General features: G+C 69.8%; 56 protein-coding genes, 3 tRNA genes and 1 pseudogene (2 of these 60 only partly in view). 36 read left to right on the top strand and 24 right to left on the bottom strand.

The window, feature by feature from the left end:
* Positions 1-659 carry the 3' end of a PKD domain-containing protein gene (locus G7071_RS05315; protein WP_166315827.1) on the top strand. The gene continues 2,953 nt to the left of window position 1, outside the view, so only the last 659 of its 3,612 coding nucleotides appear in the window; its start codon lies beyond the left edge, outside the window; the stop codon is at positions 657-659.
* Here the strand turns inward: G7071_RS05315 and G7071_RS19590 are convergent.
* The 3 genes from G7071_RS19590 to G7071_RS05305 are packed head-to-tail and all read right to left on the bottom strand — an operon-like array spanning position 649 to position 2,710.
* Entirely contained in the window at positions 649-774 is a 126-nt protein-coding gene (locus G7071_RS19590) for a hypothetical protein (protein WP_281351739.1), read from the bottom strand. The two genes, G7071_RS05315 and G7071_RS19590, sit on opposite strands and share 11 nt — an antisense overlap.
* A gap of 16 nt (positions 775-790) precedes the next feature.
* Positions 791-1,258 carry an SRPBCC family protein gene (locus G7071_RS05310; protein ID WP_166315824.1) on the bottom strand — a complete coding sequence of 156 codons (468 nt, stop codon included), beginning with the start codon at positions 1,256-1,258 and terminating at the stop codon, positions 791-793.
* An 18-nt stretch (positions 1,259-1,276) separates the two neighbouring features.
* Positions 1,277-2,710 (bottom strand): CCA tRNA nucleotidyltransferase, encoded by a 1,434-nt coding sequence (locus G7071_RS05305; RefSeq protein WP_425489424.1) that lies wholly within the window; start codon positions 2,708-2,710, stop codon positions 1,277-1,279.
* Between the two features lie 144 nt (positions 2,711-2,854).
* On the opposite strand from G7071_RS05305, the gene G7071_RS05300 reads away from it, so the two are divergent.
* The 7 genes from G7071_RS05300 to trxA all read left to right on the top strand — a co-directional run bounded on the left by G7071_RS05300 (position 2,855) and on the right by trxA (position 11,796).
* A complete protein-coding gene (locus G7071_RS05300; protein ID WP_166315818.1) occupies positions 2,855-5,194 on the top strand; it encodes a DUF6049 family protein in 2,340 nt (779 codons plus the stop codon).
* Positions 5,191-6,855: a murein biosynthesis integral membrane protein MurJ gene (gene murJ, locus G7071_RS05295; protein WP_166315815.1), complete on the top strand. Its 1,665-nt coding sequence runs from the start codon at positions 5,191-5,193 to the stop codon at positions 6,853-6,855. The genes G7071_RS05300 and murJ overlap by 4 nt, the downstream gene beginning before the upstream one ends.
* Positions 6,856-6,897: 42 nt before the next feature.
* Positions 6,898-8,724 (top strand): protein kinase family protein, encoded by a 1,827-nt coding sequence (locus G7071_RS05290; protein ID WP_166315812.1) that lies wholly within the window; start codon positions 6,898-6,900, stop codon positions 8,722-8,724.
* A complete protein-coding gene (gene sigM / locus G7071_RS05285; protein WP_166315809.1) occupies positions 8,721-9,416 on the top strand; it encodes an RNA polymerase sigma factor SigM in 696 nt (231 codons plus the stop codon). Before G7071_RS05290 ends, sigM begins: the two co-directional genes overlap by 4 nt.
* A gap of 122 nt (positions 9,417-9,538) precedes the next feature.
* Entirely contained in the window at positions 9,539-10,276 is a 738-nt protein-coding gene (locus G7071_RS05280) for a hypothetical protein (RefSeq protein WP_166315806.1), read from the top strand.
* 94 nt (positions 10,277-10,370) lie between these two features.
* Positions 10,371-11,372, top strand: a complete 1,002-nt coding sequence (trxB, locus tag G7071_RS05275; protein WP_166315803.1) for a thioredoxin-disulfide reductase — start codon at positions 10,371-10,373, stop codon at positions 11,370-11,372.
* Between the two features lie 100 nt (positions 11,373-11,472).
* Positions 11,473-11,796 carry a thioredoxin gene (trxA, locus tag G7071_RS05270; RefSeq protein WP_166315800.1) on the top strand — a complete coding sequence of 108 codons (324 nt, stop codon included), beginning with the start codon at positions 11,473-11,475 and terminating at the stop codon, positions 11,794-11,796.
* 11 nt (positions 11,797-11,807) lie between these two features.
* On the opposite strand, the gene G7071_RS05265 is transcribed toward trxA, so the two are convergent.
* On the bottom strand, positions 11,808-12,431 hold the full coding sequence (locus G7071_RS05265) for a GNAT family N-acetyltransferase (protein ID WP_166315797.1): 624 nt from the start codon (positions 12,429-12,431) through the stop codon (positions 11,808-11,810).
* A gap of 42 nt (positions 12,432-12,473) precedes the next feature.
* On the opposite strand from G7071_RS05265, the gene G7071_RS05260 reads away from it, so the two are divergent.
* Together G7071_RS05260 and G7071_RS19950 are read left to right on the top strand one after the other, a co-directional pair.
* Positions 12,474-13,688 carry a pyridoxal phosphate-dependent aminotransferase gene (locus G7071_RS05260; protein WP_166315794.1) on the top strand — a complete coding sequence of 405 codons (1,215 nt, stop codon included), beginning with the start codon at positions 12,474-12,476 and terminating at the stop codon, positions 13,686-13,688.
* Between the two features lie 66 nt (positions 13,689-13,754).
* Positions 13,755-14,530, top strand: a pseudogene (locus G7071_RS19950) (lysophospholipid acyltransferase family protein).
* 111 nt (positions 14,531-14,641) lie between these two features.
* On the opposite strand, the gene G7071_RS05250 reads toward G7071_RS19950, so the two are convergent.
* The 8 genes from G7071_RS05250 to rpmH all read right to left on the bottom strand — a co-directional run bounded on the left by G7071_RS05250 (position 14,642) and on the right by rpmH (position 19,914).
* Positions 14,642-15,685 (bottom strand): ParB/RepB/Spo0J family partition protein, encoded by a 1,044-nt coding sequence (locus G7071_RS05250; protein ID WP_166315791.1) that lies wholly within the window; start codon positions 15,683-15,685, stop codon positions 14,642-14,644.
* Positions 15,682-16,623 carry a ParA family protein gene (locus G7071_RS05245; RefSeq protein WP_281351738.1) on the bottom strand — a complete coding sequence of 314 codons (942 nt, stop codon included), beginning with the start codon at positions 16,621-16,623 and terminating at the stop codon, positions 15,682-15,684. Before G7071_RS05245 ends, G7071_RS05250 begins: the two co-directional genes overlap by 4 nt.
* Positions 16,624-16,857: 234 nt before the next feature.
* Entirely contained in the window at positions 16,858-17,565 is a 708-nt protein-coding gene (rsmG, locus tag G7071_RS05240; protein ID WP_166315785.1) for a 16S rRNA (guanine(527)-N(7))-methyltransferase RsmG, read from the bottom strand.
* Between the two features lie 34 nt (positions 17,566-17,599).
* A complete protein-coding gene (locus tag G7071_RS05235) occupies positions 17,600-18,139 on the bottom strand; it encodes a Jag family protein (RefSeq protein WP_166315782.1) in 540 nt (179 codons plus the stop codon).
* 55 nt (positions 18,140-18,194) lie between these two features.
* Positions 18,195-19,154, bottom strand: a complete 960-nt coding sequence (gene yidC, locus G7071_RS05230) for a membrane protein insertase YidC (RefSeq protein WP_166315779.1) — start codon at positions 19,152-19,154, stop codon at positions 18,195-18,197.
* Positions 19,155-19,406 (bottom strand): membrane protein insertion efficiency factor YidD, encoded by a 252-nt coding sequence (yidD, locus tag G7071_RS05225; protein WP_166315776.1) that lies wholly within the window; start codon positions 19,404-19,406, stop codon positions 19,155-19,157.
* Positions 19,407-19,751 (bottom strand): ribonuclease P protein component, encoded by a 345-nt coding sequence (gene rnpA / locus G7071_RS05220; RefSeq protein ID WP_166315773.1) that lies wholly within the window; start codon positions 19,749-19,751, stop codon positions 19,407-19,409.
* Positions 19,752-19,776: 25 nt separating this feature from the next.
* Complete coding sequence (rpmH, locus tag G7071_RS05215) at positions 19,777-19,914, bottom strand: 50S ribosomal protein L34 (protein ID WP_135267396.1); 138 nt, start codon at positions 19,912-19,914, stop codon at positions 19,777-19,779.
* A 464-nt stretch (positions 19,915-20,378) separates the two neighbouring features.
* On the opposite strand from rpmH, the gene dnaA reads away from it, so the two are divergent.
* The 11 genes from dnaA (at position 20,379) to G7071_RS05165 (ending at position 32,285) form a co-directional block, all read left to right on the top strand.
* On the top strand, positions 20,379-21,911 hold the full coding sequence (gene dnaA, locus G7071_RS05210) for a chromosomal replication initiator protein DnaA (RefSeq protein WP_425489415.1): 1,533 nt from the start codon (positions 20,379-20,381) through the stop codon (positions 21,909-21,911).
* 378 nt (positions 21,912-22,289) lie between these two features.
* Positions 22,290-23,423, top strand: coding sequence for a DNA polymerase III subunit beta (gene dnaN / locus G7071_RS05205; protein ID WP_166315767.1), 1,134 nt, complete (start codon positions 22,290-22,292; stop codon positions 23,421-23,423).
* A gap of 62 nt (positions 23,424-23,485) precedes the next feature.
* Positions 23,486-24,517 carry a phosphogluconate dehydrogenase (NAD(+)-dependent, decarboxylating) gene (gene gnd / locus G7071_RS05200; RefSeq protein WP_484549352.1) on the top strand — a complete coding sequence of 344 codons (1,032 nt, stop codon included), beginning with the start codon at positions 23,486-23,488 and terminating at the stop codon, positions 24,515-24,517.
* Positions 24,518-24,534: 17 nt separating this feature from the next.
* The gene (gene recF / locus G7071_RS05195) at positions 24,535-25,671 is read left to right on the top strand and encodes a DNA replication/repair protein RecF (RefSeq protein ID WP_166315761.1); all 1,137 of its coding nucleotides are present in this window, start codon (positions 24,535-24,537) and stop codon (positions 25,669-25,671) included.
* Entirely contained in the window at positions 25,661-26,212 is a 552-nt protein-coding gene (locus tag G7071_RS05190) for a DciA family protein (protein ID WP_166315758.1), read from the top strand. The genes recF and G7071_RS05190 overlap by 11 nt, the downstream gene beginning before the upstream one ends.
* A gap of 247 nt (positions 26,213-26,459) precedes the next feature.
* A complete protein-coding gene (gene gyrB / locus G7071_RS05185; RefSeq protein ID WP_166315755.1) occupies positions 26,460-28,529 on the top strand; it encodes a DNA topoisomerase (ATP-hydrolyzing) subunit B in 2,070 nt (689 codons plus the stop codon).
* A 51-nt stretch (positions 28,530-28,580) separates the two neighbouring features.
* Entirely contained in the window at positions 28,581-31,280 is a 2,700-nt protein-coding gene (gene gyrA / locus G7071_RS05180; RefSeq protein ID WP_166315752.1) for a DNA gyrase subunit A, read from the top strand.
* A 3-nt stretch (positions 31,281-31,283) separates the two neighbouring features.
* Positions 31,284-31,862 carry a DUF3566 domain-containing protein gene (locus tag G7071_RS05175; protein ID WP_166315749.1) on the top strand — a complete coding sequence of 193 codons (579 nt, stop codon included), beginning with the start codon at positions 31,284-31,286 and terminating at the stop codon, positions 31,860-31,862.
* Positions 31,863-31,932: 70 nt separating this feature from the next.
* Positions 31,933-32,006: transfer RNA gene (locus G7071_RS05170), tRNA-Ile, on the top strand.
* Between the two features lie 35 nt (positions 32,007-32,041).
* Positions 32,042-32,167, top strand: a complete 126-nt coding sequence (locus G7071_RS18815) for a DLW-39 family protein (protein ID WP_215727636.1) — start codon at positions 32,042-32,044, stop codon at positions 32,165-32,167.
* 45 nt (positions 32,168-32,212) lie between these two features.
* A tRNA-Ala gene (locus G7071_RS05165) sits at positions 32,213-32,285 on the top strand.
* Between the two features lie 35 nt (positions 32,286-32,320).
* On the opposite strand, the gene G7071_RS05160 is transcribed toward G7071_RS05165, so the two are convergent.
* The gene (locus tag G7071_RS05160; protein ID WP_166315746.1) at positions 32,321-32,803 is read right to left on the bottom strand and encodes a cupin domain-containing protein; all 483 of its coding nucleotides are present in this window, start codon (positions 32,801-32,803) and stop codon (positions 32,321-32,323) included.
* 111 nt (positions 32,804-32,914) lie between these two features.
* On the opposite strand from G7071_RS05160, the gene G7071_RS18810 reads away from it, so the two are divergent.
* The 7 genes from G7071_RS18810 (at position 32,915) to G7071_RS05125 (ending at position 38,854) form a co-directional block, all read left to right on the top strand.
* Positions 32,915-34,000 carry a response regulator transcription factor gene (locus G7071_RS18810; RefSeq protein WP_166315743.1) on the top strand — a complete coding sequence of 362 codons (1,086 nt, stop codon included), beginning with the start codon at positions 32,915-32,917 and terminating at the stop codon, positions 33,998-34,000.
* Positions 34,001-34,167: 167 nt separating this feature from the next.
* Entirely contained in the window at positions 34,168-34,614 is a 447-nt protein-coding gene (locus G7071_RS05150; protein WP_166315740.1) for a CBS domain-containing protein, read from the top strand.
* Between the two features lie 160 nt (positions 34,615-34,774).
* Positions 34,775-35,806, top strand: a complete 1,032-nt coding sequence (locus G7071_RS05145) for a hypothetical protein (RefSeq protein WP_166315737.1) — start codon at positions 34,775-34,777, stop codon at positions 35,804-35,806.
* Positions 35,803-36,519: an SURF1 family protein gene (locus tag G7071_RS05140; protein WP_166315734.1), complete on the top strand. Its 717-nt coding sequence runs from the start codon at positions 35,803-35,805 to the stop codon at positions 36,517-36,519. Before G7071_RS05145 ends, G7071_RS05140 begins: the two co-directional genes overlap by 4 nt.
* Entirely contained in the window at positions 36,516-36,902 is a 387-nt protein-coding gene (locus G7071_RS05135; protein ID WP_246210466.1) for a DUF3817 domain-containing protein, read from the top strand. The genes G7071_RS05140 and G7071_RS05135 overlap by 4 nt, the downstream gene beginning before the upstream one ends.
* 18 nt (positions 36,903-36,920) lie before the next feature.
* Entirely contained in the window at positions 36,921-37,814 is an 894-nt protein-coding gene (locus G7071_RS05130; RefSeq protein ID WP_166315731.1) for a patatin-like phospholipase family protein, read from the top strand.
* Positions 37,814-38,854, top strand: a complete 1,041-nt coding sequence (locus G7071_RS05125; protein ID WP_166315728.1) for a 1-acyl-sn-glycerol-3-phosphate acyltransferase — start codon at positions 37,814-37,816, stop codon at positions 38,852-38,854. The genes G7071_RS05130 and G7071_RS05125 overlap by 1 nt, the downstream gene beginning before the upstream one ends.
* Positions 38,855-38,958: 104 nt before the next feature.
* Here the strand turns inward: G7071_RS05125 and G7071_RS05120 are convergent, their stop codons facing one another.
* Positions 38,959-39,690, bottom strand: a complete 732-nt coding sequence (locus G7071_RS05120; RefSeq protein ID WP_166315725.1) for a hypothetical protein — start codon at positions 39,688-39,690, stop codon at positions 38,959-38,961.
* A 124-nt stretch (positions 39,691-39,814) separates the two neighbouring features.
* Here G7071_RS05120 and G7071_RS05115 point away from each other — a divergent pair, with 124 nt between their 5' ends.
* Positions 39,815-40,321 carry a peptidylprolyl isomerase gene (locus tag G7071_RS05115; protein WP_206062909.1) on the top strand — a complete coding sequence of 169 codons (507 nt, stop codon included), beginning with the start codon at positions 39,815-39,817 and terminating at the stop codon, positions 40,319-40,321.
* A gap of 15 nt (positions 40,322-40,336) precedes the next feature.
* Positions 40,337-41,266, top strand: coding sequence for a rhomboid family intramembrane serine protease (locus tag G7071_RS05110; protein WP_166315722.1), 930 nt, complete (start codon positions 40,337-40,339; stop codon positions 41,264-41,266).
* A 112-nt stretch (positions 41,267-41,378) separates the two neighbouring features.
* Here G7071_RS05110 and G7071_RS05105 read toward each other — a convergent pair whose 3' ends face one another.
* On the bottom strand, positions 41,379-41,831 hold the full coding sequence (locus G7071_RS05105; protein WP_246210465.1) for a cell division protein CrgA: 453 nt from the start codon (positions 41,829-41,831) through the stop codon (positions 41,379-41,381).
* Positions 41,832-41,894: 63 nt separating this feature from the next.
* Between G7071_RS05105 and G7071_RS05100 the strand changes: the two genes are divergently transcribed.
* Complete coding sequence (locus G7071_RS05100) at positions 41,895-42,689, top strand: DUF881 domain-containing protein (protein WP_246210464.1); 795 nt, start codon at positions 41,895-41,897, stop codon at positions 42,687-42,689.
* A 24-nt stretch (positions 42,690-42,713) separates the two neighbouring features.
* Here G7071_RS05100 and pknB read toward each other — a convergent pair whose 3' ends face one another.
* The 7 genes from pknB to G7071_RS05065 all read right to left on the bottom strand — a co-directional run bounded on the left by pknB (position 42,714) and on the right by G7071_RS05065 (position 51,392).
* Entirely contained in the window at positions 42,714-44,534 is a 1,821-nt protein-coding gene (gene pknB / locus G7071_RS05095) for a Stk1 family PASTA domain-containing Ser/Thr kinase (protein WP_166315719.1), read from the bottom strand.
* Positions 44,534-45,970, bottom strand: coding sequence for a serine/threonine protein kinase (locus G7071_RS05090; RefSeq protein ID WP_166315716.1), 1,437 nt, complete (start codon positions 45,968-45,970; stop codon positions 44,534-44,536). Before G7071_RS05090 ends, pknB begins: the two co-directional genes overlap by 1 nt.
* 73 nt (positions 45,971-46,043) lie before the next feature.
* Positions 46,044-47,501, bottom strand: coding sequence for a peptidoglycan D,D-transpeptidase FtsI family protein (locus G7071_RS05085; protein WP_166315713.1), 1,458 nt, complete (start codon positions 47,499-47,501; stop codon positions 46,044-46,046).
* Positions 47,498-48,886, bottom strand: coding sequence for an FtsW/RodA/SpoVE family cell cycle protein (locus G7071_RS05080; protein WP_166315710.1), 1,389 nt, complete (start codon positions 48,884-48,886; stop codon positions 47,498-47,500). The genes G7071_RS05085 and G7071_RS05080 overlap by 4 nt, the downstream gene beginning before the upstream one ends.
* Positions 48,883-50,178, bottom strand: a complete 1,296-nt coding sequence (locus G7071_RS05075) for a PP2C family protein-serine/threonine phosphatase (RefSeq protein ID WP_166315707.1) — start codon at positions 50,176-50,178, stop codon at positions 48,883-48,885. The genes G7071_RS05080 and G7071_RS05075 overlap by 4 nt, the downstream gene beginning before the upstream one ends.
* A 7-nt stretch (positions 50,179-50,185) precedes the next feature.
* Entirely contained in the window at positions 50,186-50,662 is a 477-nt protein-coding gene (locus tag G7071_RS05070) for an FHA domain-containing protein FhaB/FipA (RefSeq protein ID WP_166315704.1), read from the bottom strand.
* Position 50,663: 1 nt separating this feature from the next.
* Positions 50,664-51,392 carry an FHA domain-containing protein gene (locus tag G7071_RS05065; RefSeq protein ID WP_166315701.1) on the bottom strand — a complete coding sequence of 243 codons (729 nt, stop codon included), beginning with the start codon at positions 51,390-51,392 and terminating at the stop codon, positions 50,664-50,666.
* Positions 51,393-51,550: 158 nt separating this feature from the next.
* On the opposite strand from G7071_RS05065, the gene G7071_RS05060 reads away from it, so the two are divergent.
* A tRNA-Leu gene (locus tag G7071_RS05060) sits at positions 51,551-51,636 on the top strand.
* Between the two features lie 209 nt (positions 51,637-51,845).
* Positions 51,846-52,235, top strand: coding sequence for a hypothetical protein (locus tag G7071_RS05055; RefSeq protein ID WP_166315698.1), 390 nt, complete (start codon positions 51,846-51,848; stop codon positions 52,233-52,235).
* Positions 52,236-52,368: 133 nt separating this feature from the next.
* On the opposite strand, the gene G7071_RS05050 is transcribed toward G7071_RS05055, so the two are convergent.
* Positions 52,369-53,322: a cytochrome P450 gene (locus G7071_RS05050; protein ID WP_166315695.1), complete on the bottom strand. Its 954-nt coding sequence runs from the start codon at positions 53,320-53,322 to the stop codon at positions 52,369-52,371.
* 583 nt (positions 53,323-53,905) lie between these two features.
* Here G7071_RS05050 and G7071_RS05045 point away from each other — a divergent pair.
* The 3 genes from G7071_RS05045 (at position 53,906) to G7071_RS05035 (ending at position 57,257) form a co-directional block, all read left to right on the top strand.
* Positions 53,906-54,163 (top strand): hypothetical protein, encoded by a 258-nt coding sequence (locus G7071_RS05045; RefSeq protein WP_166315692.1) that lies wholly within the window; start codon positions 53,906-53,908, stop codon positions 54,161-54,163.
* Positions 54,164-54,221: 58 nt separating this feature from the next.
* Positions 54,222-54,902: an ABC transporter ATP-binding protein gene (locus G7071_RS05040; protein WP_166315689.1), complete on the top strand. Its 681-nt coding sequence runs from the start codon at positions 54,222-54,224 to the stop codon at positions 54,900-54,902.
* 1,266 nt (positions 54,903-56,168) lie between these two features.
* Entirely contained in the window at positions 56,169-57,257 is a 1,089-nt protein-coding gene (locus G7071_RS05035) for a hypothetical protein (RefSeq protein ID WP_166315686.1), read from the top strand.
* Here the strand turns inward: G7071_RS05035 and G7071_RS05030 are convergent.
* A protein-coding gene (locus tag G7071_RS05030) for an acyltransferase family protein (RefSeq protein ID WP_166315683.1) crosses the window boundary here: on the bottom strand, positions 57,254-57,486 show its final stretch. 889 nt of this gene lie beyond the right edge of the window; the window shows 233 of its 1,122 coding nt (coding positions 890-1,122); its start codon lies off the right edge, out of view; it ends in the stop codon at positions 57,254-57,256. The genes G7071_RS05035 and G7071_RS05030 overlap by 4 nt on opposite strands.

Raw genomic sequence — 57,486 nt, 5'->3', positions numbered from 1 at the left:
GGGACTTCGACAACGGCGGCCAGACCAAGGACGCCGAGGGCGCCCGGACGTCGCACGTCTTCGGGGCTCCGGGGACCCACGACGTGACCGTGACCGTCTCCGACGCCGGCGGGCTGACCGACACCGACACGGTGCGGGTGACGGTCACCGAACCGGGCTCCTCGCCCACGCCGACCACGGGCCCGACGACCGGGCCCACGTCAGGTCCGACGACCGGCCCCACGACCGGCCCCACGACCGGATCGCCCGAGGAGCCCCAGCTGAGCGTCGGCGGCAAGGCGCCGTCGACGATCGACAAGACCCATCGCTGCCAGGGTCGCAAGGTCTTCCGCTCGGGCAGCTGGCGAATCGTCAAGGGCAGGGCCCCCGGTGGCAGCTACTGCGACAACGGCGGACCCACCCTGGGCCGCGACGCGATGCGGGTGACCTTCCGTGGCGACGTGCTCGACGTGGTCTTCGGCCGGGCTGTCCGGGGTGGCAAGGCGGTGCTCTTCGTCGACGGGGAGCGCGTCGGCGTGCTGTCCTTCAAGGGCCGAGCGGCGGCACCGCGCAGGTGGAAGCACGCCGTGGTCAGTGGTCTCGGCGACGGGCCGCACCGGATGAAGCTCGTGGTGAAGCGTGGTCGGGCCTTCGTGGAAGGCTTCGGCATCACCGGCTGACGGCCCCGGCGGAGACGATGACGGCCCCGAAGTTCCACGCACGTGCGTGGAACTTCGGGGCCGCGGTCGCGTTGGGGCCGTACTCCCACGCACCTGCGTGGAAGTTCAGGAACACAGCCTCATCGGGAGACTCAGCCCTCGGCCTCGGCCTTGATCCTGGCGAGCGTCTGGCGCATGCCGTCACCAAGCTCGACCTGGAACGCCGCGACGCCCCCCAGCAGCCGGTCGGTGAGCTTGTGCGAGATGTCGGAGATCCCGTCGGGAGCCTCGCGGCGCTGGGTCAGCAGGGTGCCGCCAGCTCCGTCGTGGGTGAGCCGGAACGACCAGATGGTGAAGTTGTCCTTGACCCGGAAGGCGACCTCTTCCCTGGGCTCGAACCGCACCACTCGCGTCCGGGTCGGCCACACCAGCACGCCGCGGCGGTTGATGTTGACCATGGTGGTGCCGAGCCCGATCGGCCGGCCGCGGACGAAGGTCTTGACGACCTGGGGGCTCCACCTCGACATCCGGCCCAGGTCGGAGACCAGGGACCACACCCGATCCGGCGGAGCCTGGATGGTGATGGACTCTTCGAGCACGGGGGCAACGGTGTCGGTCATGCGCCGCAACCTACCGAGTCAGCTCTCGGGACCGGGCTCCGGATTGGCCTCGGCCCAGGCCAGCAGGGCCGCCCGCGCGTCCTCCGGGCTCATCGGGCCCCGGTCCATCCGCAGCTCGAGCAGGTGCTTGTAGGCCGCGCCGACGCGGGGCCCGGGCGCGATGTCGAGGATCGCCATGATCTGGGCGCCGTCGAGATCGGGCCGGATGGAGGCGAGCTCCTCCTCCTGCATCAGTCGTTCGATCCGCGCCTCGAGCGAGTCATAGGTCCGTCGCAGGCGGTCGGCCTTGCGCTGGTTGCGGGTCGTGCAGTCGGCGCGGGTCAGGATGTGCAGCCGCTCGAGCTGGTCACCGGCGTCGCGGACATAGCGGCGTACGGCGGCGTCGGTCCACTCGCCGGCGCCATACCCGTGGAAGCGCAGGTGCAGCTCGACGAGCTTGGACACGGCGTCGATCTCGGCGTTGGAGAAGCGCAGCGCCTGCATCCGCTTGCGCGTCATCTTGGCGCCGACGACGTCATGGTGGTGGAAGGTCACCACGCCACCGGTCTCGAACCGCCGGGTGCGCGGCTTGCCGACGTCGTGCATCAGGGCAGCGAACCGGGAGACGAAGTCGGGCTCGCCGCCCAGCCGCTCCTCGAGGGCGATGGCCTGCTCGAGCACGGTCAGGGTGTGCTCATAGACGTCCTTGTGGCGGTGGTGCTCGTCGCTCTCGAGGGCGAGGGCCGGCAGCTCGGGCAGCACGTGGTCGGCAAGTCCGGTCTGCACGAGCAGGGTCAGGCCCAGTCGCGGGAAGGGGGCGCAGACGAGCTTGACCAGTTCGTCGCGCACCCGCTCGGCGGAGATGATCTCGATCCGGCCGGCCATCTCGGTCATCGCCGCGACCACCTCCGGCGCGACGGTGAAGCCGAGCTGGGCTGCGAAGCGGGCCGCGCGCATCATCCGCAACGGGTCGTCGGAGAACGAGTCCTCGGGGCGGCCGGGAGTGCGCAGCACCCGGTTGGCGAGGTCGACGAGACCGCCGTACGGATCCTCGAACCCACGACCCGGGACGCTCACCGCCATCGCGTTGACCGTGAAGTCACGCCGGCCGAGGTCGCCGGCCAGCGAGTCGCCGAAGTCGACGTCGGGCTTGCGGGACGTGGGGTCATAGGTCTCGGCGCGATAGGTGGTGATCTCCACCTGCCACTGGCCGATCCGGGCGCCGATCGTGCCGAAGGCCCGGCCCATGTCCCAGGTCGCATCGACCCAGCCGGCGAGGAGCCGTTCGGTCTCCTCCGGGCGGGCCGACGTGGTGAAGTCGAGGTCGTTCTGGAGGCGGCCGAGCATCGCGTCGCGCACGGGTCCGCCGACGAGCGAGAGCTCGTGGCCCGCGGCGGCGAACCGCTCCCCGAGCTGGTCGATCACCGGACCGATGCGGGTGAGCTCGGCAGCCACCCGGTGCTGGACCTCCACGATGGTCAGCGGGGGCAGCACGGCATCGGACACGAGGGGCAACTCTAGGGCACCGGGCGCCGACCCCCACTGTCGTGCGGTCGCCTCGCGGACCACGCCGCGCTGCTGGGCGGAGAGTGCCGGTGCCGCCGATAGAGTCGGGCCGTGCCGTGCCCGTCCCTGTCCCCGCCTGCTCGGGGACTGCGGACGGCGAAGGCGCGGCGGCGTCTCGGGCCGGTGGCGGCCCTGGCCCTGGTCGCCACCCTGCTGGCCTCGCCCGCCGCAGCGACCCAGGACCCACGCCCAAGCCCCCACGCGCCCCAGGCGGGTGGGGCCGCCGCCGCGGAGCCTCGCGGCCCTCGTCCACGCAAGCCCGCCGACGACGACCCCCTGCGGGTCCACCTGACCTCCATCAGTCCCGACACCCTCAGCGACGACGACCGCCCCCTCACGATCTCCGGCACCGTCAGCAACACCAGCTTCGAGACCTGGACCGGCATCAACCTCTATTCCTTCCGGTCAGTGGCCCCGATCGCCGACGCGACCTCCCTGGCCGCCTCCGCGGCGATCGAGCCCGACGCCTATGTCGGTGACCGCATCGTCGAGGCCGGGACCGAGGCGCGGGTCGAGGAGCTCGCGCCCGGCGAGTCGGCGGACTTCTCGCTGACCGTGCCCCGCGACCTGCTGACCATCAACGCCCCCGGCGTCTATTGGCTCGGCATCCACGCCCGGGGCGCCTCGGAGACCGTGCCCCACGACGACTTCACCGACGGCCGGGCCCGGACCTTCATCCCCTTCGTCGCCGATGCCCGACGGCGACCCGCGAAGGGAGACGCGCCGGACCCCGTCCAGGCGGCCATCGTGCTGCCGCTGCGCGAGCGCGTGTGGCTCGCCGCCGACGGCTCTGTGGCCCGGCCCGGACGCTGGCGCAAGTCCCTCATCGAGGGCGGGCGCCTCGAAGCGCTCCTCGATGCCGGTGACTCCGCGGCCGGCACACCACTGACCTGGCTGGTCGATCCCGCTGTCCTGGTGGCGATCGCGCGGCTCGGCGCGGGCAACCCGCCCCGGACCCTGGCGCCCGACCCCGACGCGCTTCCCGTCACCGGTGAGCCCACCGACCCGAGCAGCACGGCCGGAGCGACCCCCGAGGGTGCGACGACCCAGCCCGACCCGGCCGGGGTCGACCACGAGCCTGTCCCGGCGCCCGACCCGGAACAGGAGCTGACGGCCTGGCAGCAGGAGCTGGCCACAACTGCGACGGCGTGGCTCGAGCGCTTCACCGCACTCACGGCCGGCAAGACCGTGCTCGCCCTGCCCTACGGCGACCTCGACGCAGCGGCCGCGGCGGCCCACGCACCCGCCTTCTATGAGCAGGCGGTCGCCAGGAGCAGCCAGGTCATGACCTGGCTGGGCATCCAGTCCTCCCCGGCCCTGGCCCCCCGTCAGGGCGTGCTGAGCCCGGCTGCGCTGCAGGCCGCGACGCTGGACAGCACCGTGCTGGTGGCCGACACCTCCTTCGCCGTACCCCCCGACACGCAGACCTCGATGGTCCGGCTGCTCGACCACGACGTGGTCGTCACCTCCAGCGGGGCGGCGGCCGGCGGGCCAGGTCCCGGAGCACCCGACGACGCCCTGGCCCTGCGACAGCGGCTGCTCAGCGAGGCCGCGGTGCGAGGCGCAGCGGGCTCGACCGCCCCGGTGGTGATGGTGCTCCCCCACGACTGGCACCCCGTCGACCCGGCCGCACTCTTCACCGGCCTCGACAAGCGCTGGCTCACTCCGGTCACCGTTGCCGAGGTCGCACAACGCCCCGCCGCATCCCTGAGCGGCAACGACCTGGCCTACACCGAGGAGGACGAGGCGCTCGAGCTCCCGGCGACCAACTTCGAGGCCGCCGCCGAGCTGGCCGACCGTGCCGCGTTGATGGGAGGGGTCCTGACCCTGCCCAACCTGGTGCCGGCCCAGGTCGCCGACGAGATCTTGGTGATGCTCTCGTCGGGCCACCGGACCAGCCCCGACCGGGCGCTGCGCAGCACCCGCGCGGCCGAGGCGCACATCGACGAACAGCTCGCCAGCATCACCGTCGAGGCGCCCGACGCGGTGACGCTCTCGAGCGAGAACGGCAACCTCGGTGCCGACGTGGTCAACGGCCTCGACCAGCCGGTGACCGTGCGCGTCACCGCCGCCGCCTCCGACGGCGACCTGCAGGTCCAGGACCCCGAGGACCTCCAGCTCGACCCGGGCGCCCGCAAGCGCATCCGTCCCCGGATCACGGCCGACCGTCCCGGGATCCACCAGGTCCGCCTGCTCGTGACCGACACCCAGGGCCAGCCGCTCGGCGCGTCGACGAGCCTCCAGATCCGCGCCGCGCAGGTCAGTGGCCTGATCTGGTTGCTGCTCGCCGGGGGTGCGCTGCTGCTCTTCGGCACCATCGCGGTCCGGCTCGTCCGCCGCATCCGCAGCAGCCGTCAGGCGCCGGCGCCTGCCGAGGAGGCCACGCCATGAGCGACCGGTCAGTGCTCTCCTCCAGCGCCGTGATGGCCGCCGGCACCGCCTTCTCCCGGATCAGCGGCGTGCTGCGCGCCGCCCTGCTGGCCGCGGCACTCGGCACGGTGCTGCGGGCCGACATGTTCGCGGTGGCCAACACGCTGCCCAACATGATCTACATCCTGGTCGCCGGCGGCATCTTCAACGCCGTCCTCGTGCCCCAGCTGGTGCGGGCGATGAAGAACGACCCCGACGGCGGCGACGCCTATGCCCAGCGCGTCATCACCCTGGCCGCGATCTTCCTCGCGCTGGTGACGGTCGTGCTCATCATCGCCACTCCCTGGCTGCTCGGCCTCTATCTCCACGACGACTTCCAGGCGCCCGACCGGGCCGAGCACCTCCAGTCGATCACCGACCTGACCCGGCTGTGCCTGCCCCAGGTGTTCTTCTACGGGATGTTCGTGCTGGTCGGCCAGATCCTCAACTCGCGCGAGCGCTTCGGGCCGATGATGTGGGCTCCGATCGCCAACAACGCGGTCGCGGTCGCGATGCTCGTGACCTATCTCCTTGTCTACGGCCGGGCCGGGCTGGCCGACGAGCGGCAGCCGCTGGGCACCGGCCAGGAGCTGCTCCTGGGCATCGGCTCCACGCTGGGCATCGCCCTGCAGCTGGTGATCCTGCTGCCCTACCTGCGAGCGGTCGGCTTCCGGTTCCGCCCGCGGTTCGACTTCCGCGACGCGGGACTCGCCAGGACACTGTCGCTGGGCGTGTGGACGCTGCTCTTCGTCCTGGTCAACCAGCTCGCCTACTTCGTCGTGGTCAAGCTGGCCTCCGGAGGGACCGTGCGCGACACCGACGACGGCACCGGCCTGATGGTCTATTCGAGCTCGTTCCTGATCGTGATGGTGCCCCACTCGATCGTCACCGTGTCCCTGGCGACCGCGATCCTGCCGCGCCTGTCGGCCTTCGCGGCCGACCATCGCCACCGCGACCTCGGTCGCACCATCGCCTCCACCCTGCGTACGTCGCTGGCGATCGTGCTCCCGTTCGCGGCCCTGATGCCCGTCGTCTCCGCCGACGCCGCCAACGCCCTGCTCGGCTGGGACCTCAGGCCCGACACCGGGGAGCGCTTCGCGCCGACCCTGTCGCTCTTCGCCGTCGGACTGGTCTTCTTCACCGTCCACTACCTGATGCTGCGTGCCTTCTATGCCCTCGAGCAGACCCGTCGGGTCTTCTTCATCCAGTGCGTGATCGGCGCGGCCAACATCGTCGGCGCGCTCGTGCTGGTCCGGCTCGCCGACGAGCGGCAGACTGCTCCTGCCCTGGCCATGGCCTACCTCGTCGCCTACGTCATCGGCTCGGCGATCAGCTATGCGGTCCTGCGCCGGACCCTCGGCGGGCTGCAGACGCCCGCGCTGCTCAGGTTCGTCCTGCGGATGCTGATCGTGGTGGCGGTGGCGGCCCTCGTCGCCTGGCTCGTGCGGCTGGGCGTCACCGCGCTGGTCGGCGACGCCGCGGACGACCCCCACCCGCTGCTGTCGCTGGTCCGCGGCGGACTGGCCGGGTCGATCGGCCTGCTCGTGGTCCTGGTGCTCTCCCGGGCACTCCGGGTCCGCGAGGTCACCGAGCTGGTCGACGCGGTGTCGGCCCGCCTCCGGCCGCAGCGAGTCCTACGATGAAACCGACCAACGCCAGGCCGAGTCCGGAGAGTGGGGTGCCCGGTGCCTGAGTCCCTTCGCGCCGGTGACGTGCTCGCCGGTCGCTACCGCCTGGACGAGCTGTTGAGCGAGAGTGGCTCGGGACGGTTCTGGCGGGCCCAGGACCTCGTGCTGCAGAGGTGCGTCGCCGTACACCTGATCGCGCGCAGCGACGACCGGGCCGAGTCGCTGATGACCGCCGCGCGGATCACCGCCCCCCACCACGACCGCCGGTTGCTGCGCGTGCTGGACGCCGACCAGGGCGACGAGGTCTGCTACATCGTCAACGAGTGGGGTCAGGGGACCTCGCTCGACATCATGCTGGCCAACAACGGGCCCCTGGACCCGCGCCGTGCCGCGTGGGTCGCCGCCGAGGTGGCCGACAGCCTCGCGAGGGCCCACGATGCCGGCCTGACGCACGGGCGGCTCGTCCCCGAGAACGTGCTCGTCGACCTCAACGGCCAGGTCCGGATCATCGGCTTCGGTGTCGAGGCCGCCCTCCACGGACTGCCGGCCGGTCGCCGTTCGGCCGACCTGATCGACACCGTGGCGGTCCTCTATGCCGGACTGACCGGCAAGTGGGCCGGGATGTCGACGTCGGCGGTGCCCGCGGCCCCCACCGTGCAGGGACAGGTGCTGCGACCACGGCAGGTCCGCGCAGGGATCCCCCGACCGCTCGACGCGCTCTGCGACGAGGTGCTCAACACCTCCCCGGGGGCGGTGCCCGGTCCGCGCGCGACGCACGACCTCTCCGACCTCCACGGGGTGGTCGACGCCCTCCGGACCTTCGTCGGCGACTCCAGCGGTCTCGCCGGCGCCGAGGCATGGCGCAGCCTGCACAGCAGCCAGGCGCTCGGCGCGCCAGCACCGGACGCCGAGGCGACCCAGGTCGTGCCCGAGATCGCTGCCTCCTCGGAGCCCTCCTCCTCCGAGCCACCGCCCGCTGCGCCTGTCATGCAGGACACCCCCACCCAGGCCGGGATGCCGGTCTTCGACGACGACGGGGTGGGCTGGATCCCGACACGCACCCAGGCTCCTCCGCCCCCGCCACCCTTCGAGGCGGAGCAGGCCAAGCCACTGTTCGCCCCGACCCCACCCGACGGCACGCCCGTACGCCGCCCGCGGCCCGGCAGCGCCACACCACCCGCCGCCGGCTACTGGCCGTGGGAGTCGACCGGCACCAGCACCGGCACCAGTGACAGCTTCGACAGCGGGGTGTGGCCGGCGCAGGAGACAGCCGACGCCGACGACGAGGTGCCGGGGCGCCACTGGTTCCAGCTGGCGATGTTCATCGGCCTCGGCGTGCTGATCCTGGTGGCGGCCGCGGCCGCGTTCCACCTCGGCTCCGGTGGTGGCGAGGACGGGCCGGAGCCCCCGGCGAGCACTCCGACCACGCCTGCGCCCACCGCGTTCGTCGACCTGAGGGCGACCGACTTCGACCCCCAGGGTGGGGAGCCGCGCGAGGAGAACCCCGAGCTGGTCCCCCTGGTGCTCGACGGCGATCCCGAGACGTCGTGGACCACGTCGACGTACAAGCAGAACTTCGGGCGCCCCACCGGGCTCAAGGACGGCGTCGGGCTCGTGGTCGACGTCGGTCGTCCGGTCGACGTCCGCGAGGTCGAGGTCGCGACCCTCGGCGGTCCCACGAGCGTGTCGATCTTCGTCACCAGCAAGCCACCGACCGGAGTCGAGGGGCTCACCCCGGTCGGCACCGCGGCCGGCAACGGTGGCCTCACCGTCACCCTCGACGAGGCGGTGCCGGGGAGATATGTCACGGTGTGGCTGACCTCGATCCCGCCGGTGCTCGATGAATACCGCGGCGAGGTGGCCGAGGTGAGTGTCAAGGGATGACCAGCCAGCCGAGCGACGCGCAACCACCCGGCGGGCGCAGCGACGCCGAGCTGTTGGCGCTCCACGTCGCCGGCGACCCGGACGCCTTCGGCGAGCTGTTCGCCCGTCACCGCGACCGCCTGTGGGCCGTGGCGCTGCGGACCATGGGCAACCCCGACGACGCCGCCGACGGCCTGCAGGAGGGGATGATCGCGGCGTTCCGACGAGCGGGTTCGTTCCGCGGCGAGGCCGCCGTGACGACCTGGCTGCACCGCGTCGTCGTCAACGCCTGCCTCGACCGGCTGCGGGCGATGAAGGTCCGCCGGGCCGAGGCGCTGCCGGACGACCTCGAGGAGCGTGCGGACCGCGGGTCCCTGCTCAGCTCGACCGCGGCGGAGCTCGACCCCGCGGAGGTCACCGTCGCCGATGAACGTCGACGGATGGTGATCGAGGCGCTGCGGACCCTGACCCCCGACCAGCGGGCGGCGCTCGTGCTGGTCGACATGGAGGGCTTCTCGGTGGCCGAGGCCGCTGTGATGCTCGACGTGGCCGAGGGGACGGTCAAGTCCCGGTGCTCGCGGGGGCGCGCCCGGCTGGCGCCGCTCCTCGGCGTCCTCGCGCCGACGCCGCTGCCTGCCACCGACGACGCGGGGAACCCCTCCGGGACGGCCGACGTCCGATCATCGGGCTCACCCCGGGGCCCGCCGGTCTGACTCAGTGGCCGTCTCATCCGCTTCGGGGCCGTGCAACGGCCACCAACCGACGACGTCCCCGCCTGAGCGGCGACCCCGACAGCACCGATGACCCCAGACCCCCGCCGAGAGGAGGTATGCCGATGTCCGACCCCGACGCCCCGTTGAGCCCCGCCCAGGACGAGGCCGTGCGCGCCCACCTCGCCGCGGCCAGGCACACCGACCCCGCGCCGCCCGACGTCGTCGCGCGCCTCGAGGCGACTCTTGGCTCCCTGCAGGCCGAGCGGTCGGCGGGCGGTGCCGAGAGCCCGGCACCCGTCGTCACCCTGGCGTCGCGACGTCGCCGGCGGGCCGCCACCGCTCTGCTGGGCGCTGCTGCTGCCGTCGTCCTCGCCGTCGGCGTCGGCCAGGTGCTGCCCGGCGGGCCCGACTCCGGCTCCGACTCCGAGTCCGCGTCCGACAGCGCCGCCGGCGGGTCCACCTCGTCCCTCGAGGACGAGTCCGCGGCCGATTCGTCGGGGCCGGGCGAGGACGACGATGCCTACTCCTCCGACGCAACGCCCGAGGCCCAGCGCAAGAGCACCAAGCGAGGCACCGATGCCGGAGCTGCCGCCGCCGAGCAGATGCCCGCGTTGACGAGTGACTCGGCCCTGCGACCACAGGTGGTCGACCTGTGGCGCAGTCACCTGCTCTCGTCCTCCCTCCCGCCCCCGAGCTGCCCGGTGGCGGGGGCCGGCAAGGCGGACCAGCGCGACGTCCTCTACGACGACGAGCCCGCCACGGTCGTGTTCCCCCGCCCGAGGGACGGCTTCCAGCGCGTGGAGGTCTATCTCTGTGGCGCGGACGATCCTGTGCGCTCGGCGCGACTTCCGCTTCGCTGATCCACCGGCCGTGGACGGTCGTGGAACATCCCGCGCCTACCATCGGTTGCAGTCGACATACGCCCGTCCCCAGCCAGCAGGAGCCTGAGTCCGCATGTCTGAAGTCCGCAACGTCATCATCATCGGTTCCGGCCCCTCGGGCTACACCGCCGCGGTCTATGCCGCGCGTGCCTCGCTGTCGCCGCTCGTCTTCGAGGGGTCGGTGACCGCGGGTGGTGCGCTGATGAACACGACCGAGGTGGAGAACTTCCCCGGCTTCCGCGACGGGATCATGGGCCCGGCGCTGATGGACGAGATGCGCGCCCAGGCCGAGCGGTTCGGCGCCGAGCTGGTGGCCGACGACGTCGTGTCGGTCGACCTCACCGGCGACATCAAGATCGTGCGTACGGCGGATGCTGAGTTCCGCGCCCGCTCGGTGGTCCTGGCGACGGGGTCGGGCTATCGCAAGCTCGGGCTGCCTCGTGAGGACGAGCTCTCGGGTCGCGGCGTCTCCTGGTGCGCGACCTGCGACGGCTTCTTCTTCCGCGAGCAGGCCATCGCGGTCATCGGCGGTGGTGACTCGGCCGTCGAGGAGGCCACCTTCTTGACCCGCTTCGGCTCCAAGGTCTACCTCATCCACCGTCGCGACGAGCTCCGCGCCTCGAAGATCATGCAGGAGCGGGCGTTCGCCGACCCCAAGCTCGAGATGGTGTGGAACACCGAGATCGCCTCGATCAACGGTGAGGACCGCCTCGAGTCGCTCACGCTCCGCGACACCGTCACCGGCCAGCAGCGCCAGCTCGACGTCACCGGCCTGTTCATCGCCATCGGCCACGACCCGCGCTCGGAGCTGCTCACCGGCCAGGTCGACCTCGACGACGACGGCTACGTCCTCGTCGACCACCCCTCGACCGCCACCAACCTGCCCGGTGTCTTCGCGGCCGGCGACCTCGTCGACCACCACTACCGCCAGGCCATCACGGCCGCCGGCACCGGCTGCGCGGCCGCCCTCGATGCCGAGCGCTACGTCGCCGCCCTCGACCACGCCGCTGCCGTCGACGCCTCTCCTGCCGAGACCCGACACATCGTCGACGAGGTCGTGCAGGCCACCAGCTGAGCGGGTCTGGGCCCCTCCTGGCCGACGCGGCCGGGAACACATGCCGCCAGGCTGGTGTTGACTAGGCACAGCCGTCACTGACTACCGAAAGGGCAATTCCGTGGGCAACATCGCCGCCGTGACAGACGCCGAGTTCGAGGCGCAGGTCCTCAAGTCCGACAAGCCGGTCCTGGTCGACTTCTGGGCCGAGTGGTGCGGACCGTGCCGCCAGGTCGCTCCGATCCTCGACGAGATCAACGCCGAGCACGGCGAGAAGATCACGTTCTTGAAGATGAACGTCGACGAGAACCCGGTCACGCCCTCGTCATACCGCGTCTCGGGCATCCCGACGATCAACGTCTACCAGGGCGGTGAGGTGGTCAAGACCATCGTCGGTGCCAAGCCGAAGGCCGCGATCCTCAAGGAGCTCGCGGACTTCATCTGAGGGGATTCCCTTCACGCCCGTGGTTGTGGGGCGCGGCTCGGCGCAGGCCGGACCGCGCCCCACAGCTTTTCCAGCGCCGCCTCGACCTCCGACTTCCACGTCGCCGTCGTGCGGAGGTCCATCCGCATCCGCGGCGTCGTCGCGTGCGCGCGTTGGGTCTTGAACCCCACCCGGCCCAGGAACTCGGCCGGCAGCAGGCAGCCGACGGCCCGTCCGCGAGTGTCCCCGAACGCCTCCACGGCAGGGTGACCCCTGGTGACCAGGTCGCGTGCCATCCCCTGGACGAGCAGCCGACCGATCCCCTGGCCACGGCTCGCCGGGTCCACCCGGACGGTCATGAGCACGATCGCGTCCGGTGACGGCGGCGACGTCGCCAACCCCAGGGCGCCGGGGACGAAGGGGCTCGGCGCATAGAGGGCGTGGCCCACGACCCGTCCCTCCACGAGCGCCACGCGTCCGCAGGAGCCCCACTCACGCATCACCCACGACAGCCAGGCTTCCTGCGCCTGCGGCTCCTCGCCGGCCCGCACGGCCGCCCGCGCCACCGGATCCGTCGACCAGAACAAGCAAGAACGGCACGTCTCGTCCACCTGCGCGAGGTGGTCGAGCGTCAGCGGCGCGGTCCGCCTGGACATAACCCCATGCTAGTTCGCCCGCGGGCCTGAGAGGATCAACTCGTGCGCCCGATTCGACAGAGCAAGAAGCTGCAAAACGTCCGCTACGACGTCCGGGGGCCGATCCTGGTCGAGGCCCAGCGGTTGGAGGCTGAGGGCCACCGGATCCTCAAGCTCAACATCGGCAACACCGCCCCCTTCGGCTTCGAGGCGCCCGAGGCGATCCTCGCCGACGTGATCCACCACCTGCCCATGTCGACGGGCTACAGCGACTCGCGAGGGATCTACTCCGCCCGCACGGCGGTGATGAACTACTACCAGTCCCACGGGCTGCGCGACGTCAGCGTGGAGGACGTCTTCATCGGCAACGGGGTCTCGGAGCTGATCTCCCTGGTCCTCCAGGCCTTCCTCGACGACGGCAACGAGATCCTGGTCCCGGCGCCCGACTATCCGCTCTGGACCGGCGCGATCACCCTCTCCGGTGGTACGGCGGTGCACTACCGCTGCGACGAGGCGAACGGCTGGAACCCCGACCTGGCCGACATCGAGGCCAAGATCACCGAGAACACCCATGGTCTGGTGATCATCAATCCCAACAACCCGACCGGGGCGGTCTACAGCCCCGAGATCGTCAAGGGCCTGGTCGACATCGCGAGGCGACACCAGCTGGTCGTCTTCGCCGACGAGATCTACGAGAAGATCATCTTCGAGGACGCCGAGCACCACCACGCGGCGACCTTCGCCGGCAACGACGTGCTGTGCCTGACGTTCAGCGGCCTGTCCAAGGCCTACCGCGTCTGTGGCTACCGCGCCGGCTGGCTGATGATCTCCGGGCCCAAGGAGCTCGCCACCGACTTCCTCGAGGGACTGACCCTGGTCGCCAACATGAGAATGTGCGCCAACGTGCCCGCACAGCACGCCATCCAGACTGCGCTGGGTGGCTATCAGTCGGTCGAGGAGTTCATCGGCCCCGGTGGGCGGTTCTACGAGCAGTCGATGCTCGCCGACCGCCTGCTCAACGAGATCCCGGGCGTCTCCAACGTGACCCCGAAGGGTGCGCTCTACTGCTTCCCCCGCCTGGACCCGGCTGTCTATCCCATCGAGGACGACCAGGAGTTCGTGATCGAGCTCCTGCGGTCCAAGAAGATCCTGGTGACCCACGGGACGGGCTTCAACTGGTTCGAGCCCGACCACTTCCGCCTGGTCACGCTGCCCGAGGCAGCGGTGCTCGAGGAGGCGATCGGCCGGATCGGCGACTTCCTCGCGATGCGGCGCTGAGCGCGGGCCAGCCGATGACGGGCGTCACCCTCGCCGCTCGGCCGACTGCCCCCTAGGCTCACGCCCATGCGAGACCTCACCTATCCCCCGGTCATCCTCACCGCCAAGACCGCCTTCCGGCTGCTCGGTCAGCGGTTCCGGATGGTCGGGACCGAGCACGTGCCCCGCACCGGTGGTGTGCTGCTGGCGTTCAACCACATCGGCTACGTCGACTTCGTGTACGGCGGCCTTGCAGCCAACCCGTCGGGGCGGCTGGTCCGCTTCATGGCCAAGCGGGAGATCTTCGACAACCGGTTCGCCGGTCCACTCATGCGCTCTCTCCACCACATCGAGGTCGACCGCTCGGCCGGAGACCGGTCCCTGGCGGTCGCACTCGACCACCTCAAGGCGGGTGAGGCGGTGGGCATCTTCCCGAAGCCACCATCTCGCGGGCGATGGAGCTGAAGGAGTTCAAGACCGGCGCCGTGCGGATCGCCGCCGAGGCGGGTGTCCCCCTCGTCCCGGTCATCCTGTGGGGCACGCAACGGATGATGACCAAGGACCACCCGCGCGACTTCTCCCGGGGCAAGACCATCTCGATCACGGTCGGCGAGCCGATGCATCCCACGGGCAAGGACCCGGTCGCGGAGACCCAGGAGCTGAAGCGCCGGATGGGCATCATGCTCGACGAGACGATCGCCGCCTACCCTGCGGCGGAGCAGCCACCGGGCTCCTGGTGGGTGCCCGCCCGTCTGGGCGGCAGCGCCCCGACGCTCGCCGAGGCCGCCGAGATGGACGCCGCGGAGAAGCGAGAGAGGGCACGTCGCAAGGCCGAGCGCGCCGCCAAGGCCACCGAGAGCTAGCTACTGATCGACTTGTCGCCAAGTTGCTTTGGCGCTTAGTCGGTTTGTCGACAATTGCCTGCATCTGTCGGATCCTTTGGACCTCACACCCGTGATGGTCGGCGGACCGACTCAGATGGGGCGGTCGGTGCGGTTGCGCGGATCCATCACTTCCACGATGCGGCGCAGGTCGTCGAGCGAGGCGAACTCGACGGTGATCTTGCCCTTGGACTTGCCGAGGTCGACCTTGACTCGGGTCTCGAACCGGTCAGAGAGCCGCTCGGCCAGGTCGGCGAGTCCGGGCGCCGTGGGTCGGTTCCGCTTGGCCCGCGTCGCGCTCGTCTGACCGGGCCCGAGCGAGACGATCTCCTCCAGCCCGCGGACGCTGATGCCCTCGGCCGTCACCCGGGCGGCGAGCCGGTCCTGCAGGTCCGGGTCGTCGATGGTGAGCAGGGCCCGGGCGTGGCCGGCGGAGAGGACTCCCGCAGCGACGCGGCGCTGGACGGCCGGCGAGAGCTTCAGCAGCCGCAGCGTGTTGCTGATCTGGGGGCGCGAGCGACCGATCCGCTGGGCCAGCTCGTCGTGGGTGCAACCGAAGTCCTCGAGCAGCTGGCCATACGCGGCCGCCTCCTCGAGGGGGTTGAGCTGTGAGCGGTGCAGGTTCTCCAACAGTGCGTCGCGCAGCATGTCGGTGTCGTCGGTCTGCCGCACGATGGCCGGGATCCGCTCGAGGCCGGCCTGCTGGGAGGCGCGCCACCGGCGCTCACCCATGATCAGCTCATAGGCCTCGTCCCCGGTCCGGCGCACGACGATCGGCTGGAGCAGCCCCACCTCGGTGATCGAGTGGACCAGCTCGGCCATCGCCTCCTCTTCGAAGACCTGCCGCGGCTGGCGCTCGTTGGGCCGCACCTGGGCGATCGGGAGCTCGTCGAAGTAGGCACCAGCCACCGCGCCCAGCCGACCGTCGTCCGCATGGGGAGCGCCGACGGGCGTTCCATTCGGCGAGGCGACCCCGCCCGACGCAGCAACGGAGTCTGCCTGGGGGCGAGCTCCGTCACTCGAGGGGTTCGCGGCGCCGTACTCCGGCTGGGGTGCGGACGAGTCGGGCGCGGTCGGGATCAGGGACCCGAGACCGCGCCCGAGACCTCGGCGGGGTGGCTTGGGGTTGGCGTTCATCGGGGGGCTCCCTTGAGTGCGATCTCCCGGGCAGCCTCGAGATAGCTGAGTGCGCCGGCCGACGCTGGATCGTAGGTCATCACGGTCTGGCCGTAGGACGGCGCCTCGGAGACGCGGACCGAGCGGGGCACCGCAGTCTTCAGGACCTCGTCCCCGAAGTGGGTGCGAACCTCGGAGGCGACGTTCGCGGCCAATCGGGTGCGAGCGTCATACATCGTCAGCAGGATGGTGCTCACCACCAGGCTCTGGTTGAGATGCTTGCGCACCATCTCCACGGTCTCGAGCAGCTGTCCGAGGCCTTCGAGGGCGTAGTACTCCGCCTGGATGGGGATGAACATCTCTCGACCTGCCACCAGCGCGTTCAGCGTGAGCAGTCCCAAGGACGGAGGACAGTCGATGAAGACGTAGTCGAAGCGGTCCTCGCCCGCGTCTGCGGCGGAGCCGATCCGGGGGTCGGCGACGAGGGCTCGCTGCAGCCGGCTCTCGCGAGCCACCAGGCTCACGAGCTCGATCTCTGCGCCGGCCAGGTCGATCGTGGCCGGAACGACCCACAGTCCCGGCAGCTCCTCGCACTCGGTCATCACGTCGGCCAAGGCGTCACCCTCGACCAACATGTCGTACGTCGACGGCACACCGCGGTGGTGATCGACGCTCAACGCGGTGGAGGCGTTTCCCTGGGGGTCCAGGTCGATGACCAGCACCCGTTGACCCAGCTGGGCAAGGGCGGCCGCGACATTGACCGTCGAGGTGGTCTTGCCAACGCCCCCTTTCTGGTTCGCCACCACCAGCACCCGGGTCGCGGCCGGGCGCGGGACTTCGCGGCCCTTGACCAAACCGCCGGTCCGCGCCAGCACCGAGTGCTGCGCGGCGCGCGCCAGCGGGGTCGAGGCATCGTCGAACTCAGCCGATCCGTCCGCGATCTGGGCCGCCGTACGCACCTGGAAAGGCGCCGTTTCACGTGAAACGTCACCGGCTGGAGAGGTTTCACGTGAAACGGCCGACACGACACGCCCGTCCCCATCCTGTGGATGGAACGGGTCAACCTGTGGAGAACCACGCTCAGCGAGCGCGCCGCGGTCGGTGGAAAACTCAGTTCCAGCGTCACCACCCGGCGGGTCGGCAGGGGGAGGCATGAAATCCTCGGTCACAACCAGGCCTTTCAGTCTGCGGCGTCAGCGACGGCGTCGTCGCGACGATCGTGCAGGGGGTGTGGCGGGCAAACCTACCCGCGTCGGGTCGGCCCAAGCCACCCGGAGAGCGTAGGTGTTGTGGACAGAGTCTTCGGCCCCGAGCGACACGACTTCGGGTTCTGCGCAGCCCAGGGAACGCAACGTGCTCCGAGCCTGCGCCACCTCGTCAGCCACCGCCGAGCCCTTCATGGCGAGCATCGAGCCCTGAGGAGCGACCAACGGCATCGACCACCGCAGCAGGCGCTCCAGTGGGGCGACCGCCCTGGACGTCACGACGTCGAACGCGTGCAGCGTCTTGATCTCCTCGGCCCGCCCCCGTACGACCGTGACGTTGGACAGGTCGAGGTCCGCCACCACCTCGTCGAGGAAGGTCGCGCGCCGCAGGAGCGGTTCCACCAGAGTGATCCGGAGGTCGGGTCGAGCGATCCCGAGCACGACGCCGGGCAGCCCGGCCCCAGACCCGATGTCGCAGACCGTCGCGTCCCTGTCGATGACGTCCGCCAGGGCGGCACAGTTCAACAGGTGTCGGTCCCACAGCCGCGGGGCCTCACGGGGCCCGATCAGCCCGCGCAGCACTCCCGCGGTCGCCAGCCATTCCGCGTACCGCTCCGCCAGCTCGAGCCGCTCCGAACCAAACACCCCCCGCGCCGCGGACGGCGTGGGGGGAGTCGGCTGTTCCGGCGTGCTCATGGACACCGTTTCACGTGAAACATGGCCGGTTCGCTCAGTTCGGCACGATCACGACGAACCGACGAGGCTCGGCGCCCTCGGACTCCGACGTCAGCCCGGCGGCGGCCACCGCGTCGTGCACGACCTTGCGCTCGAACGAGGACATCGGCTCCAGCGAGACGGGCTCGCCCGACGTCTGGACCTGAGCGATCTTCTCCGTGGCCAGGGCCACCAGCCGCTCACGCTGCTCGGCGCGATAGCCCGAGATGTCGAGCATCAGGCGCGACCGCTCACCGGTCTCGCGATAGACGGCCAGCCGGGTGAGCTCCTGCAAGGCGTCCAGCACCTCACCCTTGGCCCCGACGAGCTGGGACAGGTCGGCGCCGACGATCGACACCGCAGCGCGGTCACCCTCGACATCCATGTCGAGGTCACCGTCGAGGTCAGCGATGTCGAGCAGCTCCTCGAGGTAGTCGGCCGCGATGTCGCCCTCGTTCTCCAGGCGCTCGACCTTGGACGGGCGGCTCTCCTGGTTGTCGCTGGGGGCATCGACGGTCTCGGTCGTCGGTTCGGGAGTCTCGGTGGATTCAGTCATGTGGATCTCCTGCCATCTACGCGATCGCGGCAGAGCCGCGCGGAATGTGGGTGAGCTACTTGCGCTTCTTGTTGCGCTGGCGCTGGGCCTTGGTCTGCCGCTTGGGCTGGACACGAGCCGGCGTCGGCTCCGGATCAGCAACGACCTCAGCGGCCGGCTCGGGCGTCACGGCATGACCCTTGCGGGCGGCCTTCGCCTGGTCCCGCTCCTCCTTGGCCTTGAAGGCGGGCGTGCCGGGAGCGGGGTTGTTGCGGATGACGTAGAACTGCTGGCCCATCGTCCACAGGTTGGAGGTCGTCCAGTAGAAGAGGACACCGACCGGGAAGGCGATACCACCGACCGCGAAGACGAGGGGGAGGACGTAGAGCAGCATCTTCTGCTGCTGGGCGTAGGGGCCGGTGAGAGCGTCGGCCGGCATGTTCTTGCTCATCAGCTGACGCTGGGTGAGGAAGGTGGTGACGGTCATCGCCAGCACCAGGACGGCCGCTAGCACCCGCACGCTCAGGTCGTCGGTCTTGAGGAAGGTGTCGGAGATCTTGGCGCTCAGGAAGATGGCGTCGCCGAACTGCGTGTTGAGCTTCTCTGTCATCAACCCCCGCTCGACCTTGGGGTCCTTCGCCGCCTGGTCGATCAGCCGGAAGAGGGCGAAGAAGATCGGCATCTGCAACAGGATCGGCAGGCAGGACGCGAACGGGTTGGTGCCCGTGTCCTTGTAGAGCTTCATCGTCTCCTGGGCGAGACGCTCCCGGTCATGGCCGTACTTCTTCTGCAGCTCCTTGACCTTGGGCTGGATCAGCTGCATGTTGCGGCTCGACTTGATCTGCTTGACGAACAGCGGGATCAGGGCGGCGCGGATGACCAGCGTCAGCCCGATGATCGACAGCACCCAGGCAAGGCCCGAGGCGGGGCCGAAGACCTCCCCGAAGACGTTGTGGAAGCCGATCAGGACCGCCGAGATGGCGTAGTAGAGCGGCGTCATGATGAAGCCGCCGATGGCGCCGAAGAAGTCGAGCACTCAAGCTCCCTGGGTCGGGGTCGGGCCCGCACTCACGGTGCGGGGTGGAACAGGGTCATAGCCGCCGGCCGCCCACGGGTGGCAGCGAGCGAGGCGGCGAACGGCGAGCCAGCTGCCGCGCAGGGAGCCATGCTCGGTGACTGCGGTCAGGGCGTAGGCCGAGCAGGACGGGTGATAGCGGCACACCTGGCCGTACAACGGGCTGATGAGCGCGCGATAGGCCTTGAGCAACCCGATCAGCAGCCACTTCACCTACGTCACCTTGCTCAGGCAGCGTCGCAGGTCGGATGCCAGGGCGTCGTACGGCGCCGAGCCCGCCGCCGGCAGCGCCCGGACCACCAGCACGGCAGAACCCGGCAGCCCTACCAGCATCGGCAGGTGCTCCCGGGTCAGGTGTCGGAGTCGACGCTTCACGCGGTTGCGGACCACGGCATTGCCCACGGCCTTGCTCACCACGAAGCCGACCCGTGCGGGACCTTCCCCGGACGGGCGGGCAGCGAGATGGACCACGAGCGTCGGCGAACCGCAGCGTCGACCCGATCGAACGGTGAAGCGGAAGCTGTCACTGTCGAGGAGTCGGTGCGCAGCGGGCAGCACGACGCGGTCGCCGTGGGCGCAGCCGTCAGACTGCCAGGCTCTTGCGACCCTTGCGGCGACGTGCCGAGAGGATCGAGCGGCCGGCGCGCGTGCGCATGCGCAGGCGGAACCCGTGCACCTTGTGACGGCGGCGGTTGTTCGGCTGATAGGTACGCTTGCTCACGAGCTTCTCCGATGCTTTCTCTTGGGTGTCCACTCCACAGCGGGATCTGGCGCCGGTGTCGAGACAGTGCTCGACGCCTGCTGGCTCTTCGGCCGGCACCGCTCACCCACGCGCAGGCCATCTGGCCTACGAAGTCATGGACATGCGGCACCCGTCGACAAGGAGTGACCGGCAAACGGTACGCGGGTCGGTGAATCAGGGTCAAACTGGTGCAGAGCACCACTACGACAAGAGTTGGTGCTGCCTGTGGATGAAGCCTTGCCGCAGCGATTCTGCGCTTGTTAGGTTCCAACCTCCGAGAGCCGTCGACCCAGAGCCGGCAGACCTCGGTGGACGGGGACGTGCGCAGGTGGCTCGAAGCCGGATTCCACCCGCTTGACCTGCGCAATTGCCTCCAGCGAGGCCGCTGCGTCAGCGGTCGTCCGTGACCCAGGTCACGGTGCCGTAGCCGTGGTTCACAGACTGTGGACAACGCTGTGGAGTATTCACACCACAACCCAGATGCAGGAGAGGCAGGGCCGGTGGACGACCAGACACTCGATCTCACGGACGTGTGGCGAACCATCGTCCACGATCTGCAGCCACATCAGCGCGCCTGGCTGCGCGCCAGCGAGCCGGTGACGCTGCACGAGAGCACGGCGATCATCGCCGTACCCAACGACTTCACCCGAGGCCAGCTCGAGGGGCGGCTGCGCGCCCAGCTGGAGGACGCGTTGAGCGAGACGTTCGGGCGCGAGATCCGGATGGCGGTCAGCGTCAACCCCGCCCTCGAGACCGCCGAGCCCCAGCCGGCGGAACAGCCACCAGCGGCAGATCTATCTAGCGACATGTCGACAAACCGACAGGTGGACGAGGACACGCCTGCGGGCCTCATCCCCGCCGCGCGCATCGAGGACACCGGCAACGACGACCGCAGGGACCACGACTCGGCCCAGGACCGACGCTCCGCCTCCGCGCTGGAGACCCGGCTCAACCCCAAGTACACCTTCGAGACATTCGTCATCGGCTCCTCCAACCGCTTCCCGCACGCCGCGGCCGTCGCCGTCTCGGAAGCTCCGGGAAAGGCCTACAACCCGCTGCTCGTCTATGGCGAGTCCGGGCTCGGCAAGACCCATCTCCTGCACGCGATCGGCCACTACGTCCGCAGCCTCTACACCAACGCCAAGGTCCGCTACGTCTCCAGCGAGGAGTTCACCAACGAGTTCATCAACGCGGTGCGCGACGACCGGCAGGACCGGTTCAAGCGGCGCTACCGCGACGTGGACGTCCTGCTGATCGACGACATCCAGTTCCTCCAGGGCAAGACCCAGACCCAGGAGGAGTTCTTCCACACGTTCAACACCCTCCACAACGCCAACAAGCAGATCGTGCTCACCTCCGACCAGGCGCCGAAGAAGCTCGAGGCGCTCGAGGAGCGGCTGCGCAACCGGTTCGAGTGGGGCCTGATCACCGACGTCCAGCCGCCGGAGCTCGAGACCAGGATCGCGATCCTGCGCAAGAAGGCAGCGATGGACCGGCTCACGGCGCCGCCCGACGTCCTCGAGTTCATCGCCTCCAAGATCCAGACCAACATCCGCGAGCTCGAGGGTGCCCTGATCCGCGTCACCGCGTTCGCCAACCTCAACCGTCAGGACGTCGACATGAGCCTGGCCGAGATCGTGCTGCGCGACCTGATCCCCGAAGGCGGAGAGCCGGAGATCACGCCCGGTCTGATCATCGCCCAGACGGCTGCCTACTTCGGCGTGACGATCGAGGACCTCACCGGACCCAGCCGTGGCCGGCACCTCGTGATGGCCCGACAGATCGGCATGTACCTGTGCCGCGAGCTGACCGCGCTGTCGCTGCCCAAGATCGGCGCCCAGTTCGGCAACCGCGACCACACGACCGTGATGTATGCCGACCGCAAGATCCGCCAGCTCCTCGCCGAGCGGCGTGCGGTGTTCAACCAGGTCTCCGAGCTCACCAACCGGGTGAAGATGCAGGCGCGTCAAGCCTGACCGCCCCGACTGTGGAGGACGTGTGGTTCCGGCCCGCGTGTCCTGCACAGGGCCTGTGGGTGAGCAGCAGCCGAATCCCGACCTCGCTGCTCACTGCACAACCACGGTGATGCCTCAACACCTGAGTGCACACCCCCTGTGCACCGAAATTGCCCCGCTCACCTGCACAAACACCGGTTCTCCACAGATTCCACCGACGCTATGACTACTACGAACATCTAGTTGAGTCGATCATCAGAAACCTTTGAACCGGGCCCTGCCTGGGGACAACCCTCGTCTCAGCCATCCACGCATGGCAGGATTCACCCTCCGCGCGCACCGGCACCTCGGTGTCGCGCGTCCGACTGACACCCCTGACCTGTTTTTCGAGGAGCCGCAGTGAAGTTCCGCGTCGACCGCGACGTCTTCACCGACGCCGTTGCCTGGGCCGCCCGCAGCCTCCCCGTTCGTCCCAGCTCGCCGGTGCTCGCCGGACTCCTGATCGAGGCCAGCAACGAGGGCCTGGTGCTCTCCACCTTCGACTACGAGACCTCGGCGCGGGCCGACCTGGCCGCCGAGGTGAGCGACGAGGGCAGTGCCCTGGTCAGCGGTCGGCTGTTGGCCGACATCTGCCGTAGCCTCCCGGCCAAGCCGATCGAGATGTCGCTCGAGGGGCCGAGGGTCTCGCTCACCTGCGGGTCCGCGCGATTCAGCCTGGCCACCATGCCGGTCGCCGACTACCCGACCTTGCCCAAGATGCCGGCCGCCACCGGCACCGTGGCGAGCTCCGACTTCGCCCACGCCGTGGCCCAGGCCGTCACTGCGGCCGGCCGCGACGACATGCTCCCGGTCCTGACCGGTGTGCGCATCGAGATCGACGGCTCCACGATGTCCCTGCTCGCGACCGACCGCTTCCGTCTCTCACACCGCGAGCTGACCTGGAACCCACAGACGCCCGACGCGTCGGTGGCTGCCCTGGTCCCGGCCAAGGTGCTCGGCGAGACGGCCAAGGCGCTCACCTCCGGGTCCGAGATCACCATCGCACTGAGCTCCGGCGACGGCGGCGAGGGACTCATCGGCTTCGAGGGAACCGGTCAGGGCGGCGTTCGCCGTACGACCACGCGCCTGCTCGACGGCGAGTTCCCCAAGGTGCGCTCCCTGTTCCCCAGCGAGCACCTCACGGTCGCCAAGGTCAACAAGGCGGACCTGATCGAGACGGTGAAGCGTGTGGCGCTGGTCGCCGAGCGCAACACCGCCGTCCAGCTGAAGTTCGAGGACAACCAGCTGGTGCTCGACGCCGGCTCGGGCGACGAGGCCCAGGCGACCGAGGTGATCGAGGCCGAGATCACCGGCGAGTCGCTGACGACGGGGTTCAACCCGCAGTTCCTCCTCGACGGCCTGACCGCCCTCGACGGCGAGTTCATCGACCTCGCCTTCACCCAGGCGAGCAAGCCCGTCGTCATCTCCAGCACCGACGCGGGCGAGTCCGACTCGTTCCGCTACCTGCTGATGCCGCGCCGTCTCCTTAGCTGAGACCTCCCGCCAGGGTCGGGCGTTGGGAGCTCATTGGCTCACTCCCGGCCTTGTTCGCAGCACTGACCGGACGCTGGCGCGCCCGGGTCAGTTCTGCTCAGGCTAGGGTCGCCCGTATGGACATCGGACTCGTCGGCTTGGGCAAGATGGGCGGCAACATGCGCGAGCGGTTGCGCCGCGACGGGCACACCGTCGTGGGCTTCGACCGCAATCCCGAGGTGAGCGACGTCGATTCGCTGGCAGCGCTGGTCGACAAGCTGCCCACACCCAAGGTCGTGTGGGTGATGGTGCCGGCGGGTGAGCCGACGCGGTCGACCGTGGCCGAGCTCGGCGAGCTCCTCGGCGAGGGCGACGTCGTCGTCGACGGCGGCAACTCCCGCTGGACCGACGACCTGGCCAACGCCGAGACGCTGCAGGCCAAGGGCATCGGCTACGTCGACTGCGGTGTCTCCGGCGGCGTGTGGGGCCTGGAGAACGGCTACGCCCTGATGTACGGCGGTGACGCAGCCGACGTGGAGAAGGTCCAGCCGGCCTTCGACTCCCTCAAGCCCGAGGGTGACTTCGGCGCCGTGCACGCCGGCAAGGTCGGCGCCGGCCACTTCTCCAAGATGGTCCACAACGGCATCGAGTACGCGATCATGCAGGCCTATGCCGAGGGCTGGGAGCTGCTGGAGAAGGCGGAGCTGACCGACAACGTCACCGAGGTCTTCCGCTCCTGGCGTGAGGGCACCGTGATCCGTTCCTGGCTGCTCGACCTGATGGTCGCCGCGCTCGACGATGACCCGGGCCTGTCGCAGATCGCCGGCTATGCCGAGGACTCGGGCGAGGGCCGCTGGACGGTGGAGGCCGGCATCGAGAACGCCGTCGCGACGCCGGCGATCACTGCCGCCCTGTATGCGCGCTTCGTCTCCCGCCAGGACGACTCGCCGACGATGAAGGCCGTCGCGGCGATGCGCAACCAGTTCGGCGGGCACGCGGTCCGCACGCCCGCGCCCAAGGGCGGCGACGCCGCGGGCGAGAGCAAGGCGCCTGACCAGGCGGCGGCGGCGCGCGAGGCGGGCGCTGGCAGCGGCCGCGAGCCGGCCGAGAGCTAGCGCATCATGGGTCACGCATGCATGTCTCACACCTGACGCTCCACAACTTCCGCTCCTACGAGACCCTCGACGTCGAGCTGGAGCCCGGCGCGACGGCGTTCATCGGCCGCAACGGTCAGGGCAAGACCAACCTGATCGAGGCGATCGACTACCTCTCGCGGCTGTCCTCGCACCGTGTCGCCGCCGACGCGCCGCTCGTCCGGGCCGGCACCGACCAGGCGATGGTCCGCGCCGCCGTGGTCCGCGACGGACGTACGGCGGTGCTGGAGATCGAGCTCAACCCGGGCCGGGCCAACCGCGCCCGGATCAACAGGTCGCCGCTGCCGCGCCCCCGCGACCTGATCGGCGTGATGCGCACAGTCGTGTTCGCTCCCGACGACCTCACCCTGGTCAAGGGTGACCCGTCCGACCGGCGCAAGTTCCTCGACGACCTGCTCGTCCTGCGCACCCCGCGCCTGGCCGGGGTGCGTTCGGACTACGACCGGATCCTGCGCCAGCGCAACAGCCTGCTCAAGACCGCCGGCCACGCGCGCGGTGATTCACGTGAAACCGCCCTCTCCACGCTCGCCGTGTGGGACGGCCAGCTGGCCCAGGTCGGCTCCCAGCTGCTCGCCGCCCGGCTGGGACTGGTCGAGGACCTGCGGCCCTATGTCGGCAAGGCCTACGAAGCGGTGGCCCGCGGGGCGAGCCGGGAGGACGCGGAGATCGACTACAAGCCGTCCTTCGAGCTGCCCGTGGAGGCGGCCGACCTCGAGACGCGGCTGCTGGCCGAGCTCGAAGCACGCCGCCGCGACGAGCTGGACCGCGGAATCTCCCTGGTCGGTCCGCACCGCGACGAGCTGCTGCTGTCGCTGGGCAACGCCGACCTGCGGCTGCCGGTGAAGGGCTATGCCTCGCATGGTGAGTCCTGGTCGTTCGCGCTCGCGCTGCGGCTCGCGTCCTACGACCTGCTGCGTGCCGACGGGGACGACCCGATCCTGGTGCTCGACGACGTCTTCGCCGAGCTCGATGCCGAGCGGCGGGCCCAGCTGGCCGAGCTGGTGGCCGACGCGGAGCAGGTCCTGGTGACGGCGGCGGTCGCGGCCGACGTGCCCGAGGCGTTGCGGGGCACCAGGTTCATCGTCGCCGACGGGCGGGTGCGCCGTGACGAGTGAGACTCCCGACCCGTCAGCGAGCGAGGACGAGGCACCGGGCCACCGCGACGACGGACTCGACTTCGCGCGGTCGGCACGCAAGGCGGCCATCGCCGGACCCGGCAAGGCGGCGTCGCGCAAGAAGACCGGGGCGAGCTTTCGTCGGCGTACGCCGATGTCGTCGTCCGGGGCCCATCCCGACGACCGTGACCCCCAGCTGCTCGACACGGCGATGTCGAGGCTGATCAGCCAGCACGGCTGGGAGCTGGACCTGCGCATGCAGGCGGTCTTCGGGAGGTGGGCCGAGCTGGTCGGCGACGAGGTCGCGGCGCACTGCACGCCCCAGTCGTTCACCGACACCCGCGTGGTGGTCCGGGCCGACTCGACCGCCTGGTCCACCCAGCTCAAGCTCCTCGCGCCGACGATCGTGCGGCGCCTCAACGAGGAGCTCGGACACGGCACGGTGAGTGCGATCGAGATCCTCGGGCCCAACCTCCCGAACTGGAAGAAGGGGCGCTTCACCAGCCGCGACGGGCGGGGACCCCGCGACACCTACGGATGAGCCAGCAGGCGATCTGAGCGCCGCGCGGACGTATGGGGACTCCACCGCCCCCCTGTTCGGGCCTCGCGGAGGCCTCAGAATGCCGCTCAGGGGCACATTTCATCCCCAGATCCCCCGAACCCGGCGTGCAGGCGTGGCATCTGGGCCCCTGACGGCTAGACTGGGACCAAAGGTCGCAGACCGCTTCGGTCGCGACCTTCGCCTATGTCACCTGCCCCGTCCGGGGCGTGAAGCAGAAGAGGTCCGCGTGAGCGACGCACCAGTCCCCGAGCGCCCGAACGGTGTCGACTACGACGCCTCCGCGATCCAGGTCCTCGAGGGTCTCGAGGCTGTGCGCAAGCGGCCCGGCATGTACATCGGGTCCACCGGCGAGCGTGGCCTGCACCACCTGATCTGGGAGATCATCGACAACGCGGTCGACGAGTCGATGGCCGGCTACTGCGACCGGATCGTCGTCACCCTGCAGGCCGACGGCAGCGTCCGGGTCGAGGACAACGGTCGCGGCATCCCGACCGACACCGCGCCCGGCGCCGACATGCCGGCCGTGACCATGGCGCTCACCATGCTCCACGCCGGTGGCAAGTTCGGCGGTGGCGGCTACAAGGTCTCCGGTGGTCTGCACGGCGTCGGCGTCTCCGTGGTCAACGCGCTCTCGACGACGCTGGTCGCCGAGGTCCGCAACCGCGGCCACCTGTGGCGCCAGACCTTCACCCTCGGCGTCCCCGACGCCGACCTCGAGCAGGTCCGCCCGATGGAGCCGGACGAGCGCACCGGCACCGCCATCACCTGGTGGGCGTCCGACGAGATCTTCGAGACCACGACCTACAACCTCGAGACGATCACCAACCGCATCCGCGAGATGGCCTTCCTCAACAAGGGCCTCGAGATCGTGATCCGCGACGAGCGCGAGACCGCCGACGACCTGGTCGAAGCGGTCGAGGACGGCACGATCGATGCCTCGGTCGACCAGTCGACGCCCGACGCGATCAAGAAGACCGAGTCCGGTCTCGAGCGGGTCTTCAAGTACGACCGCGGCCTCGTCGACTACGTCGAGCACCTCAACCGCCGCAAGGAGAAGGCCAACCCGACGGTCATCTCCTTCGAGGCCGAGAGCGCCGGCAACGCCGGGACGCACATGAGCCTCGAGGTGGCGATGCAGTGGAACACCTCCTTCACCGAGTCGGTGCACACGTTCGCCAACGCGATCAACACCCACGAGGGCGGCACCCACGAGGAGGGCTTCCGCTCGGCGCTCACCAGCCTGGTCAACCACTGGGGCGAGGAGTGGGGCCAGATCAAGAAGAAGGAAGACCGCGTCTCCGGTGACGACATCCGCGAGGGCCTGACGGCGATCATCTCGGTCAAGCTCGAGAACCCGCAGTTCGAGGGACAGACCAAGACCAAGCTCGGCAACACCGAGGTCAAGGGCTTCACCCAGCGCATCGTCAATGACCAGCTCGGCGCCTGGTTCGAGCAGAACCCGGCCGAGGGCAAGGACATCGTCCGCAAGTCCCAGTCCGCGGCGATGGCGCGCATCGCCGCGCGCAAGGCGCGCGACCTGGCTCGCGGGCGCAAGGGCCTGCTCGGCGGCGGCGGTCTGCCCGGCAAGCTCAGCGACTGCCAGTCCACCAACCCCGCGGAGTGCGAGGTCTTCATCGTCGAGGGTGACTCGGCCGGTGGGTCGGCCCGCCAGGGCCGCGACTCGCGCGTCCAGGCGATCCTCCCCATCCGCGGCAAGATCCTCAACGTCGAGAAGGCCCGCATCGACAAGGTGCTCGGCAACGCCGAGGTCCAGGCGATCATCTCCGCGCTCGGCACTGGCATCCACGAGGAGTTCAACCTCGAGAAGCTGCGCTACCACAAGGTCGTGCTGATGGCTGACGCCGACGTCGACGGCCACCACATCAACACCCTGCTGCTCACGCTGCTGTTCAGGTTCATGAAGCCGTTGATCGAGCACGGCTACGTCTACATGGCGCAGCCCCCGCTCTACCGCGTCCGGTGGAACAAGCCGCACGACCACGAGTTCGTCTATTCCGACGCCGAGCGCGACGCGGTGATGAAGGACGGGATCGAGAACGGCAAGAAGCTGCCCAAGGAGAACCCCGTCCAGCGCTACAAGGGCCTGGGTGAGATGAACGCCGAGGAGCTGTGGGAGACCACGATGAACCCCGAGCAGCGGCTCATGCTCCAGGTCACCCTCGACGACGCGGCCCATGCGGACGAGGTGTTCTCGACGCTGATGGGCGAGGACGTCGAGCAGCGCCGCTCGTTCATCCAGCGCAACGCCAAGGACGTTCGATTCCTCGATATCTAGGAATATCGCACTTTTCTTAGACATCGATAGATCCTCGGAGAGAGACTCACCATGACTGAAACCACGACTGACGGCCCCGGTCCGGGCGGCCGCATCGAGCCGATCGAGCTCCAGACCTCGATGCAGCGCGCCTACATCGACTACGCGATGGCGGTGATCGTCGGGCGTGCACTGCCCGACGTGCGTGACGGACTCAAGCCGGTGCACCGACGGATCATCTATGCGATGTTCGACGGCGGCTACCGCCCCGACCGCGGCTTCTACAAGTGCGCGCGCGTCGTCGGTGAGGTGATGGGTGCCTACCACCCCCACGGCGACACCGCCATCTACGACACCATGGTGCGACTGGCCCAGCCCTGGGTGATGAGGGCCCCGTTGATCAACGGTCAGGGCAACTTCGGCTCCCCGGGCAACGACGCCGCGGCCGCCATGCGCTACACCGAGTGCCGGATGGCGCCGCTCGCCCTCGAGATGGTCCGCGACATCGAGCAGGACACGGTCAACTTCCAGCCCAACTACGACGGGCGCCAGCTGGAGCCGGTCGTCCTGCCCTCGCGCTACCCCAACCTGCTCGTCAACGGTTCGGCCGGCATCGCGGTCGGTATGGCGACCAACATCCCGCCGCACAACCTGCGCGAGGTCGCCGACGGCGCGCGCTGGGCGCTCGAGCACCCCGACGCCACCCGCGAGGAGCTGCAGGACGCGCTCGTCGAGCGGATCAAGGGCCCCGACTTCCCCAACGGCGCCCTGATCGTGGGCCGCCAGGGCATCGAGCAGGCCTACCGCACGGGACGCGGCTCGGTCACCCAGCGCGCGGTGATCGAGATCGACGAGGACGCCAAGGGCCGCACCTGCCTGTCCATCACCGAGCTGCCCTACATGGTCAACCCGGACAACCTCGCGCTCAAGATCGCCGAGCTGGCCGACTCCGGCAAGGTGCAGGGCATCTCCGACGTGCGAGACGACTCCTCGGGTCGCACCGGGCAGCGCCTCGTCGTGGTGCTCAAGCGCGACGCAGTGGCCCGCGTGGTCCTCAACAATCTCCTCAAGCACACCGAGCTGCAGACCAACTTCAGCGCCAACATGCTCGCCCTGGTCGACGGGGTGCCCCGCACCCTGACGATCGACCAGTTCGTCAGCAACTGGGTGTCCCACCAGATCGAGGTCATCCAGCGCCGGACCCGCTTCCGTCTCGCCGAGGCCGAGAAGCAGGCTCACGTCTATCGCGGCCTGGTCAAGGCGCTCGACGCCCTCGACGAGGTCATCGCCCTCATCCGCCGGAGCCCCGACGTCGCCGAGGCCCGCGAGGGCCTCATCGCGCTCCTCGAGATCGACGACGTCCAGGCCGACGCCATCTTGGGCATGCAGCTACGACAGCTGGCAGCCCTGCAGCGCCAGAAGATCATCGACCGCCTCGCCGAGCTCGAGCTGATCATCGCCGACCTCGAGGACATCCTCGCCAACGAGCTGCGCCAGCGACAGATCGTGATCGACGAGCTGGGCGAGATCGTCGAGAAGTACGGCAACGACCGCCGTACGCAGATCATCGCCGCCGACGGCGACCTGTCGATGGAAGACCTGATCCCCGACGAGGAGCTCGTCGTCTCCATCACCCGCGGCGGCTATGCCAAGCGGACCCAGCGCCACCAGTACCGCACGCAGAAGCGCGGCGGGAAGGGCGTGCGTGGGGCGAGCCTGCGCGGCGACGACGTGGTCGAGCACTTCATCGCGACCACCAACCACCACTGGCTGCTGTTCTTCACCACGGCGGGTCGCGTCTATCGCACCAAGGCCTACAACCTGCCCGAGGCCGCGCGTGACGCCAAGGGCGGTCACGTCGCCGGGCTGCTGTCGTTCCAGCCCGACGAGGACATTGCGCAGGTCCTGGCGATCCGTGACTACGAGCAGGCGCCCTACCTCGTGCTCGCCACCCGCAACGGGCTGGTGAAGAAGACGCGGCTGGGTGACTACAACAGCCCACGCCAGGCCGGCGTCATCGCGATCAACTTCCGCGACGACGACGACGCCCTGATCGGCGCCGAGCTCGTGGGCAGCGACGACGACATCCTGCTCGTCTCGCGTCGTGGCCAGGCGATCCGCTTCAAGGCCGACGACGGCCAGCTGCGGCCGATGGGCCGCGCCACGTCGGGCGTCACGGGGATGAAGTTCCGGGGCGAGGACAGCGTCTTGTCGATGTCGGTCATCCGGGCCGCCCAGGTCGCCGCCGAGCAGGCGGCCGACGACGCGGACGGCACCGACGCCACCGCCTCGGACGAGGTGAAGGAGCAGTACGTCTTCACCATCACCGACGGCGGCTTCGCGAAGCGCTCACGGATCACCGACTATCGCACCACCGGCCGCGGTGGCCTCGGGATCAAGGCCATGACCCTGACCAACGAGGACCGCGGTGGGCTCGTCGGCGCGTTCATCGTCGAGGAGGGTGACGAGATCCTCGCCATCACCCAGGCCGGCCAGGTCGTGCGCAGCCCGATCAACGAGCACTTCCGTCCCACCGGCCGTTCGACCCAGGGCGTGAAGTTCGTCAACCCGAAGTCGGGCGACGCCGTGGCCGTGGTGGCCCGCTCGGTCGAGGCCCGCGAGGACGCCGAGGCCGACGAGACCGAGCCGTCCGCCGAATCGCCGGAGTCCACGGTGTCGGCAGGGTCGGCGGAGTCAGGGGAGTCGGTGGAGTCGCCTGATTCGGGCGACGGTGCAACAATCGAGCGTCCCGTCGAAGACGCTGAGGAGTGACCCATGTCGGAGCGCACCGCGTCGCCAACCACGACTAGCCAGGGCTCGTCCGGGTCCTCTAAGTCGGCTGCGCCGAAGGACGAGACCCGGGCCCCGCTCACCGAGCGGATCCAGACGACCCTGTCCGGCGCCGCCAGCGAGCACCGCGCCAACGCCTCGGGCAGCAGGCGCCCGGGGCGCCGCGCCAGCGGCGGGTCGGGTCGCACCCCGCGCCGGGCGCGGCTGCGGCTGACCCGGATCGATCCGTGGAGCGTGATGAAGACGGCGTTCCTGCTGTCGGTCGCTTTCGGGGTCGTCACCTTCGTCGCCGTCTTCATGATCTGGACCGTGCTGGGCGCCGCTGGTGTCTGGGACTCGATCAACGCGACCGTGGCCAGCGTGGTCGAGGGTGACACCAGCTCCTCGGAGTTCGACGTCACCAACTATCTCGGCATGGGTCGGGTGCTCGGCTTCACCCTGCTGGTGAGCGTCATCGACGTCATCCTGCTCACCGCCATCGCCACCCTGACGGCCTTCCTCTACAACATGGCCGCTGCTCTCCTGGGCGGCATCGAGGTCACCCTCGCGGAGGACGACCGCTGAGTGCACGCACCGATTGGCGGCGTCCGGGTGGCGTCGGGTAATCTTCGGCGTCGCTGCACACAGCGCACCCGGGCCTATAGCTCAGACGGTTAGAGCGCTTCCCTGATAAGGAAGAGGTCAGAGGTTCAAGTCCTCTTAGGCCCACCCGATTTCCGTGCCGCCCACGTTGGAGGATCCCCATGAAGAAGCTCGTCATGATCCTGCTGGCCGCGGCCGGCGCCGCCTTCGCCAAGAAGAAGATGGACGAGGGCAAGACCGAGCAGGCACTCTGGGCCGAGGCCACCGACCCGGTCGCCAAGTCCTGATCGGTGTCCCACCCAGCTTGACCCGCCGGCGGTTCGCCGCCATCCGGGGCCTTGGCGCAATTGGTAGCGCACCTGCTTTGCAAGCAGGGGGTTAGGGGTTCGAGTCCCCTAGGCTCCACAGAACCGAGAAACCGCAGGCGGGCCGACGTCCGGTCAGTCGGTGTCGCTGACGGCGATCCCGTACTGCTCCCACAGCGGGAACACCACCTCCGGGCTCAGACCGCCCGCAGAAGAGGCGGCGGCCTGGATCGCCGGGAAGTACTGCTCGAACCCACCCGGGGCATAGACGCCGAGGTAGACCGCCTCCTCCTCTGCACTCGCGTTGCGCCACGCGAAGGGGGTGCCGTGCCGGAGCACGACGACCTCCCCGGGGCCTGCCTCGACCTCACCCTCGACGCCTGAGACGGCCAACGCCCCGGCGAGCACGATCATGAGCACGTCGTCGCTGACGTGGTGGTGCAGCTGCGGTGGAGCGGTGAACCCTGGGGCGACGGTGTAGCGCACCACGGAGGCGCGGGGGAAGTCGTCGGCCTCGACGAGGAGGTCGAGCCGGTTGCCGAGCATCTCCACGCTGCGAGGACTGCGGAGAACTCGCGGCGTGGGCTTGGCGGTGACGGTGCTGGTTTTGTTCGACATGCTGTGCCTTCCTGACTCTCGTTAGCCGGCTCTTCCGGCTCCTTGTCGAGGATCGGCGCTGTGGATCGCGTGCGGTATACCTCCTTCGAGGGGTCCCTTATCGTGGCGGGCGTGCCAAGTCTCGACGACGTCCGGCGACAGCTCAGGGCCCTGGCCGTCGCCGGCCTCTCGGTGGAGGAGCTCTGGCGGCGCAGTGACGCGACGCTCCGGAAGCTGGTGCCCTGGGACGTCTCGGCGTGGGGGCAGGTGGATCCCGCGACGCTGCTGTCCACAGGCTGTCTGGCGTTGGGAGCGCCCTTCGACAGCGCCCGGGAGGCTGTGATCTTCTCGCTCGAGCACGCGGACGGCGAGGTGAACCGTCTGATCGACCTGGTGCACCGGACGCCACCGGCCGGAGGTCTGCACGCGCACACCGAGGGCAATCCGGCTCGCAGCGCCCGTTTCGGCCGGCTGCTCGAGCCCCTGGGCCTGCGTGACGACGTGCGGGTGGCCCTGATGCGAGACGGATTCTGCTGGGCCTCGCTCTACGCGTACCGACGCGAGGGCCACTTCACGGCCGAGGAGGTGGCGACACTTGGCGTCCTGTCCGGCGACCTCGCGGACGGTGTGCGGTTGTCACTGCTCCGGGCGGACGCGAGCGAGGGGGCGCACGACGAGCCCGGCGCTCCTGGCCTGGTCCTGGTCGCCCCCGACGGCTCCTTGAGCGCCGTGAGCGAGGCGGCCGAGGACTGGCTGCGTCTCCTTGGTCCCGACGGCCGGCTGCCGTCGGCCGTCGCGGCCCTGACGGCCTGTCTGTGGTCGTCGTCGCCGGGCCCCAAGGACCTGCGCCTGCAGGCGGTCGACGGTCGTTGGGTGGTGCTCCATGCCTCACACCTCGAAGGTGCGGGCGCAGCGGTGATCATCGAAGCGGCCCGCCCGATCGAGGTGGCAGAAGTGTTGTGCGCGGCCTACGGGCTCAGTGTCCGGGAGCGGGACGTGGTGGGTCTGGTGCTGCGAGGTGAGAGCAACCGGGCGGCGGCCAAGGCGCTGGGCATCAGCGAGCACACCGTCAAGGAGCACCTGAAGTCGGTGTTCGCCAAGGTGGGTGTGCTCAGCCGCGGTGAGCTGGCCGCGCGGCTCCTGCACGAGCACTACCTGCCCCGGCGCGATGCCGGAGTTCCCGCCGCCGCTCGAGGTTGGTTCCGAGAACCCGCCTAGGACCTCAGCTCGCCGCGCCCCGGTCACCTCCGCCTTGGGGGCAGTTCAGCCCGCAGGCGCAGGACCAAGGCCCCTGACCCTGGGAGCACCAACAGCACAGGCTGGGGTCAGGAACAACGAAGCGTCGACCTGTGGAGGCCCCCATGTACGCCAGCAGCAGACCCAGCTTGCACACCACCGATGCGATTGCCCGGGTCATGGTGTGGCCGGTGGCCACCGTGCCCGGCGCGGCCACGCTGCTGGAGGTCGCGGAGTCGCTGGCGGCGGACGGCATCGGTGCCCTTGGCGTCGTGGAGAACGGACGCCTTGCCGGTGTCGTGTCCGAGCGCGATGTCGTGAACCACCTCGGGCAGGGGGCGAACCCAGCCCACGTGACGGCAGCGGAAGTGATGAGCACCGACCTGGTCACGGCCCGTCCGAACGACCAGATTCTCGACACGGCCCGACGGATGCTCGAGGCGGAGATCCGCCACCTGCCGGTCATCGAGGAGGACAAGATCGCGGGCTTCGTCTCGATGCGTGACATCTTCGAGGTGCTCCTCGACGTCGCGTCCCACGAGGAGGACGTCGTCGTGGTCCCGAGCGGCACTCGGGTCGTCGTACGGCAGGAGTGAGGCTCGACGACCCGCTGACCAGCGAGTTCGAAGGAGGAGAGGGCAAGGAGACCCGCGAGAACATTCGCCACCGCCAGGGCGCGATGTTGCGGAGCGGGTGGGCAGCGGGAACGGGCCCGGCAAATCGGGGTTGCAGCCGACCGGATGGCACACTCTTCGCGTGCCGCGCCCGACCCTCCGCTCGTCTGTCGCCCGGCTCGGACTGCTGCTGGGCGCGGTCGCGCTGACCTCCTGCGCCGCCGAGGCCGGGTTCACCCCGCAGGCGCTCCCGCCGGTCGTGTCCGAGACGATCCCGCCGTACGCCGCTGACGCCGACGTCTCCCCGGGTCGCACCGCCCTGACGCTCGTCCCGGCCGATGCCGAGACGATCACGATCACCGACTTCGACGCCTCGCGCGCTGCGCTCGGGATGCCTGACCTGACCAGTCAGGACCCGATGAGCGACCGCTCCGACTACTGGGAGCGGGCGCGCCGCGAGACGGTGCTGCTCACCGAGGGGATGCTGCGTGCGGACAACTCCCGGCTGGCGCTCGACTACGGATTCACCCAGGACGACGTCGACTGGGAGGCGCGCTTCACCACGCCCGAGGGTGCCGGCTGGATCCTGGGCTTCCGGCCCGACCTCGACCTGGCCCCCGTCCGAAGAGCGATCGAGGACCGGGTCGCCGGCCTGGCCGGTGCCGAGGTCGACGCTGGACGAAACCTCGTCTCGGTCGGGGCCGTGGCGGAGGACGAGGAGTCCTGGGCCGACCACGAGGGGATCTTCGAGCTGACGGCCGAGGCTCCCGCCGAGTCGACCTACTACCGCGCCGGCTGCGTGCCACTGGGCTCGGCGCTCGGGCCCGATGCAGGCGTCCAGGACCAGGACGCCGTCCTCGCCGGTCAGGACCCGACCGACCTGGACCCGCTGGCACGGTTTGCCCTGAGCTTCGACGACGGCCTGGCCACGGCCCGGCTCGGCCCCGGCCGGCTCGACCTGTTCGAGCGCGCCGACCTGGCCAAGGCCTTCCCCGAGGTCGGCCCGCTCGGGTTCGGCGACGCCCTCGTCGACCCGGTCGCCGACCCGTCCACCGGGCGGATCGGCTACACCGTGCGGGAGTCGGTGGCCGCGGCGAGCGTGGCGCTGACCGACCTGCTGCCGTTCGCGGTGTGCAACGAGGTGACGCCGATGGAAGAGCCGACCGGCCTGTGAAGCGGAGACTCCTCGGCTTCACCCTGCTCGCCCTCGTACTGGTCTCGATCGCCGGCTGGCTCGGGTATTGGCAGCTCCAGGCCTGGCAGGACCGGCGCGCCGCGGAGGCGCGCGACCTCACCCAGCTCGAGCCCGTTGCACTGAGCGACGTGATGGATTCCGACGACCCGTTCCCGGGCAACGACGTCGGGCGACCGGTGACGGTGGAGGGCACTTGGCTCCCCGACGGCGCGTTCTTCGTCTCCGGCCGGACCCTGGGACCCGACGAGGGCTACTGGGCCGTGGTGCCGCTCAGCGTCGGCGACGCCGGTGACCCGGCCATCCCCGTCGTGCTGGGGTGGAGCGACCAGCCGCGCGTGACCCAGGTGCCCGACGGCCCGGCGGAGGTGACCGGCTGGCTCCAACCGCCCGACGGGACCGGCGCCGCCGACGAGGACCCGAGCGACGACGTCGTGCCCCAGCTGCGCAGCGCCGACGCCGTCCAGCGGGTCGACGTCGACCTCTACTCGGCATACGTCATCGCACAGGACCCGATCGGCGACCTCACTGCGGCGGGCATCGACCAGCAGCCCCAGGCCGGGCGGTTCACTGCGCTCCGCAACCTGCTCTATGCGCTGGAGTGGTGGGTCTTCGGGCTCTTCGCCGCCTTCATCTGGTGGCGCCTCGTCCGCGACGAGCTCGCCGTGGAGAGCGTGACAGACTCACCGTCGTGAAGGCTGCCCTGCTCCGCTATCGCGTCATGGCCACCATCGTCGGTGTGCTGCTCATCGTCTTGTGCCTCATCGGCGTGCCCCTGGCCAACTTCGACGGCAGCAGCATGTGGGGGATCTTCCCGGGCACCCCGGAGCTGGTCACGCCGGGCTCGAGCGTCCAGCAGCTCGGCGACGGCATCACCGAATATCTCGGAGTCGCGCACGGCTGGCTCTACATGATCTTCCTGGTCACTGCCTTCATGCTCGGTCGCCGCGCCGGGTGGGACCTGCCGTTCCTCGCGGTGACCCTCGTCCTGGGCACCGTGCCGGTCCTCTCCTTCTGGGCCGAGCGCAGGGCCACGCAGCGGGTCCGGGCCGACCACTCCGACCTTGCGGTGACGTGACCGGGAAGGGCTGAACCGATGACGACTGCGTTCGTGCTCGGCGGCGGTGGCGTGCTCGGCGCCGTGGAGGTCGGGATGCTGCGGGCGCTGTTCGAGCGCGACATCACGCCCGACCTCGTCCTCGGCACCAGCGTGGGGGCCCTCAACGGCGCGATGGTCGCCCGTGAGCCCTCGCTCGACGTCATCGACCGCCTCACCGACCTGTGGGCGAAGACGGCCCAGCCGGCCCGGGTGAAGAGGACGAAGATCCGGCCGACCCGGACCCGAGCGGCCGAGCGCGACCTGTTCCGCGAGCGACCCCTGCGGACCGTACGCCGAGTGGTCGCCACCGGCGGCACCAACCTCTATTCCGCCAAGCCGCTGCGGGAGCGGCTCGTCGACGAGTTCGGCGACCTGACGTTCGAGGAGCTGCCGGTCGAGTTCGGGGTGTGCGCGGCCAGCATCGAACGGGCGGCCGAGCACTGGTTCACCAGCGGGCCGGTGGTGCCCGCGATCGTGGCCAGCGCCGCGGTGCCCGGGCTGCTGCCGCCGGCGCGGGCCACCACCGAGTTCGGCGAGGAGCACTTCCTCGACGGCGGCATCGTCAACTCGATCCCTGTGGGCCGTGCGGTGGCCCAGGGCGCCACCCGGGTCTTCGTCCTCCAGGTCGGCCGCGTCGACCGGCCGCTCGCCGTCCCGCGCCGGCCCTGGGAGGTCGCGCGGGTCAGCTTCGAGATCGCGCGGCGCCACCGGTTCATGCGCGAGCTCGACGAGGTCCCCGACGGCGTGGACGTCCACGTGCTGCCGGCCGCCGGGACGTCGTCGAGGGACGACAGCATGCTCGCCTTCCGGGACTTCTCCTCCGTGCAGCGACGGATCGACTCGACGTACGACGCCTCGCGGGTCTATCTCGACGAGCACCTGGCGCGCTGATGAGCCCCGTGCTGCTGTGGGCGCTGCGGCGGCTGGTGATCGCCCCGGCCGTCGTGCTGCTGACGGCTCTCCTCCTGGTCACCCTGCCGGTGTGGGTGATCGTGGCGGCCGCACTCTCCCCGGTGCTGCCCGGGCGGTGGCGCGCACTGCGGCTGCTGTGGGTGGTGATCCTCTACCTCACCGCGGAGTCGCTGCTCCTGCTGGTGCTGCTCGGGCTCTGGCTGGCGTCGGGACTGGGGTGGCGGTTGCGCTCGCCATACTTCGCCGGCATCCACTACGAGCTGGTGCAGTGGGTCCTCGTGGTGGTCTTCCGCGAGGCCAAGCGGGTGCTGGCGCTGCGGATCCGCACGGTCGGTCCCGCCCCCGTCCCGCATCCGACGCGGCCGATCCTGGTGTGCTGCCGCCACGCCGGGCCGGGCGACTCGTTCACGCTGATGTATGCGCTGCTGCACTGGTACGGCCGCGAGCCACGGGTGGTCCTGAAGGACAGCCTGGCGTGGGACCCCGCGATCGACGTGTTGCTCAACCGGATCCCCGCCGCCTTCATCTCCACCGACCCAGCGCAGGGCGAGGACTTCGAGAGCAAGATCGCCCGACTGGCCAGCAACCTCGACCCCAACGACGCCTTCGTCATCTTCCCCGAGGGCGGCAACTTCACCGCGGCCCGCCGCGATCGTGCGATCGCCCGCCTCCACAAGCTCGGTCTGGTGAAGATGGCCGAGCGGGCCGAGCAGATGACCCACGTGCTGGCGCCCCGACCGGGCGGGTTCCTGGCCGCGCTCGACGCCGCACCGGACGCCGACGTCGTGCTCGTCGCGCACACCGGCCTGGACCACATGCTCACGGTCGGCGACGTCTGGCGCGAGCTGCCGATGGACAAGGAGCTGGTCATGCGCTGGTGGGAGGTGCCCCGCTCGGAGATCCCGGTCGAGCGCGACGCGCGCATCGAGTGGCTCTTCGGGTGGTGGGAGGAGATCGACCGCTGGGTCGAGGAGCACCGGCCGGTGGAGCTGCCGCGCGGCCGCGCCCGGACGAGGTGATGGCTTCGCAAGCCGAGGACTCCGACAAGCAGGAGGGTCCACCCACCCGGAAATGCCACGAGCCCCGGACCACCGAGGTCCGGGGCTCGTGAACGCGAGCGGGTCTAGCTCTTGGGCACGTCGTCGACGTCGGTGATGGTCGCCGGCGAGTCGGGCGTGGTGACCTGGTGAGGGGTCTCGGCGTGATCGCTGAGGGCCTCGCCGGGAGCACCGCCGGCGACGTCGTCGGCGGTCTCGTTGGCTGTGGGGGTCTCCGGGTCGAGCGAGGAGATCGGGTCGGTCAGCGGGTCACCCTGCTGGCCGGAGGCGGATCCCGAGGTGGGAGCAGCCGGGGTCACGGGAGCCTGCGCCGTAGGGGCGGCAGAGTCCGACGTGGGGGCCGGCGGCGGCTTCGGGACGTATGACGACTGCCAGTTGTCGCTCTCGGCGGACTTGGCCTTCATCTTGGCGAAGACGGCACCCCCGACGGCAAGCAGGCCGCTGAGCAGCAGGAACTTCTTCAGCTTGGAGCCCTTGGGCTCCGGCTCGTGGCGCAGCTCCGCGACCTTGGACGCGGCGAAGTCACGAGACGTGGCAGCGGTCCCGGCCGCGAGCGCGGCGCCGGCAGCGGCCTTCTGCGCGGCCAGGGCGCGACCCTCGGCAAGCACCGGCGCGGCCTTCGAGCGTGCGTCGGCGAGCGCGGGCCCGGCCTTCGCGCGGGCGTCGGTGATGGCCGGTCCGGCCTTCTCGCGGGCAGACTCGAGAGCCGCCTCGAGCTGTGGGATGACGGTGTCTGAGACGGACTCCACATAATCGTGGGCCCGGTCGATCATCGACTTCTTCCTGCCGATGCGCATGTGGCCTCCTAGATGGTTGTGAACCCATCTCACCATGAGCCCCAAGCGGCTACCACCCCCCTGTGAGTGTTGGCCCGCATGGCAGGATCGAGACGATCCACAAACCGACTTCGAGAGGCATCCCATGGCGGACATCAAGGCCACCCTGAAGACCAACCAGGGTGACATCGTGCTCAACCTGTTCCCCAACCACGCTCCCGAGACGGTCGACAACTTCGTCGGGCTCGCCGAGGGGACCAAGGACTACACCGCCGGCGACCGCAAGGGCGCGTTCTACGACGGCCTGATCTTCCACCGCGTGATCGAGGGCTTCATGATCCAGGGCGGTTGCCCCCAGGGCACCGGCACCGGCGGCCCGGGCTACAACTTCAAGGACGAGATCCACCCCGAGCTCGTCTTCGACAAGCCCTATCTCCTCGCGATGGCCAACGCCGGCCCCGGCACCAACGGCTCGCAGTTCTTCATCACCCTCGGCGCGACGCCGTGGCTCAACCGCAAGCACACCATCTTCGGCGAGGTCGCCGACCAGTCCTCCCGCGAGGTCGTGGACAAGATCGGCGCCACCCGCACCGGTCCGGGCGACCGTCCGGCCGAGTCGGTCGTCATCGAGTCCGTCACCATCGAGCGCTGACGACCGCCATACCCCATGACTGAGCCCACCGCGGCCGGCGTGCCGACCTGCTATCGGCACGCCGGCCGCGAGACCGGGATCCGCTGCCAGCGGTGTGAGCGACCGATCTGCCCCGACTGCATGCGCGACGCGGCCGTCGGCTTCCAGTGCCCCAGCTGCGTGAGCGAGGGGGCCAAGCAGACGCGATCAGGACGCACCGCCTATGGCGGCGCCCGCTCGGCCAACCCGGCGCTCACGTCGATGGCGCTGATCGCCACCAACGCCGCCGTCTGGCTGGCGATCCTGGCGACCGGCTGGCACGGCAGTGACCTGATCCGGCGCCTCGCACTGGTGCCGGTCGGCATCTGCAACGCAGGCGGGGGGTCCTACTTCCCCAACGTCACGGACGCCCAGACCTGTGAGGTCGGCGCCGGGGGCACCTGGCTGCCGGGCGTATCGGACGGCGCCTTCTGGCAGCTGCTGACCAGCGCCTTCACCCACGTCGACCTGTGGCACATCGGTTTCAACATGGTGGCCCTCTGGGTCCTCGGCCCCCAGCTGGAGATGGCGATCGGACGCGCCCGATTCCTGGCGCTCTATCTCCTCTCGGCCCTGGCCGGCTCGACGGTCGTCTATTGGCTGGCCGCCGAGAACGGCGCGACGCTCGGCGCCTCGGGCGCCACGTTCGGCCTGATGGGCGCGTTGTTGATCATCGCCCACAAGGTCGGTGGGGACGTGCGCCAGATCCTGACCTGGCTGGGCATCAACGTGGTCATCACCGTGCTCGGCTCGCAGTTCATCTCCTGGCAGGCCCACCTCGGGGGCCTCCTGGGCGGTATGGCGATCGCCGCCGTCCTCGTCTACGCGCCCCGCGCGCGGCGCACGGCCGTCCAGCTGCTCGGCCTGGGCTCGCTGCTCGCCCTGCTCGTCGTCCTGATCGTGCTGCGCACCGCCGCCCTGGCCTGAGGGGTCTGAGGAGACTGACGCAGCGAATGACATCGGGCGTGATTCACCCGCCAGTTCATACACAGGTGTGGAATCACCTGTGGAGAACTACAGGCGTGTAACTCCCGAAGCCTTACTCCCAGCGAGTGGCGAAGGTGAAGCCCACGGCCATGAAGGCGATGCCGACGCCGAGGTTCCACTGGCCCAGGTCGTTGAAGACCGGGAGGGGGGTCAGGTCGTTGGAGAAGACGTAGAAGGTGCAGATCCAGATCAGCCCGATCAGGAAGCAGGCCAGCATCCCGACCACGACACCGCGCCCGCGCCCGAGCGGCGTGCTCGGGTGGGCGGTGATGGCCAGGCCGACCAGCAGCGCACCGAACCCGATGGCGTAGTTCCACAGCCCGAGGTCGGCGATCGCCTTCGGGGTGGCCTTGGGAGCCGGGAGGACGTCGGGGTCGGGCCGGACGCCGAGGTAGTAGTAGGCCATCCAGGCGATCCCGCCGATGATCAGCAGCAGGGCCAGGATGAACCGCACCGACACGAGCTTGGTCTCGGGTTCGACAACTGTCGCACTGGGCTTGGCCACAACAACTCTCCTGAAGGTCAGCACTTCGGCGGGGTCGCCCACCGGGGGGCTAGCGTAGTCGGCATGACCGCCGAGCCCGACCCAAGCCCCGTGACGGGCCGCGTCGGGACCCACCAGCGCCGTCGTGGCGCCCTGGTGTGGCGCATCGGGACGCCGGTGATGGTGCTCCTGTGCGGGGGACTCTTCGCCGTCAGCGCCGAGCACAGCGACGGCACCGACCTGCGCGGTGGCCGCTACACCGACTTCGCCTCGGTGGTCCGCGCCGAGCGTGAGCGGGCCGACCGGCTGATCGCGGAGGCCGCTCGGCTCGAGGCCGAGGTGGAGACGCTCACTGCCGCCGTCGGCGACCGCAGTGTCGACCGGGCCCAGCGGCAGGTGGAGAAGCTGTCCGACCCGGCCGGGCTGACGCCGCGGAGCGGGCCGGCCGTCAAGGTGGTCCTCGACGACGCGCCACCCGAGGTCCTGGCGGACACCACCCGCGACCCGCTCGAGGTGATCGTCCACCAACAAGACATCCAGGCCGCCGCCAACGCCCTGTGGCGAGCCGGCGCGGAGGCCGTCACGATCCAGGGCCAGCGCCTCATCTCCACCACAGGCATCAAGTGCGACGGCAACTCGGTCAGCCTCCAGGGCCTGTCCTACTCCCCGCCATACGAGATCGTCGGCATCGGCGACCCGGCCGCGATGCAGCTCTCGTTGCTCAACGACAGCCTGCTCGACCTCTATCGAGAAGCCGCGGCCAACCCTGCGGGAGGCGTGAGCTATTCGGTCGAGGTGCTCGACCACGCGACCGCCCCGGCCTATCGGGGGTTGCTCGACCTGACCTACGCCACGCCGCTGCCGGTCGAGGAAGGCTGAGCGGGAACGGTCACCAGGTCGCCGTCAGCGGCGGCGGGCGGCCGGCTCGGTCGTGGAGGGTACGGCGGTGGGCGTGGGCACCGGTTCGGTCGGCTCCGGCGTCGGGGTCGGCTCTGTCGGGACGGGCTCCGTCGGCGTGGGGGTGGGGGTCTGCGTCGGCTTCTCGAAGGTCGAGACGAAGATCGTGACGGTGCTGCCCTGGTCCTGCGTGCCCCCGGCCGCCGGGATCTGGTCGACCACGGTGCCCTTGGGCCTGGTGCTGCTGGGATCGGGACGGACCTCCGGCACGAAGCCGGCCGCGATGATGGCCCTCTCCGCCGCCGCCTGCTTCAGGTCGACGACCGCTGGCACCTCCGCGGGACCCAGCGAGACGAACAGCGTCACGACGCTCCCCTCGGCCACCGACTGTCCGCTGGGCGGATCGGTCCGCAGGACCTCGTCCTTCGGCTCGTCGGACTTCTCGGGCTCCACCCGGACCTTGAGCCCGACGCCCTCGACCTCGATCCGGGCCGTGTCGACGGGCTGGCCCTCCACGAAGGGGACGTCCACCTCGGGCTTGCCCAGGGACAGCACGAAGTCGACGGCGCTGCCGGGCTCGACGAAGAGGTTCTGGTTGGGGCTCTGGTCGATCACCCGGTTGGCCGGGGTCGTCTCGGACGTCTCGCGGGTCACCGCGCCGACCGTCAGGCCCGCCTCGACGATCGCGGCGGAGGCCTGCTTGCTGGTCATTCCCACCAGGGCAGGGACCTGTTCCTTCTCGACCGGCTCCTCGAACAGGTCGAGCGAGGACACGATGTAGGCGCCGCCGGCGATGATGAGCAGCGCGAGGAAGCCGATCAGGAACATCATCCCGGTCCGGTTGCCCGAGTCCTGGTCGTGGCCCTGCGCGGCAGCATGCGTCGAGGCCGCCGCCGGGATGAGAGCAGTGGCTGCCGAGGCCGCCGGCTGGTAGGCGGTGGGCTCCGGAGGTGGTGGCACTGCCTGGATCGGGTGGCCCGCGAGATAGCGCTCGATGTCGGCGCGCATGGCGGCGGCGCTCTGGTAGCGGTCCTCCACCCGCTTGGCCAGCGACTTCAGCACGATGGCGTCGATCTCGGGGTCGAGCTGGTCGTCGTGGTCCGAGGGAGGAGTCGGGTTCTCCCGCACGTGTTGATAGGCCACCGCAACCGGGCTGTCGCCGACGAACGGCGGCCGGCCGGTGAGCAGCTCGTAGAGCAGGCAGCCCGCGCTGTAGACGTCGGAGCGCGAGTCGACCGTCTCGCCGCGAGCCTGCTCGGGGGAGAGGTACTGCGCCGTACCGACGACCGCGGCCGTCTGGGTCATCGTCGAGCTGGCGTCGGAGACGGCGCGGGCGATGCCGAAGTCCATCACCTTGACGTCGCCGGCTGGGGTGAGCATCACGTTCCCGGGCTTGATGTCGCGGTGGATGATGCCGGCGCGGTGGCTGTAGTCGAGGGCGGCGAGCACGTCGCTGCCGATCTCGAGGGCCCGCTCGGGGAGGATCTTGCGGCCCTCGCGCAGGATGTCGCGCAGGGTGCTGCCCTGCACGCACTCCATCACGATGTAGGGCTGCGCCACGTCCGTGCCGTCGGTCGACATCTCCTCGCCGGTGTCATAGACCGACACGATCGAGGGGTGGTTGAGCGACGCCGACGACTGCGCCTCTCGCCGGAACCTGGCCTGGAAGGTGGCGTCGGAGGCCAGGTCGGTGCGCAGCCGCTTGACGGCCACGGTCCGTCCCAGCCGCGAGTCGTGGGCCTTGCGGACCTCGGCCATGCCGCCGCGACCGAGCAGCTCGCCGAGCTCGTAGCGGCCACCGATCACGGTCGGTTCCTGGCCGGTCATCAGTCGTTCCCCTCGTTGCCGTTGCCCTCGTTGCCGTTGCCCTGGCCGCCCGGGACCTTGCCGTAGTAGGTCACCACGACGGTCTCCCCGACCGGGACCTTGCCGCTGGGCTCGACCGAGGCCACGGCGCCCTCAGGCTGGTCGCCCGGGTTCTCGAGCTCCTCCTCGGAGACCTCGAGGCCGAGGTCCTCGAGCTCCTTCGAGACGTCCTTGTGGTCGCGGCCGACATAGGCGCCCGGCTCCACCGTGACGGTCTCCTCGGGAGGCTCTGACGTCGTCGTCGGCGTGGTCGAGGGCTCCGAGGCAGTCTCGCTCGGCGTCTGGGTCGTCTTGGTGGGCGACTCGGTCTGCGTCCGGGTCGTGGGCGCGGGCGACCCGGCGTCGGTCGGCTCGTCGTCGTCGGCGGTGAGCTGCCAGATGATCAGCGCACCGACGACCAGCACCGCCGCGAGCAGGACCCACGGGAGCCAGGCGGCCGAGGGCGTACGTCGATCGGCCGCCGTGGCTGCAGGTGGCGGGGGCGTCTGAGGCTGGGTCACGGGGGGCGGGACCACACCCGTCGCACCGCCCGCCGGCGTGGCGGGCAGGACCTGCGTCGTGGCCGGTGAGTGGGGCGGGCTGGTGGCCGCCGCGACCCCGCCTGCCGCACCGCCGACTCCGGCGGCAGCAGCGGTCGAGGGTGAGCGAAGCGCCGCGGCGAAGGCCGACCCGTCGGGGTAGCGCTCGCCCGGGTCCTTGGCCAGCGCCCTCGTGACGACGGCGGCGAGGTCCGCGGGCACGGCGTCGGGCAGCGTGGGGACCGGCTGGCGCAGGTGTGCGACGGCGGTCGCGACCGGGGTGTCGGCGGTGAACGGTCGACGACCTGCGAGGCACTCGAAGGCGACGACGCCGAGGCTGTAGACATCGGAGGCGGCCGTGGCTGTGCTGCCCTCGGCCTGCTCGGGCGAGATGTAGGCGGGCGTGCCCATCACCTGACCGGTCTCGGTCAGCGCCAGGCCCTCGGCCGCGCGCGCGATCCCGAAGTCGGTGACCTTGACCCGGCGGTCGGGGGTGACGATGAGGTTGCCCGGCTTGACGTCGCGGTGCACGAGGCCCGCCTTGTGGGCGGCGCCCAGCGCGTCGGCCGTCTGCGCCATCAGGTCGCTGACGATGTCGGGATCCATCGGCGCCCCGGGACGCAGGAGGTCGGAGAGCGGTTGACCCTCGACGAGCTCCATCACGAGATAGGGCCGCGGCGTCGCGCCTCCGTCGGTCGGGGATGCCTCACCGAAGTCGAAGACCCCCGCGATGCCGGGGTGGTGGAGCGAGGCGGCGTTCTTGGCCTCGACCTCGAAACGACGGCGGAAGAGCGAGTCGTCGGCATATTCAGCCTTCAGCAGCTTCACGGCGACGGGTCGTGCCAGGACGGTGTCGCGTCCGCGCCATACCTCGCCCATGCCTCCGGTGGCGATGCGCGACGACAGGGCATAACGGTGGGCGTCGTCGGCGAAGCGTTCGTCGGGGGGATCGTCACGGGGCGATCACCGCCTCCATGACCGCCTTGGCGATCGGCCCGCCGAGGGCACCACCGGCGATCTCGTCGCGCGCGGTCTCGCTGGCCTCGACCATCACGGCGACGGCGACCTGGGGGTCGTCGGCGGGGGCGAACGACACGAACCAGGCGTAGGGCGGACGGTCGTCGGTCGACTGGGCGGTGCCCGTCTTGCCGGCCACCCGCACGCCCTCGATGGCGGCCGCGCCTGCGGTGCCGGAGTCGACGGTGGTGACCATCATCTCGGTCAGCTCGTCGGCGGTGCTGCTGGAGACGGCCTCGGAGTATGTCGACGGCTCGGTCTGGTCGAGCAGGGAGGCGTTGGGCGCGCGGACCCGGTCGACGAGGTAGGGCTGCATGACCTCGCCGTCGTTGGCGATGCCCGCGGCGACCATCGCCATCTGCAGCGGCGTCGCGGTGACGCTGGACTGCCCGATCCCCGAGAGTGCGGTCTGCGCCTGGTCCATGTCGGGCGGGTAGAGCGAGCGGGCCTGGCCCGGGAGGTCCTCCAGCGAGGTGGAGTTGAAGCCGAACGCCTCCGCCTGCTCGGTCATCGCCTCGATGCCCAGGTCGTTGGCCAGGGACAGGAAGGAGACGTTGCAGGAGACCGCGAGCGCCTGGGTCAGGGTGATCTTGCTGGCACCGCAGCTGCCGCCCTGCCAGTTGCCGACCTCGGTGCTCGACAGCGGGAGCTGGAAGGTCGGGCCACCGGGGACCAACGAGTCCTTGTCGTAGTCGCCGGACTCGATCGCAGCCGCGGCAGTGACCAGCTTGAAGGTGGAGCCCGGCGGCAGGGTGGTGCTGATCGCCCGGTTGATCAGGGGCGTGTTCGGGTCGTCGGCCAGGCGCTCGGCCTCGGCGGCGACGTCACCGAGGTCGTGCGAGGCGAGCGCGTTGGGGTCGAACGTCGGGGTCGACGCCATGGCGAGGACCTTGCCGGTGCCGGGCTCGAGGGCCACGACCGCGCCCTTGGCGCCGGGCAGTGCCTGCAGGCCGTCGAAGGCGGCGGTCTGGGCGGCCGGGTTGATGGTCAGCTCGACGTTGCCGCCCTCGGGCTCGGTGTTGCTGAGCATGTCGACCAGCCGGTTGACGAACAGTCGCGAGTCGTCGCCCGAGAGCACGTCGTTCTGCGACCGCTCGATGCCGGTCTGGGAGTAGTAGGAGAAGTAGCCGGTGATGGGGGCGTACTTGAGCGGCTGCGGGTAGGTGCGCTGGAACTCGTACTGGTCGTCGGAGGGCACGCTGCGGGCGACGGGCTCCTTGCCGACGAGGATCGCGCCGCGCTCGCGGGCGAACGCGGCGGTGATGATCCGGCGGTTCTTGGCGTCGGCGGCGAGCTCGTCGGCGCGGAAGTACATCAGGTAGGTCGCGTTGAGCAGCAGCGCCACGAACAGCAGCAGGCAGAAGATCGAGATGGTGCGGATCGGCTTGTTCACCTCAGCTTCACCACCTGGGTCGTCTCGCTGTCGGGCTCCGGGTCCACCGGCGTCATCCGCGGGACCGGCCGGCGCGCATGGTCGGAGATGCGCATCAGCAGGGCGACGATCACCCAGTTGGCGACCAGGGACGAGCCGCCGTAGGACAGGAACGGGGTGGTGAGGCCCGTCAGCGGGATCAGGCCGGTGACGCCGCCGATGACCACGAAGACCTGCAGCGCCACGACGCTGCCCAGCCCCACGGCGAGCAGCTTGCCGAAGCCGTCACGCGAGATCAGGGCGATCCGCAGCGCCCGCTCGACGATCAGGCCGTAGCAGAGGATCACCGCCATCACGGCCGTCAGGCCGAGCTCCTCGCCGATGGCGGCGACGATGAAGTCGGACTCGGCATAGGGGACGCGCTCGGGCATGCCCTCGCCGAAGCCGCGCCCGATCAGGCCGCCCCAACCCATCCCGAACATCGCCTCCACGAGCTGCCCGCTGCCGGGTGAGGCGTCGTAGTAGTCCATCGGGTTCAACCAGAAGTTGAAGCGGTTCTTGACGTTGCCGACGAAGGTGTAGGCCGCCAGCGCACCCGCCACGAAGAGCAAGCCACCGACGAGCAGCCAGCCGGGCCGCTCGGTGGCGACATAGAGCATGACGAGGAACAGGCCGAAGAACAGCAGCGACGACCCGAGGTCGTTCTGCAGGACGAGGATCATCATCGAGATCGTGAACATCGCCAGGATCGGGCCGAGGTCGCGGCCGCGGGGCAGGTCGACGAAGAGGATCCGGCGACCGGCCAGCGCCAGGGCGTCACGGTGCTGGACGAGATAACCGGAGAAGGCGATCACCAGCAGCACCTTGGCGACCTCGCCGGGCTGGAAGCTGAACGGACCGAGCCGGATCCAGATGCTGGCACCGTTGATGGTGGTGCCGATCAGGGGCAGGAAGGGGAGGATCAGCAGCACGATGCCGGCCAGCCCCGAGGTGTAGGTGAAGCGCTGGAGCGAGCGGTGGTCGCGCAGCGCGAAGAGGGTCGCGACGAAGAGCACCACCCCGAGCGTCATCCAGGTGAGCTGCTGCCGGGCGAAGGTCGATTCCTGCTCGGCCAGGTCGATCCGGTGGATGACGGCCAGCCCGAGGCCGTTGAGCGCGGCGACGAGGGGGAGGAGCACCGGGTCGGCATAGGGCGCCACGAGGCGTACGGCGACGTGGGCCGCCACCACGAGGGCGGTCAGCCAACCGCCGTACCCGATGACGTTGGCCGGGATCGTCCCTTCGACGCCCAGGCCCACCGCGGCGTAGGCGCCGACGCCCACGAGCAGCGCGAGCAGGAGCAGGAAGAGCTCCGCTCCGCGCCGGCGCCGGTGGACGAACCCCATCAGGGCCCCGGTCTGGCTCATCCGCCTGATTCCTCGCCGGCGGGAGGCTCCTGGAGGGCGGCGTAGTTGGCGACGGTCTCGCGGGCCTCTTCGAGGTCGCTGGCCTCGATGCCGTCGGAGACCGCCTCGGCGTCGATGTCGCTGAGGTTGTCGAGGTCGACGTCGCTGATCTCATAGGGCGACGACAGGTCGATCCCGGGGATCTGTGCGTTGAGCCCACGGAAGATCGTCACCTTGTTGTCCTCGGCGGCGACGAAGAACTGGCGCTGGCTCCACGACCACGCGAGGGCCCCAGCGATCCAGAGGAGTCCGAGCACGACGGTGGCCGCGAGCAGCCGCTTCAGCCACGGGTGTCGCGCTGGTGCGCGAGGGGCGTAGCGGGCGGCCTCCGGGTCGACCGGGTCGGACGGGATCGCGTGCACGTCGCTCGGCAGGTCGGGGGGCAGGGCCGGCACGGGGTCGATCTCGCCGGTGTCACCGGACCGGTGCCCGCGGAAGCCGCGGCTGCGGGTCGAGCCCGACGACGACTTACGGGGGAGGTCTGCCGCCGCGCCGACCAGCAGCGGGTCGGACGCCTCGTCGGGTGCGGACTCGACGACCTCGGCCACGACGCAGGTGACGTTGTCGGTGCTGCCGGCCTCGAGGCTCGCCCGGACGAGCTCGACCGCGGCGAAGTCGGTGGTGCCGGAGCGCAGGATGTCGGCCATCTTGTCGTCGCTCAGCACGCCACAGGCGCCGTCGCTGCAGACGAAGAGCCGGTCGCCGGGCTGCACGGCCAGCTCGAAGAGGTCGGGCTCCTCGTGGCGGATGCCGTCGACGGCCTTGAGGATCAGGTTGCGGTGGGGGTGGGTCCGCGACTGCTCCTCGGTGATCCGGCCCTCGTCGATCAGGCTCTGGACGAACGTGTGGTCGTGGGTGAGCTGGCGCAGCTCGCCGTCGCGCAGGAGATAGGCACGGGTGTCGCCGAGGTGTCCGACCGCGATCTTGGCGCCGTCGAAGAGCAGGACGGTGGCGGTGGTGCTGGTGCCGTTGAGCGCCGGGTCGTCGTCGATCAGCTCGGCGATGCGGTCGTTGGCGCGGTGGATGGCGCCGGCGACCTGGCCGAGCAGGTCGTCGCTGGGCGGGCCGTCGAGCTTGCGCAGGGCTTGGACGGCGGTCGCCGAGGCGAGGTCGCCGCGGACCGCACCGCCGACCCCGTCGCAGACGGTGAGCAGCCAGGGTCCGGCATAGCCGGAGTCCTGGTTGTCCTTGCGGATCCGGCCGACGTCGGAGAGCGCGGAGAACTGGAGGAAGAACGGCCCGGCAGTGGTCATTCGCCCGCTACTTCCGCAGCTCGAGGATGGTCTTGCCGATCCGGACGGGCACACCCAGGCCGATGGTGGTGGGCTGGTTGATCCGTGCGGCGCCGACGTAGGTGCCGTTGGTGGAGCCGAGGTCCTCGACGAACCACTGGCCGTCGCTGAACCCCACTCGGGCATGCCGGGTGGAGACGTAGTCGTCGTCGAGCTTGATGGCGGCGTCGCTGCCGCGGCCGATCAGCAGGGGCGCATCGGCCACCTCGGCGCGGGCGCCTGCGTTGTCTCCCTCCACCACGAGCAGGTGCGTGGGCGACCCTCGCCGCTTGGCGGGTGGCTTGGGGGCCTTGGTCTTGCCGCGGGGCTGGGCGGCACCGCGCGCAGTCTCCGGCACCCGGGCGCCGAACATGTCGGAGCGGATCACCGAGATCGCCGAGAGGACGAAGATCCACAGGATCGCGAGGTAGGCGAAGCGGATGAGGAACAGCGTCAGCTCGGACACATCAGCTCCTGCCGTCGTCGGGCGTCTCGGAGTCCCCCAGGTGCACGGTCATGATGGTCCGTCCGATCTTCACCTGCGAGCCGTCGCGGAGGGTGGCCCTGGGGACCTTGGTGCCGTTGACCAGCATGCCGTTGGTGGAGCCGAGGTCGACCACCTCGACGTCGTCGCCGGTGACGACGAACTCGACGTGCTGACGGCTCACACCCGGATCGTTGATCCGCAGGTCCGCTTCGGTCCCCCGGCCGACCACCAGGCCGGGTGCTCGCAGGACATGGCGAGAGCCGTTGACCTCGAGCACCGCCCTCGAGGCGCTGCGTGAGTGCCGGTCGTCGCCCGCGGCGGCGCCTGAGCCGGTGACCTGGGCCTCTGCCTTGCTGCGGATGCGGAAGCGACCGGTCGTCAGGTCCTCGGCCGCCTCGAAGTCGACGGTCACGGGGCCGGTGAAGACATAGCCCTGCGCGTCGGCGTGGTCCTTGAGCTGGTCGATGAGGTCGCGGCCCATGGCGTCGTCATAGCCCTGGAGTCGCTCCAGGTCGCTCGCGGCGAGCTCGACATGGAAGGTGTTGGGCACCAGGCGTCGGTCGCGGCTGAGGATCTGGGCGTTGTTGTCGCACTCGCGCTGCAGCGCGGCCGCGATCTCGACCGGTTGTACGGCGCTGCGGAACGCGCGTGCGAAGGCGCTGGAGATCATCTCCTCGAGCTTGTGCTCGAAGCGTTGCAGACTGTTCACGTCTCCTCCTGCCTCCTCTCGTCCGTGCACACAACGGCTGACCGGGCGGATGGTCCCGCCGATCGTACTCATCACGCGAGCCGCCACCGGGCACCCCCGCAGCCCACGGGCGGATTGTGAGGCCTCGCCACCGGTGGGATAGCCTGTCCCCGCTTCATGCGCGAGTGGCGGAACGGCAGACGCGCTGCGTTCAGGTCGCAGTGTCCGAAAGGGCGTGGGGGTTCAAATCCCCCCTCGCGCACCACCACCGGGCGGTCTCCCAAGATCGCCCAGGGGATTCACACAACCCCCGTCCAGGTCTCCTGGGCGGGGGTTGTCCCGTTGTGGGGCGGCGTTGCCGCAACTGCCGCGTGCCGCAGGTCTGACTGTCCGGGTGGGCTTGACCCTTTGGGCAGACTGGAAGGCCATGGCTTGGCATCGGGGCGGGCGAGACGGCGAGCGAAAGGTCGGGACGTGGACAACAACGTCGAGCGCAAGATGTGTTCCTTCTGTGGCGTCCAGGGCCGTCAAGGTCTTCGATTCGCCGGCGGTCTGGGCGCCATGATGTGCGAGGGATGTGTAGCGGATTATCACCGCGTGTTCGAGACCCCCGCCGAAGCTGTCGAGGCGGCTCGCCCGCCCTGGGAAGCCATGTCCGACGCTGACATCCTGGGACAGTTGCCCCGGATCGAGAACACCGCGAGGCAGGTGAACGAGTTCCTCGTCGAATGGGTGGAGCTGGCTCGCTCACGCAAGTTGTCGTGGGCAGAGATCGGCAAGGCTTTCGGGACCTCGAGACAGGCGGCCTGGGAACGTTTCGCTCAACGTGTCGATGGCCGCAACGACCGGTCGGAGATCGCATAGGTGTCCCGTTCGTCTCGCTCGGAGAACCTGATCCTCAGGCCCGCGGGAATCAGAGTCGTCCGCGCATCCTCGGCGACCGGGGCGGGCGTTCGCTGGATGTCGTACAGCTCGAGCACTCTTCCCAGAAGAGCGGTCACAGTGAGCAGCCCGGCGTCACGACCGGGGCAACGGTGGAGTCCGCGCCCGAAGAGCAGAAGGCGCTCGATCGGTGCCCCGGATCAACCCAGCGACGGTGATCGAAGATGGCTGCCGCGCGGAAGAGTTCCGGGTCGCGGTGGATCACATACGGGCTCACCAAGAAGTTGTGCCCACGGCCGAACAGATGACCCCCGAGCCTCACCGCCCGAGACGCCGTGCGATGGAGGACCCAGGTCGGGGGATGCAACCTCATCGCTTCCAACGCGACGCTCCCCAGCACTTCGCGTGAGCCGCGAGCCTCCTCGACCAATTCCGGGTTCTCTGCCAACCGCCACAGCGCCCAAGCAGCGCCGGCGGCCGGGACTCGCTGGGCAGCCAGCAATGAACCGATCAGCAGGTCTGCGACGCGCGAGGGGCTGTGTCCCTGGCGCAGGGCCGTTTCGGCCACCTGTGCCGCGAAGCACGGCGCGGAACCGGGGTTCACCACAAGAGACCGAACGAGAGGGATCACGCCACTGCGCAGCGCCGCGTAGGCGCGGCGGACACGCAAGTTGGCCCGTGTGGGGACCCACTTCGGCAAGGACATCGGATTGCCGAACACTCCACCCAGCGCGTCGAGCAGAGGAGCCACGAGGCCATCGATCGTCGATGCACTGTCGGCGAAGTAGAAGCGAGCGACGGCGAGCGACGTGGCGCGTTCGAGAATGGGAAGCGGGTCGACAATCCGTGCCGAGGGAACGCCGACTGCGAACGCCTCGCTGACGCTGAGACGAACCAAGTCAGCCAACGGCTGCACCGCGCATGACCGGAGCCCGGGATTCAGCAGGCGTCTCGCAGGGTCGATCGTCGCGGCAGCGGCGAGATCTCGCCTGCCGTTGAGGAACGTTCCCGCGATGACATAGGTGTCGTGGGTGTCAAGGACCCTCGAGGCGAGCAGCGGGTCATTCACGACCGTCGTCCGTGAGTCGAAAGCGACCAGCGGTCCGTACTGGTCGCGCAGACCCAGCAGAAACCCAGTCCGGTCCGACTCGTACGCCTGTAGCGAACCGGTGAGCAGATCACCCTGGGGGCCTGGTGGGCCGGACCAGTCGCGTCTGCCCTCTGACGCGATCACCTGCTGCTATATCCAGATGTAGCCGGGCGCAGTGGATCGGCCCTGTGCTCGCTGGATCATTCGGTCGATGGTGAGGCGGACACGCAGCATGAGAGATCTCCTTCGAAGGTTGGCGGCCTTAGTGTCAAGGTGATCCTGACGAACGTCAGGGATTTCCTTACGGCGTGTCGGGCTCAATGCCACCGTCGTCACCAGGTTTGCTTGCCGAGACTGGGGGCGCCGGACTCGCCGGTCGGCGGACTGTCAGGGAAACCTTGACACGACCCGTAGAGACCCCCACACTTCACGCCAGTGTCGCTCCAACGGGGGGCCTCACTGTGGACGAAGGGAGCGCACGACGCGCAATCTCATCAAGGTCGGTGCCGGATCAGCAGCGACCGTAATTCTCACCGCCGGAGCGGCGTGGGCAGGCAACGCGTTGCACGGCGACGACGTGTCGTATGGCGTCGACGGCGGGACACGCGTTCAGGTGTGTGACAGGGAGGCCGACGGCTACGGGGTGCACGCTGACGCGGAGAGCTGGAGCGGGGGCACCTACCGAGTCGACGACCAGGACGGCTCTGGAGGCAGCTGCTCCAACACTGCTTACATGGGAAGCGTCAAGCGCCACCGCACGGTCGAAGAGCGCCCGGCGTGGTACGAGCCCGACTCGAAGGGCGACTGGAGCAACCACTGACAGCGACGCACTAGGGGCGGCCGGGGACATCCCCGGCCGCCCGACGGGGGAAGCGCAAGTGATCCTAGAAGTCGAACGCCTGCATGTGACGGTGCCCGGGCGTCCTCTCCTGGACGACGGCAACCTGTGCCTGCGCGCGGGTGAGACGGCCGCGATCGTCGGGCCGTCAGGAAGTGGAAAGACCTCCCTGCTGAACGCGATCGCAGGGCTGCACCCAGTTGACGCGGGCCGGATCATCATCGAACAGACTGAGGTCACGAATCTCAACGCGAAGCAGCGCGCGCGTTTCCGGCTGTCCAAGCTGGGACTGGTGTTCCAGTTCGGTGAACTTCTCCCGGAGCTTTCCGCCGTGGAGAACGTTGCCCTGCACGCTCGGCTGTTGGGCTGGGGTCGGGCCGAAGCGGAGAAGCAGGGCCTGCACTGGCTGGACCGCATGGGAATGGCCTCTCACGCCCACGAGCATCCCGCGTCTCTCTCTGGAGGGGAGATCCAACGGGTCGCCCTGGCTCGTGCGCTGGTCCACCGGCCCGTTCTGATCCTTGCTGACGAACCCACCGGCATGTTGGACGAGGAGAACACCAAGCTGGTGGTGGATCTCCTCATGAACACTGCGGCCGATGAAGGCGCTGCTGTGCTGCTGACGACGCACGATCTCGACGTCGCAGCAGGCGCGGACCACTGCTTTCGGCTCACCGCGGGCGCCCTCCACCGGGTGCCAGGTGCTGAGGCCGCCCCGTGATGCCTCTGCTTCGTATCGCACTCGGTCTGGCGCGTAGCTCTGAGCGCGAGCATCGCTGGCGTCTCGTCGTTGTGCCAGTGGTGGCGTTCGTGTCGTTGCTGATCGTCTGCGGGGGTGTCTCGCTGGTGGCAATGCACCAGCAGCAAGACCAACGACACCTCGACAGGTCGTTCGAACTGGCGACAACGCCCAGGTCGAGCGACGTCTTCATCAAACAAGAACTTGAGATCTGGCGAGGCCACCGCATCTTCGTGGCGTGGGTGGAGCCGGCCTCGGCGCTGGGGAGACCGAACCTCCCAGCGGGCATGACGCGGTTCCCTGAGCCGGGCGAGTCAGTGGTGTCGCCAGAGCTCGCGCGGCTCGCCACGGAGCACGAATCGGTGGCTCGGATGTTCCCGCAGCGGTCTGTCCTGACCGACGAAGGCATCCGCAGCGGTCGCGAACTGATTGCGTATCGACGACCGCCCGCCGGTCGCCTCATCGGAGGAGAGGAGACCGCGGTCCGACTTGCTGACGGGCGAGTCATCGGCGAAGGACCCTTGGCCCGGGCTGGAGCCTTCGGCGGCGAGGGAGGCGTCCCCATCTTTCCCGCAGACGCGCTTCCACTGCCTCAGCTGGCCGCCGGGGTCATAGCGGGGACGGCGATCCCCAGCGTGCTGCTTCTTCTGATGGGACTGACAGCTGCGAGCAAGGCCCGGGACCGCCGCCTCGCGCTTCTCGACGCGCTCGGGGCAACGGCGTACACCCGCGCGCGCCTCTGCGTGGCCGAGGCGTTGATCCTCACCGTCCCCTCCTTCGTGCTCGCGGTGGCCTGTTGGTATGTCATCGGCCAACGACTGACAGCCATTCCAGTTGTGGGCCTGCGGGTTGTCGGCGGTGACCTGGCCCTCTCGCTGACGGCCGTGAGCACCATCCTCACCGGCGCGGTCCTGGCGACTTCGACGCTTGCGGCCGCCACGGCTGGTCGTGGACTCAAGGACCGGGGCAAGGTCGGATTCGAGGCGGCCGGCACGCGGGGCAATCTCGGCTTCATCCCCCTGGGGCTGGCTCTACTGGCGTTCATCGCGGCCGACCTCGTGCCCGCCACGGTGTCCGGCGACGTCTTGTTGCTGGGCATGCTCCTCGCCCTGGGTGGAGCGCCCTTCGTGCTCGGGCCATCTTCCGACGGTGCGGGGGGGTGCTGGGGGATCGCGAAGCCCCGCGATCTCCCTCACTGGCCGCAGTATGGCGTGGCAACCCGTACGGCTTGCGCGTCCGTTCTATGGCATGGCCGCACTGGTGGTGTTGGCGTGGGGCGTCGCAGGCATCTATTCAGTCGGGGACATCCCCGAACCGACCAACCACTCCCTTGGCCGAGGCCCCAGCGCTGCAATCGTGAGCTGGCACGACCCTCGAGCCGAGGACATCGAGAGCCTGCGCGCCGGCCTCCCTTCAGACGTGGTCGTGCCGCTTGCCCGGATCTCTGCGACCTCCTCCTTATACGACAAGACCCCTGTCGAACCATCGAACGAGCAGGGCCAGCACCACTCAGCTGCGGACAAGCAGAAACATGCTCATGACGACCGACCCGCCGTCGACCAGAGTCCACCCGCTGCCCATGACCACAGCGTGCCGGTGCGGCTCGCGATGGGCACAACGTGCGCTGAACTCGCCACCGCCCTTGGCCCCGAGACCTGCAGTGGGGCAAGCACACTGACCGTGCAAGGCAGGGCGAGGTTGGTGGAGACCTTGGCGAAGTCAGTGCACGAGCCGATCACGGGCATCCGGATAGTCCGCGCAGGGCTGCCCACGTTCGATTCCGTGGCGGTCCTGGGTGCGCAGTCTCTGCCGCAACTGGATGAGCGGGTGCGGGCAGTCAGCATGTCCGCGCTTCCTGCCCCGCACGTGGACAGTGCAGTGTTCCGCCTGTCCCGACCAGCACAGACCCTCAACGGCTGGATCTTGGGCGTCGCCGCAATCAGTCTGGGAGCCCTGGCCTTGGCCAGCCTCGTCGCCATGGTCGACCGCTCACTGCAACAGCGCGAACAGCACCGGCTCCTCCTGAATCTGGGAGCATCACCGCATGCACTCAAGTCGCTGGGTGCTGCTCTCTTCGGTGTGTCCTACGCCGTCGCCTGCACCGTTGGAATGGGGATCGGGGTGTTCGTCTGCGCCCAGATGGTCGATGATGGAGTGCCACTGCCCTGGAGCCTCATCAACGCTGTAGCGGCTGTTCTGATCATTCTGGGATTGCTCGGCACAGGTGCCATGGCGTTGTTCAACGCCCGAGCCGTCTACCGGACCATTGAGTACCGGCTGAGCTCGAACGGCACGGGGAGGATCGCGGGGACTGCCGTCGACGGTGAGGTCGCCTAGGACGTGGACGACGCCATCGTGGACGGCGACCGGTCCGAGCTCGCCGGCGGCAAGGCTTCGACGACGGTGGCCCGTTCGTGGTCGAACGGCAGGGCGAACAACCAGTGGAACCCTGCCAGGCCCACCAGGCGGTGCAGCCCCAGGCAGGCCAGCACGATGAGGCCGGTGGCGGCCAGCGGGTAGAGGACCATCCCGGCTATCGACGCGATGCTCGTCCCGATGAACCGGA

It is taken from the genome of Nocardioides piscis (genome assembly GCF_011300215.1).
GTDB classification, from domain to species: Bacteria; Actinomycetota; Actinomycetes; order Propionibacteriales; family Nocardioidaceae; genus Nocardioides; species Nocardioides piscis.
The sequence above is the reverse complement of the archived record's forward strand: the minus strand, read 5'-3'. Positions and strand labels throughout refer to the sequence as shown.

Coding starts and splice junctions, on each gene's coding strand:
- G7071_RS05310 (WP_166315824.1), bottom strand. CDS start 1,258: ATGACCGACACCGTTGCCCCCGTGCTCGAAGAGTCCATCACCATCCAG.
- murJ (WP_166315815.1), top strand. CDS start 5,191: ATGAGCGACCGGTCAGTGCTCTCCTCCAGCGCCGTGATGGCCGCCGGC.
- sigM (WP_166315809.1), top strand. CDS start 8,721: ATGACCAGCCAGCCGAGCGACGCGCAACCACCCGGCGGGCGCAGCGAC.
- G7071_RS05280 (WP_166315806.1), top strand. CDS start 9,539: ATGTCCGACCCCGACGCCCCGTTGAGCCCCGCCCAGGACGAGGCCGTG.
- trxB (WP_166315803.1), top strand. CDS start 10,371: ATGTCTGAAGTCCGCAACGTCATCATCATCGGTTCCGGCCCCTCGGGC.
- G7071_RS05265 (WP_166315797.1), bottom strand. CDS start 12,431: ATGTCCAGGCGGACCGCGCCGCTGACGCTCGACCACCTCGCGCAGGTG.
- G7071_RS05250 (WP_166315791.1), bottom strand. CDS start 15,685: ATGAACGCCAACCCCAAGCCACCCCGCCGAGGTCTCGGGCGCGGTCTC.
- rsmG (WP_166315785.1), bottom strand. CDS start 17,565: ATGAGCACGCCGGAACAGCCGACTCCCCCCACGCCGTCCGCGGCGCGG.
- G7071_RS05235 (WP_166315782.1), bottom strand. CDS start 18,139: ATGACTGAATCCACCGAGACTCCCGAACCGACGACCGAGACCGTCGAT.
- recF (WP_166315761.1), top strand. CDS start 24,535: ATGCATGTCTCACACCTGACGCTCCACAACTTCCGCTCCTACGAGACC.
- gyrA (WP_166315752.1), top strand. CDS start 28,581: ATGACTGAAACCACGACTGACGGCCCCGGTCCGGGCGGCCGCATCGAG.
- G7071_RS05175 (WP_166315749.1), top strand. CDS start 31,284: ATGTCGGAGCGCACCGCGTCGCCAACCACGACTAGCCAGGGCTCGTCC.
- G7071_RS18815 (WP_215727636.1), top strand. CDS start 32,042: ATGAAGAAGCTCGTCATGATCCTGCTGGCCGCGGCCGGCGCCGCCTTC.
- G7071_RS05160 (WP_166315746.1), bottom strand. CDS start 32,803: ATGTCGAACAAAACCAGCACCGTCACCGCCAAGCCCACGCCGCGAGTT.
- G7071_RS05130 (WP_166315731.1), top strand. CDS start 36,921: ATGACGACTGCGTTCGTGCTCGGCGGCGGTGGCGTGCTCGGCGCCGTG.
- G7071_RS05125 (WP_166315728.1), top strand. CDS start 37,814: ATGAGCCCCGTGCTGCTGTGGGCGCTGCGGCGGCTGGTGATCGCCCCG.
- G7071_RS05120 (WP_166315725.1), bottom strand. CDS start 39,690: ATGCGCATCGGCAGGAAGAAGTCGATGATCGACCGGGCCCACGATTAT.
- G7071_RS05115 (WP_206062909.1), top strand. CDS start 39,815: ATGGCGGACATCAAGGCCACCCTGAAGACCAACCAGGGTGACATCGTG.
- G7071_RS05110 (WP_166315722.1), top strand. CDS start 40,337: ATGACTGAGCCCACCGCGGCCGGCGTGCCGACCTGCTATCGGCACGCC.
- G7071_RS05100 (WP_246210464.1), top strand. CDS start 41,895: ATGACCGCCGAGCCCGACCCAAGCCCCGTGACGGGCCGCGTCGGGACC.
- pknB (WP_166315719.1), bottom strand. CDS start 44,534: ATGACCGGCCAGGAACCGACCGTGATCGGTGGCCGCTACGAGCTCGGC.
- G7071_RS05090 (WP_166315716.1), bottom strand. CDS start 45,970: ATGGGCGAGGTATGGCGCGGACGCGACACCGTCCTGGCACGACCCGTC.
- G7071_RS05080 (WP_166315710.1), bottom strand. CDS start 48,886: ATGAGCCAGACCGGGGCCCTGATGGGGTTCGTCCACCGGCGCCGGCGC.
- G7071_RS05075 (WP_166315707.1), bottom strand. CDS start 50,178: ATGACCACTGCCGGGCCGTTCTTCCTCCAGTTCTCCGCGCTCTCCGAC.
- G7071_RS05035 (WP_166315686.1), top strand. CDS start 56,169: ATGGCCGCACTGGTGGTGTTGGCGTGGGGCGTCGCAGGCATCTATTCA.